The organism is Martinezella tropici (genome assembly GCF_003287875.1).
Classification (GTDB): domain Bacteria; phylum Pseudomonadota; class Alphaproteobacteria; order Rhizobiales; family Rhizobiaceae; genus Rhizobium; species Rhizobium tropici_C.
In genome coordinates, this window is record NZ_QMKK01000042.1 from 1 (window position 1) to 57251 (window position 57251).

Consider the following 57251-nt stretch of genomic DNA (forward strand, 5'->3'; position numbering starts at 1 on the left):
CCTTCATGCGGCTGTTTGCACGCCCCAGCATGACCATCGCCTGGAACTTTTCGGCAATGACCGTCTCCCGCGCATAGGCTCTGAGCCGGGCCATCGGAAAACGAGCATAGAAGGATAATCTAGCGTCTCCGCCCCAGGCTCGAGCGCATCGCCAAATCCGATGTCGATCGTCAGGGTAATCCGCGCGCCACTGATCAAGGCCACGACCCGCAACCTGAGCCCGCCATATTCCAGCCCTCACGAATGCGACATTCGCATCACTGAAGGCATCTCGAAATCAGCATATTGACATTTGTCGAAAACGATTCGAATTTTGTCAAATCTAATACGGAGCGATGATCAACTGCGTCGTCGTCGAAGCTCGTTCCGGCCTGAGGAATGCGGAGGAGAAAGTGGAATTCCTGCTCGAAGTGAAGGGGCTGAAAAAGTCCTTTGGCGGCGTCGCCGCATTGCGCGATGGGCGCTTTCAGCTGCGTCCCGGCTCCGTCCACGCCTTGTGCGGGGGCAACGGTGCGGGCAAGTCGACGTTCCTCAAGATTCTGATGGGCATTCACAAGCGCGATGCCGGCTCCATTCGCCGCCGCGGCAAGGATGTGGATTACACAAGCCCTGCCGAAGCGCTCGCGGCCGGCATTGCCATCATCGAGCAGGAGCTCAGCCCCATCCCGCACATGACGGTTGCGGAGAACATCTATCTCGGCCGCGAGCCATCGGCGCGCTTTGGCGGCATCGATTTCAAGACAATGAACCGCAACGCGCAGGCGCTCCTCGACCGACTGCAGTTCAACATCCGCGCCACGCAATTCATGATGAACCTCTCGGTCGCGCAAGTTCAGCTGGTCGAGATCGCCAAGGCGCTCAGCCACGATGCCGAGGTGATCTTCATGGACGAGCCCACCTCCGCGATCGGCGAGAAGGAAGCGCAGCAGCTGTTTGCGACCATTGAGCGGCTGAAGGCTGAAGGCAAAGGCGTTGTCTACGTCTCGCACCGTCTGTCCGAAATCTTCCAGATCGCCGATTCCTACACGGCCTTTCGCGACGGGTCCTATGTCGGCAGCGGCGCGCTTGCCAATATCGACCGGCCGGGCCTCATCCGCCTGATCGTCGGCCGCGAGCTTGGCGAAGAATACATCAAGACCAACGTCCCGACGGTAACGCCGGGGCTGGAAGTCGCCGGGCTTACAGCAGAGGGCAAAGTCAACGACATCTCGTTTACCGCTCACAAGGGGGAGATTTTCGGCATTTACGGCCTGATGGGATCCGGCCGTACCGAGATCTTCAACTGCATCTTCGGCATCGATGCCGTCAGCAACGGCCAGATCAAGCTTGCTGGCGAGCCCATAACCGTGCGCAAACCGGCCGAAGCCATGCAGCATGGCATCGCCTTCGTCACCGAAGATCGCAAGCTGACCGGCCTCAACCTGATCGATAGCGTTCGCAACAATATCTGCCTTGCGAGCCTACCCGAAATGAGCCCCAATTTTTCGATGGATCGCCGGGCCGAGGCCAACGCCAGCCGGGACATGATCCAGCGCTTCGGCATCAAGGCTGCACGCGACAGCATGCCGGTCTCCGGCCTTTCGGGCGGCAATCAGCAAAAGGTGGTGCTCGGCAAATGGTTTCTGCGCAAGCCGAAAGTGCTGCTGCTCGATGAGCCGACGCGCGGCGTCGATGTCGGCGCCAAGCGCGAGATCTATCGCATCATCTGCGACTTCGCCGCCGAAGGCGGCACCGTGATCATGATCTCATCCGAAATAGACGAGGTTCTCGGCATGTCGGACCGCATCCTGGTGATGCGCCAGGGACGGTCTGCCGGAATTCTCAAGAGGGAGGAGGCCGACGCGCAATCGCTCGTGCATCTGTCGACCTGAACACAGCAGGCACGAAGCTCAAAAGAACGCGTCCGGCAACAAGAGGTATTTGCAATGTCCGCCACTGACAATAATCCGTCCAATTCCTGGTTCGGCTCGGACCGGCGCCGATTGATCATTCAGGAATACGGGATCTTTCTCGCCTTCCTTCTGCTCGCAGCTGTCCTCTCCGTTTCGAACCAATACTTCCTGACGGCCGGCAACATCTCCAACGTGCTGCTGCAGACCTCGATCAACGGGGTGCTGGCAATCGGCATGACATTCGTCATCCTGACGCGCGGCATCGATCTTTCCGTCGGCTCCGTGGTCGCACTCACAGGCATCGTCAGCGCCAGTTTCGCGACGACCTCGGCGACGGCCGGGATCATCGGTGCACCCTACCCGCCTTATGTCGCACTCGTCGTCGGCCTGCTGGTCGGTGTCGCCTGTGGCGCCGTGGTCGGCCTTATTGTCTCGCGCTTTGCCGTTCCCGCTTTTGTCGCAACGCTCGGCATGCTCTCTGCCGCCCGCGGCCTGACGCTGATCTATGGCGGCGGCAAGCCGGTTCCAGCTCTCACGCCTGACTTCCGCTGGATCGGCACCGGCAGCATCCTGTCCATCCCAATGCCGGTCGTTCTGCTTGCCATCGTCTTCATCATCGCCTGGTGGGTCCTGAACCGCACCCGCTTCGGCCGCTATATCTATGCTGTCGGCGGCAATCCGCATGCAGCCGTTACCTCCGGTATCAACGTCAGCAAGCTGCGCTTCCTCGTTTACGTCATTTCCGGTGGCCTCTCCGGTCTGGCAGGCATGATCCTTGCGGCGCGCACCGGCTCCGCTCTGCCACAGGCCGGCATCGCCTATGAGTTGGACGCGATTGCAGCCGTCGTCATTGGCGGCACCAGCCTTTCCGGCGGCGTCGGCCGCATCACGGGCACGCTGATCGGCGCGCTGATCATCGGTGTCATGAACAACGGCCTCGATCTCATGGGCATCCAGTCCTACTACCAGCAGGTCCTCAAGGGCGCGCTCATCGTCGGCGCCGTCATGCTCGACCAAAAGAGAAACCTGGGCGGCTGAGCCCGAAGACATTCCAGTGTCCACACTCGGAAAACCCAACGGCTCGTCAAGACGACGGCCGGACTTTCAACGGAGGAGACCTATAATGAAGAAATTATTGATTGCTCTTGCTGCAGCGACAGCAATTCTGGCCTCACCTGTCCTCGCCCAGGACAAGAAGCTGAAAATCGGCGCGGCTCCCTACGGCCTGAATGCCGAATTCATGCAGATCTGGTCGGCAGCGCTAAAGGAACACCCCGCCGTCAAGAATGGCGATGTCGATCTGACCATCTTCGACGGCCGCTATGACGCGCTCGTGCAGCAGGAGCAGGTCAACACGATGATCACGCAGAAGTTCGACGCGATCATCTTTGTACCGATCGATATCGAGGCCGCAGCAACCGCCGTACAGGCCGCCCATGACGCCGGTATCCCCGTCGTCGGCTCGAACACCCGCGTCAATTCCGATCTGCTGACTGCTTATGTCGGTTCCGACGACACGATCTCCGGCTACATGGAGGCCAAGAGCGTCCTCGACAAGATCGGCTGCAAGGGCAATGTCGTCATCCTCGAAGGCCCGATCGGTCAGTCCGCTCAGATCTCGCGCCTCGAAGGCAACAAGAAGGCGCTTGCCGAGTGCCCGAATGTGAAGGTGCTGGAAGACCAGACCGCCAACTGGTCGCGTGCCGAAGCCCAGACCCTCATGGAAAACTGGCTGACCTCTCATCCCGGCCAGATCAACGGCGTCATCGGCCAGAACGACGAGATGGCGCTCGGCGCGATCGAAGCGATCAAGGCTGCCAAGCTGAACGTCAAAGACTTCGCCATTGCCGGTATCGACGGCATCACCGATGCGCTCCATGCCGTCAAGGCTGGTACGATGACCTCGATCCTGCAGGACGCCAGCGCGCAGGCTCAGGGCGCCCTCGATCTGGCAATCTTTGCCGCCAAGAAGGGCAACTACAAGCCGGAATCCAAGATCTGGGAACAGTATCCGGCCATGCCGTTCAACGACGGCAAGGACAAGAACTACAATGTTCCGTGGACCCCGGTAACGGCCGAGAACGTCGACAAGCTGCTCGAAACCCGCAAGTAAGATCAATGTGGCGGGGCGAACCATCGCCTCGCCACACCCCGAAAACAGAGGCTTGAAAAAGATGACCGAGACATCCCCAGACATTGATTTGAACTTCCCGCTTTCAGGCAAGACGGCGCTCGTCACAGGCGGCGGCTCCGGCATCGGTGCTGCGGTCGCGGCTGCATTCGCCTCCAAGGGCGCGAAGGTCGCGGTTCTCGATATCAATGTCGACATGGCGAAGACCAAGGCATCAGAAATCGGCGGCGGCGCTGAAGCATTCGTCTGCGACGTGTCCGATCCGGCCTCGGTCAGCAAGGCCGTCAGCGATGTCGTATCGCATTTCGGCGGCATCGATATCGCCGTCAACAGCGCCGGCGTCGTCTTCCTTGCTCCCGCCGAGGATCTGCCGCTCGACTATTGGGACAAGACGATCAACATCAACCTCAAGGGAACGTTCCTGGTCACACAGGCTGTCGGTCGCGCGATGATCGCCGCCGGCAAGGGTGGCAAGATCGTTAATCTCGCCTCGCAAGCCGGCACGGTCGCCATCGAAGAGCATGTGGCATACTGCGCCTCCAAGTTCGGCGTGATCGGCATGTCCAAGACCTTTGCCGCCGAATGGGGCAAACACGGCATCAACGTCAACACCATCTCGCCGACCATCGTGCTGACCGAGCTCGGCAAGAAGGCCTGGGCCGGTGAAAAAGGCGAAGCCGCCAAGAAGCGCATCCCGACGGGCCGTTTCGCCTTCCCGCAGGAGATTGCAGCCGCGGCTGTTTTCCTCTCCTCGTCCGGCGCGGACATGATCAACGGCGCCGATCTGCTGATCGACGGCGGCTACACCATTCTTTGAGCGCAAGCGCTCGACAATTTCGACAGGAGAGACCATGCAGCGGTTCATCAACAATCCCGATGAAGTCGTTGAAGATACTGTAAAAGGCTTCATCAAAGCGCATTCGGATATCGTTCGTCTGGCAGACAATCCGCGCGTCGTCGTCGCCAAGGATGCGCCGTATGCCGGCAAGGTCGGCGTGGTCACCGGCGGTGGCTCCGGCCATGAGCCGGCCTTCATCGGCTATACCGGTAAGAATATGCTGGATGCGGTCGCAGTCGGCGAGCTCTTTTCGTCCCCAACGGCCAAGAGCTTCCACGACGCCATCCGCGAGGCCAATGGTGGCCGTGGTGTTATCTGCCTTTACGGCAACTATGCCGGCGACAACATGAACGTGAAGATGGCGACGAAGCTTGCCGCCAAGGACGGCATCGAAGTCGCGACCGTCGTCGCCAACGACGATGTCTGCTCGGCACCACCGGAGGAGCGCGAGAAGCGCCGCGGCGTGGCCGGCGAAATCTTCATGTGGAAGATCGGCGGCGCCAAGGCTTCCAAGGGTGCGAACCTGGAGGAAGTACGCGTGACCGCGCAAAGGGCGATCGACAATTGCCGCTCCGTCGGTATCGGCCTTGGTCCCTGCACCCTGCCCGCCGTCGGTCATTCGAATTTCCAGATCGAACCCGGCACGATGGAAGTCGGCATCGGCCATCACGGCGAACCCGGCGTTCGCGTCGAGCCGCTGAAGACGGCAGCGGAGATAGCCGAGGATATGTGCCAGATCGTGCTCGATGATCATAATCTGGCCACTGGAACGGAAGTGGCCGTCCTCGTGTCTGGCCTCGGCGCGACACCGGTCAACGAGCTCTACATCCTCAACGACACGATCGAGACGAAGATCTCCGAACGGGGATTGAATATCTACAGGACCTATATTGGCAACTACTTCACGTCGCTCGAAATGGTCGGCGCGACGCTGACCGTGATGGCACTCGACGAGGAGCTGAAAGAGCTTCTGGACGTCGAGGTCGAGTGCACGACGCTGCTCTGAGGGGGACGCACGCATGCAGACATTCAACAATGCAACATCGGGTGATATCGTCTTGGCGATGGCCGATCGCATCGTCGAGAACCGCGCCTATCTCAGCGAGATCGACGGCAAGATCGGCGACGGCGACCATGGCGTCAACATGGCCAAGGGCTTCGCAATGGCCGCGGAACGCCTGAAGGGCAAGAACCAGTCGCTGTCAGTCTCGCTCGATACGCTGGGCACGGTGCTGATGACCGAGATCGGCGGCTCCATGGGCCCGCTCTACGGCGTCATGTTCACCGAGATTGCCGAAAAGCTCAACGGCATCGAGGCCATCGATAGCGCAGCCTATAGCAGGGCGCTGCATGCCGGGCTTGAAGGTATCCAGTCGATCGGTTCCGCCAAAGTCGGCGACAAGACGCTTCTGGACACGCTGGTTCCGGCAATCGAGGCGTTCGATGCTGCGAATGCAGCCGGCAAATCCTTTGCGGAGGCGCTCGATGCTCTGGTTGCTGCAGCCGAGGTCGGCCGCGACTCCACCCTCAATCTCGTTGCCAAGATCGGCCGCGCCAGCCGGTTGGGCGAGCGCTCGCTCGGCGTTCTCGACGCCGGTGCGACTTCCTGCGCTATCATCCTGAAGGAACTTTCGCTCTGCGCTCGCGCACGACTGCAATAACAGGGCTCTCCCAAGGCTGCGCGATCCCGTGCTCCACCACGGGGTCGCGCGCCGCCCTTCCTCAAGAAGAAGCATTTGCAAACATGCGTCATTGCTTTCATCTTCTGGCGAAAACGGGAAACAGTGAATCATCATGACAGGCAAGGCATCTTCGGTCGGCAAGAACAGTGCAAGCAAGGCGGGCGTGCCGGATGCGACCGATAGCATGCCGTTGCGCTATGGCGACGACCCCTATGTCTGGGCCTGCTGGCTCTATTACGAAGATGGCAAGACCCAAGGCGACATCGCCGAGATTATGGGCATTTCGCGGGCGACCGTGAACAGCTATCTCGCCGATGCCCGCAGCCGCGGCATCGTCAATATCTCACTCGAGCCCTCTCGCCTGAGTTCGCTCTCCATCGCTCAAGAACTCAAGCGCCATTTCGGCCTGCACGACTGTCTCGTGGTGCCTAGCGACGACGGTTCGCGGCCGCTTATCGACCGCCTCGGAACCGCCGGTGCGCAGGCCATCGCCCGCCTACTGAAATCCGGCGATACGCTTGCCGTTGCCTGGGGCCGCACGGTTCTCGCGGTCGCGGAGCAAGCCAATGTGCCGAACCTGCAGGATGTTACCATCGTCCAGGCAACCGGTGGCACCCGTGCACTCTTTGCCTACACGCCGGAACTCTGTGCCAGTGCCTTTGCCAATGTGACAGGCGGCAGGCTGATCAATATCACGGCCCCTGCGATCGTTTCGGCGCCTGAAGTTCGGGAGATCTTGTTGCGCGAACCATTGGTCGAGGATCAATTTGCTACCCTTGCCAAAGCCAACAAAGCTATCTTCGGCGTGGCGTCGTTGCGGCCGAACTCGACGGTTCACAGCAGCGGTTTCTTCGAGTCCGTCTCCCTGCAGGATTATCTGGCCAAGAATGCTGTTGGCGTTCTTGCCGGCCGTTTCATCGACACCAAGGGTCTGCCGGTTGCAGGGCCGCTCGACGACCGCACCATCGGCATATCCCTCGACATGCTGAAATCCATCGGGCTACGCATCGCCGTCGCCGGCGGCTTCGACAAGGTGCCCGCAATTCTCGCCGCCTTGCGCGGCGGCTATATCAACGTGCTGATTACCGATGCAGCCACCGGGCGCGGCATTCTGAATGCCGATGGTGTCACCGAGTTCGATCAGAAAGCCCAGCAGCGTCCGAAAACCGACAACAGCATTGCCCTGCCCAGCAGCTATCGAACGCATATCAAGAAATTCCTCAACAATCCCGACGATGTCGTCGACGAGATGCTAGAAGGCATCGTCAAGGCACATGCCTCGCATATCACGCCGATCAAGGGATCGAACCGCGCGCTGATGGCGCGAACCGGCCCGAGGCTGGGAAAGGTCGGCCTGGTGATTGGCGGCGGTACCGGGCACGAGCCTAGCTTTCTTGGCTATGTCGGCAAGGGGCTTGCCGATGCCGTTGCCATCGGCAACATCTTTTCCTCGCCTCCGCCGACGCCAATCCTCGAATGTGCCAAGGCGTCTTCCGGCGGCGAAGGCGTACTTTTTGTCTACGGCAACTATGCCGGCGACGTCATGAACTTCGAGATGGCCGCCGAAATGGCGCAGGAGCAGAAAATCGACGTCCGCACGGTGCTGACCACAGACGATATCTCCTCCTCGCCGATCGAGGATCGCGAGGGACGACGCGGCGTCGCCGGCAACTTCTTCATCTTCAAGATAGCCGGCGCCGCCTGCGACAAGGGTCTGTCGCTCGACGCATGCGAGACGGTGACGCGCAAGGCCAATGATCGGACTTTCACGATGGGTGTCGCACTCGAGCCCTGCTCGCTGCCGCAGACCCGACGCCACAACTTCGAAATCGGACCTGACGATATCGAATTTGGCATGGGCATTCACGGCGAACGCGGTGTCACCCGCGAGAAGATGATGAGCGCCGACGAGATCACCGATCGGGTGATGGACCGGATATTCTCCGAAATGAAGCCGGTTGCAGGCGATCGAGTGGCGGTGCTCATCAATTCTTTCGGCGCAACGCCGCTGATGGAGCTCTATATTCTGTTCCGGCGCGTCGAACAGAGGCTGAGCGCGAAGGACATCAAGATCGAGGCAAACTGGGTGGGACATTATTGCACGTCGCTGGATATGGTCGGCGCCTCCATATCCATCCTGCATCTCGATCAGGAACTGACTGACATGCTCTACCATCCGTGCGACACCTTCGCGCTGAAGGTCGGATGAAGCTATAAAAATGTGCCCGGCGACAACAGACATGGCCGGGACCGGGAGGAAGACGATGTCGGAAGAAGCCGCCCGATGCCTGGGCACCATGTTTCAGCGCATATCGATCGCGATCAATGCCGAAAAAGATCGCCTCTCGGAGCTGGATGGCGCAATTGGCGACGCCGATCACGGCATCACCATGTCTCTCGGCTTCATGGCGGTGAACGCGGAGCTCGCAAAGCTCGATCTTGCGCAGGCGTTACCCTCCGAAATCTTCTCCGCGGCAGCCTCCGCCTTTCTGGATGCCGTCGGCGCATCGACCGGCCCGCTCTATGCCACCGCCTTCCGCCGCGCTTCGCAGTCATTGAAGGCGGACGAATCCTTATCGCTCGCCTGCCAGGCAATGATCGTCGACGAGATGCGGGCCGGTATCCAGCAGCGCGGCAAAGGTCAGCGTGGCGACAAGACCATGCTCGACGCCTGGATCCCCGCTGCCGAGGCCGCAATCCACGCCAAGGCGAATTCGCACGATGCTATGACGATGTGGAATTCCATCGTTGACGCTGCCGAAGCTGGAGCTAATTCGACAAGCTCCATGGTGGCCGCCCGCGGTCGGGCCGCTCGGCTGGGAGAGCGATCCCTTGGGCATATCGATCCCGGCGCGGCTTCGGCCGTTATCATTCTGCGTGCGATGCGCGATACGTTTGAAGCAAGCTGAGCTTAGCACTAAGCAGCTGTAGAAGCCACCAAATCGCCCCGGCTTCGACAAGCTATCGCGATGCAACCAGCAATGCAAGCATTGCACTGCTGCTCTGGCTGCCGGCCCCTCGTCGGTGGGATTGTTCTTGTACTGATCGGCCATGACAAGCGCTTGGAACGAGTACCTATCTCGCGTTGCGAACGATCCCGCGGGCCCCAAAGGGGTCGACAGCGGCAAGGCTACAACCTCAGCGGCCTTGGTGGAACGTCAATCATTATTCGGTGGCGCAATATTGCCGACGCGACGGTGAATGACTGCCACGAGCGGGATCTTGCCCAGGTTAGAAGTAGTGGCGACGAGCTGCGCGGCGCTCCCGATAGCCAACAAAACTATAAGAGCTGGCGATATTGCCAGATATCACCAGCCCTTGGAACATAGTCAGCCGATTGGAATGCCTGAGCTACCGCATCTAAACGCTTGCGATCAGACCGCCGTCGATCCTCAGAACACTTCCGGTAACATAAGATGCACGCGTGCTCGCCAGGAAGGTGACGACATCGGCATATTCCTGCGGATCGCCGTAACGGCCGACTGGAATGGAGGCGGTGCTTTGCGCCGAGACATCTTCTACCGAGCGGCCTTCGCGCTTGGCCCTCTGCTCATCCAGGAAGGTGATGCGCTGAGTGGCGATGCGGCCAGGCAGCACGATATTGACCGTCACGCCGTCGCGGCCGACCTCGCCTGCAAGGGTCTTCGACCAACCGACCAAGGACATGCGCAACGCGTTCGAAAGTCCGAGGTTCGGGATCGGCGCGACAACGCCCGACGAGGTCGAGGTAATGATCCGCCCCCACTTCTTCTCGCGCATCTTCGGCAGCACGGCATCGCTAATCGCAATGACCGACAGCACCATGCTATCGAAATGCTTACGCCAGCTTTCGGCATTCTGGCCAGAAACGAGCGTCGGGGGCGGGCCGCCGGTGATATTGACGAGGACGTCGACCGATCCGAACCGGGCTTCGATCGTCGAGAGGTTCGAGGTGATGATGCTGAGGTCGGCAAGATCCCAGGCGATCGCCACAGCGCTGCCACCACTTGCTTCGATCTCCGCGACCGCCTTTTCAGCCGCTTCCTTGTTGATATCGGCGACAGCGACATGGCTCCCTTCGGCGGCCAATGTCTTGGCAATTGCGCCGCCGAGGCCACCGCCTGCGCCGAGGACGAGCGCAGTTTTTTCCTTCAGTCCTAGATCCATGCGTGTTTCCTTTCATTTTCCGGCACACAACCGGTTTGCTTTGCAGGTCAGCCGGCCATCCAACCGCCGTCTACCATGAGGTTGATGCCGGTCATGTAGCTCGACATGTCGCTTGCCAGGAACAGAGCTGCGCCGGCAACATCTTCCGGGGCGCCGAGACGCGGCCAGGGCGTGCGGCGGCGCGAATAGTCGAGTGCATCGGAATCATTGGCGACACCAGGCTTGCCGGTGACGATCTTACCCGGCGCAATCGCATTGCAGATGATCAGGTCGTCGGCATGATCCACCGCGATCTGCCGCGTCATCTGCACGATGCCGCCCTTGCTGACGCCATAGGGAAAATCGCCGGGGCAAGCGACCATGCCATGCTGCGAGGAAATGTTGATAATGCGCCCGCGCACCTCGCCGACTGGTTCCTGTGCGACGAATTGTTGCGCGGCGCGCTTGCAGCAATAGAAGAAGCCGGTGAGGTTGACGCCGATGACGCGCGCCCATTGCTCCGGCGTCGTCTCCAGCAAATTGGTCGATGTGTAGATTGCCGCATTGTTGACCATCACGTCGAGTCGCCCGAAATGGCGGGCAGTCTCGCCGACCAGATGATCGACAGCATCCCAGTTAGAAATATCCGTCTTTACGAAAAGAGCATTGCCGCCGGTAGCGCGGATGCGCTCCAGCGTTGTTTCGCCACCCTCGATCGGCGTCTCAATCATGTCGGCGATGACGATGAAGGCACCTTCGGTGGCGTAGCGCAACGCGATGGCGCGCCCGAGGCCGGAGCTGGCACCAGTGACGATGGCAATTCTGTTCTGGAGCATGGGCATCGGCTGGTCCTCAGGCTTCACGGGTGACGACACTGCCGCGTCTCTCGGAGATGATCTTTCCATCGCGAACGATCTCCTGACCTTTCAGAAACACCCGGGTCAGCATACCCGGTACGTTCCAGCCATCGAATGGCGTATAGGCGGCGCGCGAGACCTGATCGGCATTTGTGATCCGGCTCGGCTGGCGCCGGTCGAGCACCACGATATCGGCATCGAAGCCAGTCGCTATCGCGCCTTTTGAACGACCTAAGCCGAAACGTCCAGCGGGGTTGAAAGAACATATGCGCACAAGATCGCTGAGCCCGATGACCCGTTCTTCGACTAGCCGTAACATGGTCATAAGCAGGGTTTGAAGCCCCGGCATTCCACCCGGAATATCTGCGAACGCGGCATAAGTAGCTGCCTTCTCGGCGGGGCTGTGCGGCGCGTGATCAGTGGCCACGATATCAATCAGGTCCTCGGAAAGGGCGGCTCGCAGCGCTTCGACGTCGGCCGGCGCCCTGAAAGGCGGCGAGCCTTTTAGGTTTGCGCCCGACCTCTCGTAGTCGGCGGCGGTGAAAAAGACATTCTGCGGCGTCGTCTCGACCGTCGCATCAGCCATGTCCCGCAGTCGCCGCCATGTGGAGATGCCAAGCGCCGAATTGACTTGGCGCACATGGATGCGGGCATTCGTGCCCGCCGCCGCCAGAATGGCGCGGACGACGCCCGATGCCTCAGCCAGAGCCGGCCGGCTTTCGAGAAATGCCGCGATATCCCCGGTACGATTGCGTAAGCTGCTGCCGACCAAGATCGATTGGTCGCCTGGCGAAATGCCGATGAGTGTATCGCTTTCGGCAAGGCGACTGACGATCCGCGAGACGGCATCCATGCCGTCGAATAGGAAGGCGTCAGGCACATCGGCCGTGAATAGCTCCAGCGAAACCGGTCGCAAATCCAGCAATCGATCCAGGGGGGCGGTCTCACGGCTGAGGGCAACCTGAAAGCCGACATCCACATGGATCCTTCCCCTAGCCATCTCCATCTTGGCGGTAAGCTGGTCGGCCGTCGCGGTCCAGGGATCATCGGTCGGCATGTCGAGCACGGTTGTTACACCGCCCAAGGCAGCGCTACGCGTCCCGCTGTCGAAATCTTCCTTATGCGTGAGCCCCGGTTCGCGCAGGTGGACATGGCCATCGACCAGACCGGGCAGAAGATAGCAGCCTTCGGCATTCACGATGCTGCGGGCTTCGACCGCCTCGCCGGGCGAGAGGATTGTCGCGATCCGGCCGTCGCAGATGACGACGTCACCCCTTACCTCGCCGCTCGCATTGACGATGGTCGCGCCTGATATGATTGTATCGAACATACCGCTCATCCCGATCACTCGTCAGCAGAGGCCCGGCAGGCGCGGTTCTTCGTGGGTCACCACCTCTATCAGCGCGGCTTGACCTGCACCGACCCTCCCAAGGGCACGCAGAAGCGCCGGACGAAGGCCCGCCGGCGACGTCACACACTCGCCATAGCCGCCCAGCGCTTCCGCGATCGGCGCATAGGCACCCGACATACGGTTTGCTCCGTATTTCTGAGTGGCGATCGGCATGCTGGCGGCGTAGCCGCCGAGCACGTTGTTGCGCATGACGACGGTCAGGATCGGCAGGTTGCAACGGATCGCAGTCTCGAAATCAATTCCGACCATGCCGAAGGCCGCCTCGCCCATCAGGTTGACGACCGTCGCCTCTGGTCGCGCCAGCTTGGCACCGAGCGCAAAGCCGAGGCCGCTGCCAAGCTGCGTGGTCTTGCCCCAGCCGATATAGCTGCCAGGCACGGTCGCCTCATAGAAGGGGCTGAACTGATCGCGCGGATTGCCGGCATCATGGGTCATGACCGTCTTTGCCGGATCGACCGCGCGCATGATTTCCCAGACGACGCGATAGGGAGAAATCGGCTCGCTCTCCGCTGTCAGGAGCGGCATCCATCGCTCGATGAAGGCGGCGCGCACAGCGCGGATTTCCTCTTCCATTTCAGTGCGTGCCGGAACATCAAGACGCCCCTCGCCAACCAGCGAAATCATTTGCCGGAGCACGGAGCGGGCGTCACCGACCACGCCCTGCGCGATCGCATAATCCTTGCCGAGATCGCCCTCGTCGATCGTCACCTGCAGCAGCACCTTGTCCTTGGCGATCGGCAGGATGTAGTGCGAGCGAGTCAGGCTGGTGCCGAGCGCGAGCACGACATCGGCCTTGTCCAGGAAATGATCGACCGTCGCCGGCCGCGCGCGTCCGGCCGTGCCGAGCGCCAGCGGATGGTTTTCCGCAAAGCCGCTCTTGCCGTTTGGCGTCGTCATGACCGGGATGCGGAACAGCTCGGCAAATTCCACGAGCTCCTGCGAAGCCGAGGCGGTAAGCACGCCCTGCCCCGCGAAGACGACGGGGTTCTTGGCCGCCAGCAGCATCGCCACCAGTTCGGCGATCTCGCCGCTATCGGCCTGCGGCACGCTGCGCCTCGGCTTCAGATAAGGATTGGCGGAAGGCGCATGCCGCTCGGCCAGCAGATCGACGGGCAGCTCCAACAGAACCGGCGCCGGACGGCCGTTGCGAACGCGGGAAATTGCCGAATGCATCAGCTTCGGCAGATGCTCGACGCGCGTCACCGCCTCGCACCATTTCGTCACATGGCGAAAGTTGCGGCTCGCCTCGAAATTCGGTGCCACTGCCTCAGACCCGCGCGGATAGCCCGTCGGCAGGAAGAGGATTGGCGCACGGTCGTTGAAGGCTTGCGCGATACCACCGAAGGCGCTCTCTGCACCGGGGCCGTATTGCACAGTGACGACGGCAAGTTCGCGGCCGGCCGTGGTGCGCGCATAGCCCTCGGCGATATTCACGGCGACGCGGGGCGTGCGGGTGATGACGGGGGGAATGTCGAGATGAGCACACGCGTCGAATAGTTCGCTGTTCGGGAAGCCTATAATGTGCTTCACGCCCTCCTGCTTCAGGATGGAGGCCACGACATCCGCGCCGCTCATGTCCTTGCCCCACATGGCCCGTTCTTCCCTCGTTTCCCTCGATGGCTCAATGCCGCTCTCGATCCCGTCACGCATCGCGGCCGAAGGCCTCGTGGTTCTCGAGCCAGTGGCGAGCAATATCCTCACGGCGCATGAAGCCAGCGCCCGGCGTCTTCTGGACATGTTCGATGACATCGCGCAGGCCCGATGCGCGGTTCGGCTGACCCATCCAGCGCGCATGAACGCCGATCGTCAGCATGCGGCCACCGGTCTCATCCGCCTCCCCCATCATGTAGTCGATGGCGGAGCGGCAATCCTCGGCAAAGTCACGCGGATTGCTATAGCCGGGCGCAATCAGATAGCGGCTGTCGTTCAATGTCTTGGAATAGGGGACGACGAGCAGACGCGTGCCGTCGTGATCGATGAAATAGGGAAGGTCGTCGTTGCAGGGATCAGAATAATAGAGGAAACCGCCCTCTTTCGCGATGAGATCGCGGGTGTTGACGCTCGGGAAGGACCGGCAATTCCACCCCATCGGGCGGCGACCGGTCAGCTTCTTGTAGAGAGCGACCGCATCGTGCAGTTGGCGCTCCTCGTCCTTGCGCTCGATGGTCGAATATTCGCTCCAGCGCAGGCCGTGGCCGAGCAGGTCATGGCCGCGGGCGTTCATCCATTCGGTGACGGCTGGGTTCTTTTCAAGCGCGACGGCGCAGGCTGACACGGTGATCGGGACTTTGTAGCGATCGAAGAGGCGCGCAAGCCGCCAGACACCGGCGCGGCTGCCATATTCGAAATGCGTCTCGGTGCCGAGATCGCGCACCGGCGGGCTGTTTGGAATATTGTACTCGCCCCAATTGTCGTTGCGGCCGTCCTCCAGCCAGGAATATTCCGAGCCTTCCTCGTAGTTCAGCACCAGGTTGATCGCGAGCTTGACGCCACCGGGCCAGCTTATGAAGGGCGGCTTCGGGCCATAGCCGATAAAATCGCGCGCCTGGCGTTCCGTGTTTTCGGGTTTGACGGGTGCCGACATTATTTCGTCTCCCCGGATGCGCCTTCATTCGCGACGATCCAGTCCATGTAGTCGTGGAAGGCTTCCCTGGCGGGGCGCGGGCGCCAGTCCGTGTCGCGCTCGATGCGGGCGAGATCATATTCGCCCCACATGCCGTCCTTCAGCGTCGCGTCCTGGATGACATTGGCGGTGTCGTGTGGGCTGACCTCGACCTTCAAATCAGGCACGCGCTCCCGCGCCCATTCGATGATGTCGCCTGTGGTCGAGGTGCGACCGCTGCCGATATTGTAGTGGCGATAGCGAAGCCGCGGCGCCGTCAGCAGTGCCACGACGGCATTGCCGACGTCGGCGGAATGGACGTAGTCACCGACTGATTCCAGGCTGTTTGGCCGGATTACCTCACCTGCCAGGGCCATATGCGCCACCTTGTTCGGAACATGGCGGAAATTGCGGCTCTCGGTCGCCCGGTCCATCGTTCCGTAAACCGAGGCGAGACGGACGCTGAGCGCAGATAGGCTGAAGAGATCGGCATAGCGGTTGACCACCATTTCGGAGGCGAATTTGGAGATGCCGTAAAGCGTCAGCGGCGCGACATAGCCGTCTTCCGGCAGGGGTTCGCCGGCCCAGTCCGGCCCGTGATGACGATAGACCGAGCCGGAGCTGACATAGATGAAGCGCTTGACGGAGGGGCGGCTGCGCGCCCATTCGAGCATGTGAACGGTGCCCATCAGATTGACATCGACGATCCTGGCTGGCTCCTCGGCCTCCGGCTGACGCTTGGCCTCGGCAGCGCTGCCGCGCGAGATCGGCGTGATCGTCGCGCCATGCACGATGACGCTGATGCCGTGCTGATCAAGCGCGGCCGACCAGTGCGAAGGGTCGCAGATATCGGCGGTGATGACCGAAAGCCGATCGCGCACCGGCGCAAAATAGCGCTCGGCCATGGCATCGAGGCCGGAGCGATCGAGGATGACGGCGCGGGCCGTGGGATCGCGATCCAGCCAGGTCCGTGCCACGACGCTCATGACGAAGCCTGTGCCGCCTGTGACGAGAAGGGTCATTTCAAAATCCAATCCAGATCATTGCATTCATGGGTTCAGCGCACCGCATAGCCGCCATCGACGAGCAGGTCTGTGCCCGTCACGAAGGAGGCGTCGGCCGAGAGCAGGAAGGCGGTCGCGGCCGCAATCTCGTCGGGCTGGGCGATCCGGCCGAGCAGATGCGCCGGGCCGAGTTGCCGGTCGGCGGCTTCGAGATCCGGCCAGCGCTGCAGAAGCCGCTGCGTTGCGACCGCGCCCGGCGACAGGCTGTTCACCCGGATGCCCTCACCCGCATGATCGATCGCCATGGCCTTGGCGAGGTGGACGAGACCTGCCTTGGCGGCGCAATAGGCGACGGCCTTGCCGGTTGCGACATGCGCGAATTGCGAGGCGATCAGGACCACGGAACCGCCGCCACCAGAAATCATCAGGGGCAATGCGAACTTCGATGCCAGGAAAGCCCCCGTCAGGCTGACATCGAGCTCGCGGCGCCATTGCTGCTCGCTGAGATCGACCACCGTCCCATCCAGAGATGGCGCAGCGGCATTGTGAACCAGGCCGTCCAACCGGCCGAACCGGCCGCGGACCGTATCAAGCGCGCGCTCCATCGAACGCCCGTCGGTGACGTCGCAGCGCACGGCAAGCGCGCGCGAGCCGAGTTCCTCGGCCAGATTGGCGGCGGCATCCTCCGCATGGTCGGCGCAGACAACGCTGCCGCCCTCGGCAAGGCAGCGCCGCGCGATGGCCGCGCCGATGCCGCTGGCGGCACCCGTGATCAGGATGACCTTGCCGGCAAGTCGGGCAGTCATGGGATCGGAGTCCGAGGTCATGACGCCAGCACCCTGGAAAGCCCCTGCTGCGGCGGGAAGGGACGCAGGCGCGGGATGAACTGGCCGCGGCCGGGCTGCGACAGAACCTCGCCGTCGTTCCAGACGAGCTCGCCCCGCGAGATCGTCATGACCGGCCAGCCGCGCACCGTCTGCCCCTCATAAGGGGTGTGATCGGTCGCGTGATGCAGCATGTCGTTGTTGATGGTGACGAGGCGATCCGGGTCCCAGATGGCGATATCGGCATCCGAGCCGACAGCGATCAGGCCCTTGCGCGGATAGAGGCCGAAGAGGCGCGCCGGCGCAGCAGAAGTCAGATCAACAAACTTCTGCAGCGACATGCGTCCGCCGTTGACGCCTGCCGAAAATAGCAGCGCCAGACGTGTCTCGATACCGGGGATGCCGTTCGGGATGCGGTTGAAGGGTGTGTCCGGCCCGCCGGCGATCTTGTCCGCGTAATTCCATGGCGAATGGTCGGATGAGAAGACCTCAAGCGTGCCGTCGAGAATGCCGCGCCAGATCTCCGGCTGGTGCGACTTGTCGCGTGGCGGCGGCGTGCACACGCATTTTGAGCCGGAGAGATCATGTGTGTCGATGTCTTCGGCCGAGAGGAAGAGATATTGCGGGCAAGTTTCGGCATAGATCGGCAGGCCTCGCGCCTTGGCGCGGCGGATTTCCTCGACTGCACCGCCGGCGGCGACATGGCTGACAAGGATCGGCGTTTCGACCAGTTCCGACAGGCTGATGGCGCGATAGGTCGCTTCGCGGTCGCCAATCTCCGAATGGGTCTTCTCGTGATAGCGCAGCTGCGTCTTGCGGGCGGCGATGAATTTTTCCGTTAGCCAGCGTATGCAGGCGTCGTTTTCCGCATGAACCATGACCATCGCGCCATGCGAGCGGGCGAGATCCAGTACGTTAAGAACCTCGTAGTCGTCGAGCTTCAACCCGTCATAGGTGAGATAGATCTTCATCGAGGTGCAGCCCTCGGCGATCAGCGCCGGGATTTCGTCGCACAACACCTCGGGCGAGGGATCACCGACGATCAAATGAATCCCATAATCGATATGCGCCTTCGGCCGCGCCCGCTCGTGATAGTCCTCGACAATGTCGCGCAACGATTGGCCGCGCATCTGCATGGCGAAGGGAACGACCGTGGTCGTGCCGCCGCACAGTGCGGAAAGCGTTCCCGTGTTGAAGTCGTCGGCGGTGGCCTTCCCTTCCCAGGGCTGCTGATCCATGTGGCAATGGCTATCGACGCCGCCCGGCAGGACAAGCCTGTCCTCGGCCGAGATCTCGCTCTTGCCCTCGGGCAGACCCTTGGCGATGGCGGCGAATTTGCCATCACGAATGCCGATATCGACTTCGCGTGTCTCACCCGGAAGCACGACGCGGCCGCCGCGAATGACGAGATCGAAGGGAACATCTTTGCTCATTGGTTCACTCCGGAAGCAAGGCCATCGGGCGCCGCCTCCATAATTTGCGTGGCGGCTTTGCGCCGAAGGTTGAAACAGGCACCGACCGAAACCAGCGCGGCGCCGCTGCCGAGCATGATGAAAAGCGCATAGGGCGCGACGTAGTCCATGAGGCCGGCGGCAATTCCTGGGGTCAGGACATTGCCGATCGAATAGAGCAGCAACAGCCCGCCCGATGCCGACACCATGTGACGACTATCGATCTGCGAATTGGCAAAGGCGATGCCGACGGGATAGATCGTCAGGGCGGTCGCGCCGTAGAGGAAGAAAAGCACGAAGAGCAGCGGCACATAATGGTTCGCGAGCAGGATGACCGCCGCGCAGAGCGCTGCCGCAAGCATGCCCTGTACCAGCAGCATCCAGCGGCGGTCCAAGCGATCCGACAGCCAGCCGACCGGCGTCTGGGCCAGCATGCCGCCCATGCTGAACGCCGTCACCAGCCCAATCGTGGTCGATGCAGGAAGCGCGATCTTCGCGCCATAGAGCGGCGTCAACGCGAAGACGTTCATGTTGGTCATGCCCGCCTGAAAGACGGCGATGATCGTGACCGGGGCCAGAACGGCGAGCTTCCATAGGCCGTAACGCTGATCGGCCGCGGTGACATCTGTCTGCAGGGGGCGAACGGATCGCATCGGCAGTGCCGGCCAGGGACGTCCCACAAACCGGCAATAGAGCGTGCCTGCCGTAATCGTCAGGGCTCCCATCAGGAAGAGGTGCGGCGAATGCGGGCCTGCGGCCTCGACCAGCAGTTGGCCGAAAAGCACGGCGAGCGAGGTCATCATCATGTAAAGCGAGAAATAGGCGCCGCGATTGCGCTCATCGGCATAAAGATTGATCCAGCTCTCCGAGACCACGAAGAGGACGGCCATCGAGAAACCGCTGAGAAAGCGCAGGACAAGCCAGACGGGCGTCGCCGCCGTTGCCATATAGCCGAAGCCGGCAAAGGTCGCGAGGAAGCTGACCACCAGAAATGCGACGCGATGGCCGAGGCGGGCGACAAGAAGACGCGCCACAAGGCAGCCGGCGAGAAATCCGACGGGAAAGCCCGTCAGGAGAAGCTGAACGACGCCAGGATCGATCCCGAGCTGGCTGAGCCTCAGCGAAACCGAGGTCGTCAGCAGGCTGTTTCCGGTGCCGATGACGCAGATCCCTACCATGACAGGCACCAGCGCGCGAAAACGCGGCGCCCTCTTCCAGAAGCTCGCCGCGATGGAGGTCTCGGAGCTCATCCCTCCTCCCCCGTCACCGATGCATAGACCGGCAGTTCGGAGCGCAAACGATCTTTCTCGATATGGCAGGCGATCTGATGCGTCTCAGACATCTGCCGGATCGGCGGCGCGACCGCGTCGCAGATTCCGCCGACCTTGCGATGACAGCGGGTGGCAAAGCGACAGCCTGCCGGCACGTTGACCGGGCTCGGCGTTTCGCCGGTCAGCCGTATCCGCTCACGCGTTGCCTCGTCGAGGTTGGGGCTGCGGATCGCAGAGATCAGCGCTTCGGTATAGGGATGCGTGCCGCCGCCGAAGACTTCTTCGACCGTGCCCTGTTCCATGACCTTGCCGAGATACATCACGACGACCTTGTCGGCGACATGCCGCACCAGCGCCAGATCGTGGCTGATGAAGAGCATCGTCGTGTGCTTTTCCTTCTGGATATCGAGAAGGAGTGTCACCACCGCCGCCTGCACGGAGACATCGAGTGCCGAAACCGGCTCGTCGGCAACGATCAGCGACGGATCGGCGGCAAAGGCGCGGGCGATCGCGATGCGCTGCTTCTGACCACCGGAGAGCTGGTTCGGCTTGCGGTCGGCGACCGCGGGCGACAAGCGCACCATTTCCAGAAGCTCGCGCACGCGCTCCTCGATCGCCGCCTTGCCATTGCGAATGCCGAATTTCTTGATCGAACGGCGGATGGAAAAGGCGGCCGAATGCGAGGGATTGAGCGTGCTGTCCGGATTCTGGAAGATCATCTGGATCGATTGCAGCATGTTGCGCGGTCGCTGCCGCGCCTGCAGCTCGGCAATATTCTCGCCCGCCATGCGGATCGAGCCCGACGTCGCACTGTCCAAACCGGTAACGATGCGGGCAAGGGTCGATTTTCCGCAGCCGGACTCCCCAACGAGAGCGACGATCTCGGCCTTGCGCACGCCGAAGGAGACGGCCTCGTTGGCCTTGACGGTCTTGTCGGTGCCGATGCGGTAAAGCTTGGTGACGTCGGAGAGCGTGATTGCCTCTTCCTTCGGCGCGACCTGCCCGAGTTCCGCCGGCAGCCTTCCGACAGGCCGTTCCATGTTAGGCCAGCGGACGCAACGGACCAGATGGTCGGCGCCTGCCTCGGTCAGTGCGAGGCCCGGCCTGTCACATAGGCCGGCGGTGAAGCCGGCACAACGAGGCGCGAAGAAGCAGCCTTCCGGCCGCTCCTGCGGCAGCGGAATATGGCCTGGGATGGCGGCGAGCGCGCGGCTGCGCTTGTCGCTGCCGATATTGGGAATGCAGTCGATCAACCCCTGCGTATAGGGGTGGCGCGGCCTGCGGAAGAGATCGCCGGTCTTGCCCTCCTCCACCATCTCACCGGAATACATGATGCCGACGCGGTCGCAGGTTTCGGCGATCAGGCCAAGATTGTGCGAGATGAACAGAAGGCTGGTCGAATAGCGCCGGCGCAACTCGCCGATGAGGTCGATGACGGCCGCTTCGACTGTCACGTCGAGGCCTGTCGTCGGCTCGTCGAGCAGTAGCAGCGAGGGCCGCGCCAGAAGCGCCATGGCAATGACGACGCGCTGTTGCTGGCCGCCGGACAATTGATGCGGATAACGCTTCAGCATGTCGCCGGCATCTGGCAGGCGGACGTCGTCGAGCATGGCAGCGGCCATTTCCATCGCTTCCGCCTTCGTCGAGCCAAGATGCAGCAAGGGCACTTCGGCAAGCTGCGATCCGATCGTCTTGACCGGATTCAGCGCGCTCATAGGGTCCTGATAGACCATGGCGATGCGCCGGCCGCGGATCGCCCGCAGCTGCTTTTCCCTGGCGCCGACGAGTTCGGCGCCATCGAAGCGGATGCTGCCGCCGGCGATCACGCCTGTGTTGCCAAGATAGCCCATGATCGCCATGGCCGTCGTGCTTTTGCCACAGCCGGACTCGCCGACGAGGCCGTAGCTCTCGCCCGGGCGGACGGAGAAAGAGAGATTCGGCACCGCGACCACTGTCTCACTCTTGCCGCGAAACTCGATCCTGAGATCCCTGATATCGAGTAGCGGTGCCAGATCGGTGTTTGAAGCGTCGGGCATGGCGGCGCCTTGCAGGTTGGAGACGGACAGGTTCATGGCTTCCACGCCTCACGCATGCCATCGGCAAGAAGATTGAAACCGAGCACGAGACTGACAAGGGCGGCGGACGGAATGAGCGACATGAGCGGCCAGACATTGAGAACGGTGACGCTCTCCTTGACCATGCCGCCCCAGTCCGGATTCGGTGGCGGCAGACCGAGACCGAGAAAGCCGAGAATGCCGATGGTGATGATCGTATAACCGATGCGCAAGCAGGCATCGACGATGAGCAGGCTGCGACAGTTCGGCAGGAGCTCCACGAGCATGATGTAGAGCGTGCTTTCGGCTCTGAGCTTCGCTGCGGCGATATATTCTTGCTCCTTGAGGCTGAGAACGAGGCCGCGGGTGATGCGACCGATGCCCGGCGACGAGGCGATCGTCGTGGCGATGACGATATTGAGCACCGAGGGCCCGATATTGGCGATCAGGATCACGTAGATCACGAGAACAGGAAAGGCGAGCACGATGTCGGAGAAGCGGCTGATCAGCGCGTCGATCAAGCCGCTGTAGTAACCGGCCACCATGCCCATGGTGATGCCGACGATCATCGCCACAGCGACCGAAAGCGGCGCAACAAAGAGGACGGTGCGCGCACCGAAGATCAGGCGGGAGAGAACGTCTCGGCCGAGAATATCGGTGCCGAGCCAATGCGTGGCTGATGGAAAGGGATTGCCCATCGCCATCACGTCCGAATCCGTCGGAGACGGCAGCGGCAGGATGGGCGCGAGGGCGGCTGCGGCCACCCAGAAGACGACGAGGAACAGGCCGACGATGGCCGTCTTGGAATGAAAGATCCGCATCCAGCTCGGCCTCGCCGCGCGCTTGACACCCGTCACCTTTATCGCGGCAATATTGTCTTGGATTGCCATGGCTTACCTCACCCGGATGCGTGGATCGAGCAGCATGTAGCCGAGGTCGCCGAGCAGCTGCGTCGCGACGGCGACGGCCACGGTGATCAGAGTCGCCGCCTCCAACGTCGCGATATCGCCGAAGAGGCTGGCATCGAGGATCAGCCGGCCAAAGCCCGGATAGGCAAACACAAGCTCGGTGACGACAACACCGCTGATCAGGAAATTGATCTGCAGGAGAAGCACGGTGAAGGGAGCGATCATCGCATTTCGCAGCGCATGGCCGAGAACCATGCGGCGGGTGCTCATGCCCTTTAGCACAGCGGTGCGGATATAGGGCCGCTCCATGACGCCGATCATCGAGACGCGGATCATGCGGGCGACATAGCCGAAATCGTAGATGACGAGCACGGCGACCGGCAGGACGAACTGATAGGGCACCGGCCATCCGCCGTCGCTGTTGAGCGGGCTCGTGCCTGGTAGGATAGGCCAGAGAATGACGAAGAGCGTTACCAGGAAGACACCCGATGCAAACTCGGGGATGGAGGTGAAGGTGATGCAGATGATCGAGAGCGTTCGATCGAGCACCCCTCCTTCCTTTAGCCCCGACAGGATGCCGAAGATGATCGACAGCGGCACGATGAGCATAAAGGCGAAGCCGGCCAGGATCGCGGTATTGCCCAGTCTGTTCCAGATCACGTCGTTGACTGGCAGCTTGTTCAGCGTCGAATAGCCGAAATTGCCGAAATATTGCGCCCCGCGTGGATCCGTGAAATTGAGGCCCGTGCTTGGATCCTGCAGCGGATCCGGAATGACGCCGACGAGCACGCCGAGCCAGCGACCATAGCGCACGAGCAGCGGATCATTCGCCTTCAGCTTTTCGGTCAGGATATCGACCTGTTGCTGTGTGGCAAAGGGGCCGAGCGATTTTCGCGCCACGCTGCCGGGCGTAAATTCGCAGACAGCAAAGACCAGGAAGGATGCGCAAAGCATGGTGAGCAGCATCATGACCAGCCGTTTGAAAAGGAATTTCGACATTGCACTCAGTCCGGTTTTCTCGCGGGCCTTCAAGGGAATCGCCCGGCGGAAACCGGGCGATCTGGCCGCTCGATCAGGCGGAGATCGCGTATTGGTGCGCGAAGATGTACTGCGAAGGATGGAGCTCGAAGCCCTTGACCTTCTTGTCCATCACGGTCGAGAAGACGCGCCAGAAGGGCTGAACGATCGGCCCGTCATCCTGCATGATCGCCTCGATCTTCGCCATGACCTTGCTGCGTTCCTTCGGATCAAGAATGCCCTCGGCCTGAGTCAGCAGCTGGTCGAATTCCGGATTGGCATAGTGGGATTCGTTCCAGGCGGCGTTCGAGCGATAGGCGAGCGACAGCGTCATGATGGCGAGCGGACGGTGGCCCCAGGCCGTTAGGCTGAAAGGGGCGGAGGTCCAGACTTCCCAATATTGGGCGCTCGGCAGCGACTTGATGTTGATCTTGACGCCGATGTCGGCGAACTGCTGGGCGAGCACCTGTGCCGTGTTGAGCTCCCAGATAGGATCCGGACGCGTGACCATGTCGAATTCGAAGCCGTTGGGATAGCCAGCGTCGGCCAGCAGCTTCTTGGCCTTGGCGATATCGCGCGGATATTTCGGCAACGCCGCATATTCCGGATGCGACGGGGCGACGTGGTGGTCTTCTGCCGGCGTGCCCGCGCCCAACAGGGACGTCTGGATAACCTTGTCGCGATCGATCGCAAAGCGCATGGCCTGACGTACGCGCTTATCCTTGAACTGCTCTACGTCAGGATGCATGCGGGCGACGACGGTCTGCGTCGTCTCTACCTTGTAGACCGCCACATGCGGGAAGTTCTTCATGGAGCTGATCTGCACGGCGTCAGCTTCCGACAGGCCGTCAACCTGCTTGGATGCCATGGCCGCGATGCCCGCCCCTGGATTGTCGCCGAGGTCAACGAATTCGAACGTTGCGAGATAGGGGCCGGTGCCCCAGTAGTCGGTGCGCGCCTTATATTTGGCAGCCTTGCCGACCGTGTATTCCGTCATCTCGAACGGGCCCGTGCCGTTGGCGTCAGGGCCAAAGGAGCCGTTGTCGGCCGGATCGAGGATGAACATCGGGTAGTGATAGAGGTGTTCGGGAACGGCGATCTGCGGCGCGAAGCAGTTGAGGCGAACCGTGTAGTCGTCGACCTTCTCGATCGCATTGTCGGCCCAAAGCTTGCTCGACTTTTTCGGATTGCCCTTGTCGTCCTTCTCGCCACCGTCATATTCCTGGACGAGATAGCCGGTAAAGAGGCCAAGAACAGACGAGCCGACCTTCGGGTCGCTGACACGCTTCAGGTTCCAGACAACGTCGTCGGCGTTGAGCTCACGGCCGCCCATGCGCCACTTGACACCCTTGCGAACATGCAGCGTCCAGGTCTTCAGGTCGTCGCTGACATCCCATTTTTCGAGAAGGTAGGGATGGGTGATGTTGTTGCGGTCGGTGAAGGTCAGGTATTCGCAGACCTGGCGGATGACATTCGACTTCTCGGCGAAGTCAGCCAGATGTGGATCCTTGATTTCCATGCAGCGCATGCCAATGCGCAGGTTGCCGCCCTTCGGCATGTCGTCGGCCTTGGCTTCGCCGAAAGGCTGTGCAAGGCCGGCGAGCGAATAGGCCGCGGCAGCTGAGAGGCCGAGAAGCGTCGACTTGCGCAGGAAGTCCCGGCGGTTGATGCTGCCGTCCGAAAGGTCCTTGATAAGCGTCGGAATATAGGAATGCTGATTCTTGTCCACGAGGATGCTCTCCTAGTTCGTGCAAACTGTTCCCGTTATTGTCTGAATGCGAAGCGGAGCGGGTCTCCCGCCGCTTCGGCCTGCGCGGATCTAATGTCCGTTTTCGCCGTCGAGACCAAATCTAGAGGCAATACGAATGCGACAGAATGCATTCATCCGACATGAAATATGCGCCAGGCGACATATTGCTGCATTGCACCAATAACGATGTCCGTCGATCGGAAAGACAGGCAGAAATTGCAGCTGTGCCGATCAGGCGCGGCGCGTGGCGGCAGGGCTTTCCTTGAAGTGCTGGCGGTAAAATCGGCTGAAATGAGACGGCGATTCGTAGCCGCAGACGCCGGCGATATCGGAGACGCTGAGATCGGTGTGGATCAACAGTTCCTTGGCCCGCGCCATGCGCAGGTCGATGTAGAACTGCGACGGGCTTTTGCTGAGATGTGTGCGAAACAATCGCTCCAGCTGGCGCGGCGAGACCTTGACGCTTGCAGCAAGCTCCGCGATTTCGATAGGTTCCGACAAGCTGCTTTCCATCCGACGGATGACGAAACCGAGCTTGGCGTTCCTGATACCAAAACGGTCCTCCGGCACCATGCGCTGAACGTCGTTCTGGCGACGCATGCGGGGATGATTGAACTGGTCGGAAATCTGCTCTGCAAGGTCGCGACCCTCGATCGCGGCGATTAGGTAAAGCATCATGTCCAGCGTGACGGTGCCACCGGAGGACGTAATCAGGCGGCCATCGACGGAGAAGATATCATCCGTCGCCAAGCAATTGGGAAACTCGCTTCGAAACGACGGCAGCGATTCCCAATGTATGGCGCAGCGGCGCCCCTCGAGCAGCCCGGCCCTCGCCAGATAGAATACGGCGGTGCTCACGCCGCCGAGAACACAGCCCTCGGAATAGACGCGGCGTAGCCAGGAAAACAGCGCCGGATCGTAACTCTCAGTGTAATTGACGCCGGCGCAGACGAAGAGAATATCGCATTTCGGAGCCTGCGCCATCGCATAGTCCACTGGGAAGGCCAGCCCGCTGCTCGACCTCGCCTGCTTGCCCTCGGCCGAGATTAGGACCCATTCGAAGGCCTTACGCTTGAGCAGGCGGTTTCCCTGGCGCAATGAATCCAGTGCCGCCGAAAAGGTCATCAGCGGATAATCGGGCGCCAGGAAGAAGCCGATACGCACCGGCCGCTCGCTATGTTTCAGCTGTCCAAAAGAAAAGGATTGTCGCGTCATTTCCCAACCGTATTGCATGCCAAAGCCACCGCCTACAGTCTCGATTGATCAATCATCGCGACAGGTCAGAAACATCCGATCCAAACAGTGAACATAAGCCATATATTGAATGTCCGATCCGGATTGCTGATCAGAACGAACGCCATGCCCAAAAGACAGAATGCCCGCTGTTTTTGTTTCCCAAGGGCATATCGAGTTTCTCTTGCCTAGACTGGTGTGCCGACGCCCAGTAGGGCTTCCTTCTCATTCACCGACAGGCTCGTCAGCCGATAGAGGATAAAGCCTGACTTTTCGGAATGGATGCTCGCCAGCGTCTCGCCGAAGACGGTTTTGATTTCGCCCAACAGTTCACCTGCTACCACCGGCTCTCCCAAATCCTTATTCGGGTACCAGAGGCCGGTGACCGATGCTGTCGGCACCCACATGGTCACGACGTCGAGACTCGTGGTTGGTGCCTCGCCGGGCAGCATGCCAATATGCTGCATGACGCGGCGGATGCCATCAGTCATCTGTGTCACGGTCTCTTCGCCCCAAAGGCCGTTGCCGCTGACTTCAGGTAGGATGCTTGGGATGCCGAGCTTGTGAGACGCATCGACCGTGTAACCGGACCCACCGGCCGCAACGGCAACCTTGATGCCGAAGACGGCGGCAAGCGCTTGCGATTTCTTGCAGCCTGCCGGAAAGACCGTAAACGGTGCCAGCCCCTCGTCGAGATCGCCGCCGTGGCAGTCGATATAAGCATCTGCTTTCGGAAATACTTCAGTTACCAGCCAGTGTGCCAGTTGCTCGCTCGTCGTTCCGTCGGGCTTACCCGGAAACATGCGGTTCAGATTTTTGTCGTCCTGCGGCATGACATAGATCTTGCGACGGCGGAAGGCCTCGACATTCAGAATTGGCAGCACGATGAGTGTGCCCTTGATCTCCTCCGGGCTCGTCTTCATCATTTGGACGGCTGCCTCAATGGAGCAAAATTCCGAACCGTGAACGCCGGCGGTCACGAGCAGGCATGGCCCCTCCTCCGCCCCCTCGATGATCGCGAAGGGGATTTCCAGCTCGTTGGTCGGACGGACATGGCCGAATTCCGACCGCGGCTTTCCGGTACGTAGCGCAGGCAAGGATGTCATCGAAATATCCTCCGTCGAAACGCCATCGGCGCGCTTCTTCGTCTTGGTGTCGTTCAGGCTGAAGTAGCAAGCCGCCTCAGCAGCATCGTCCATGCCCGCATGCCCAGCTTGAAATTGCCAAGCCGGAGGAATTCGTTCGGCGCATGGTAGTCCTCGTCCGCCGTCGAGAAGGAGAAGAAGATCGAGGGACTGCCGAGATAGTTGCGAAAGGCGCTTCCAATGGGGATCGTCGCGCCCATGGCGACGCGCAAGGGTTTTGCGCCTAGCAATTCGCCAAGAACCTCTTCGGAAATCTTCAACGCCGGCAGGTCGGGATCGACGAATTCGGCCTCGCTGCCCGGCCCATGGCGATGGATCTCGAGCTGGAAACCCTTCGGCAGATGCTCATGCAGATGGCGGCTAATGGCGGCGATCACTGCATCCGGCTTCTGCCCGGCAATGAGGCGGCAGGTGATCTTCGCGCTGGCCGTATTCGGAATGACCGTTTTGGTGCCCTTGCCTTGATAACCGCCCCAGATCCCGTTGAATTCCAGGGTCGGCTCCAGCCATTGGCGGATCAGCAGCTCGCGGCCGTTGTCGATCGGTTCACCGCCGGCAACCCCGATCTCCCGATAGTAGGCGGCGCTATCGAATTGCGATGCCTCGATTGCCGTGACAATCTTCGGATCGGGCGGTGTGGCTCCATCGAGAAAGCCCTCGACGCTAACGCGCCCATCCGGACCGTGCATGGTTGCGAGCAGGCCGGCAAGGGCTGCGATCGGGTTCGGCGCACTGCCACCGTGGCGGCCAGAATGCAGGTCCTTGGCGGCACCGGTGATGGCAATATCGAGAGCAGCCAATCCACGGCTTGCCACCGTAATCGATGGCTTGTCAGGGCGCCACATGGCGCCATCGGCAGAAAGCACAAGATCGCAGCCGAGCTTATCGCGGTATTTTTCGAGCGTATGCGCGAAATGCGGGCTGCCGGATTCCTCCTCGCCCTCGATCAACACTTTGAGATTGACCGGCAACCGACCTTCGACGCGCATGAAGGCCTCAGCAACGATGATCGGGATTAGCAGCGGTCCCTTGTCGTCGGAGACGCCACGTGCATAGAGCCTGCCATCGCGTTCGTCCGGTTCGAAAGGCGGCGTCATCCACTTCTCAAGCGGATCCGGCGGCTGGACATCATAATGACCGTAGACGAGATAGGTCGGCAGGACCGGATCAGAGAGGATCTCGCCATAGACGGCCGGATGACCACCGCTATCAAGCATCTCGACGGCCGAGAAGCCTGCCTTGCGCAAGCGATCTCCCACGAATGCCGCAGCCTGTCGCATACCCTCCGCAAAGGCGGGATCGGTGCTGACGCTCGGAATGCGGCAGAAAGCCTTGAGATCGTCGAGAGCGGCTGGATAGTTGTCTTCCAGATAGGTCTCGACGCTCATTTGCCGCCGTCCACGCTGATGACCTGACCGGATATCCACCCGGCATAGTCGGAAGCAAAAAACATCACCATCGCGGCGATATCTTCGGGCAGGCCGAGGCGCTTCAGCGCGATATTGTGCAGAAGCCGCGCCTGACCTTCTTCGCCCATCGCTTCCCACTGGCGTTCGGTCGTCGGGTTGGAGCGCACGAAGCCCGGCGCCACATTGTTGACGGTGATGCCCCATGGCCCGAGCTCATGAGCAAGCTGGCGGGTGAGGCCGATCTGGCCTGCCTTGGCGCTGGCGTAGGCCTGGATGCCGGTCAGCGAAATGCCGAGGCCGGCGCCGCTCGAAATGTTGACAATCCGGCCCGTCTTGCGCCGTTTCATCGCGGGGGCCACTGCCTGCGCCATGAAGAAGGCGCCCGACAGATTGACATCGAAGATCGTCTGCCAGTCGCTCTCGGAAATGTCCTCGATTGGCCGGCCCACCTGCCCGCGTACGCCGCCGGCATTGTTGACGAGGATATCGACCTCGCCGAAGGCCGGCACCAGCGCCTGTACGTCGGCGCGGTTACCGACGTCGAGCACATGCGCCGTCGCCTTCTCACCACAGAGTTTGACGGTTTCCGCCAGTCCGGCCGCATTCACATCGCAGACATGGACACGCGCATCGCGGCTTGCAAAACCTTGAGCGATCGTCCGGCCGAAACCATGAGCAGCCCCTGTGACGATCACCACCTTTCCATCGAAGGAGATATTCATGCGACCCTCGCAAGCTCTTCGATATTGGCCATGGCAAGGGGCCGTTTGCCGTCCTCAATCTCATGGATCATGGAAATGACGCGCGCTGCGAGCGGTGTAGGAACCCGCAATTCCTGGCCGATCTCGACCACCGGCAACACTTGCGCATCGACTTCGGTCTTTCGCTTGCGCACCGCCAGGTCACGCCAGATGCCGGAGTGCGACTTGACGGATTTTCGGTTGTGGACCGACATATCGTCAAAGGACTTGTTGGTCTGCTCCGACGTCGCCAACGGACCGAAAGCCGAAGGGTCGAAGCCGTCAAAGGCTTCCGGCTTGATATTGTTGATTGCCGCTACCGTCGCGACTTCAAGTGCCAGCCTGCGCAGAACCGGCCTGGCGATCGGATTGTCGAGCACATCGGCAATGCTGTCATTCGTCAGCGCAGTGCCGAAGAGCAACGCGCCATAGATCAGCTTGCCCCAGAGAAAACCCCAGATGTTGTTGGTGATCAGGGCTTTCGGTTCGAACTGCTTCATCAGGTCGTAAATGTATTCGGTACGAGTGGTGAAGCGTCCGTCAAGCTCGCCGATGACGACGGCACCGTGGCCGCTATATTGGACGACGCCGGGCTCGATATAATCCGCTCCGAAATTGACGAAGCAGCCGATGACCCTGTGCTCGCCGACGATTTGGGAGATGACGCGCTCGTTTAGACCGTTTTGCGCCGACACCACGTAGCCGTCCGAGGCAAGATGCTCGGCAAGCATATGCGCCGCGTCTTCGGTATGATGAGCCTTCACGCAGAGGAAGGTGCGCGCATATGTACCCTCCAGCTCCTCCGGCAGATAGGCCCTGGCCTGCACCACATCCTCGAAAATCGGGCCGACGATCGTCAGGCCCTTCTCGTTGATGGCATCGACGTGTTCCCTCACATTATCGACGAAGATCACCTCGTTGCCAGCGCGGATGAAGGCGGCACCCAACGTACCGCCGATCGCACCGGCGCCCCAGATCAGGATCGGGTCGCTCATGCCCAGCCTCCTTCGAGAAGCGCACGGGTTTCCTCGACAGCCACATCCCAGATCGCCTGCATCTCCTCATCCGGTCGCTCGTAATAGCCGCCGAAGTTGCCATCGCCGAGATACGCCTTGACGGCGTCCGGCGACATGACGCGCATACGGGCGAGATCGATCATTGGCTTCCGCTGCGTCGGCTGCTTGATGCCCTGAAGACGGGTCCAGGGGAAGTTTTCCATCCATGACGCATGCGACGCGAGCGTGTCGATCTCCTGCACCTTGGCGAAGGTCTTCGGCGCATTCCACCAGTTGTGGAACTTCACCGCCGTATCCGGATTATCGGCCATCCATTCGATCGCCATGCTTCCGGCCGGCTGATTGCCACCATGGCCGTTGACGACCAGTATACGGCGGAAGCCCTGCCGTCTAAGACCGTCGAGAATATCGCGAACCAGGCTGATGTAGGTTTCCTGGCGGATGCTGATCGTGCCGGGATAGGAGAGGAAATAGGGGGTAATCCCATAGGCCACGACCGGGAAGACCGGAATGCGGAGGGGGGCAGCAGCATCGGCCGCCACTTTCTCCGACAGAATTGAATCAACCGAGAGCGACAGGCCGGCGTGCTGCTCGGTGCTGCCGAGCGGCAGGATCGCCCGGTCATCGGTTTTCAGATAGGCTTCGATCTGCTGCCAGTTTGCCTCAGATACTCTCATCTCGTCTGCCTTTGCTAGACCTTTGCATCAATCTCGTTTTGCTTGGGATTTTCCTCGCCTCTGGGCGAGGCTCCGTCTGCCCGGATGATCGGCACGATCACCCGTTCGATATCGCCGGTGTCCGGCGCGTGGCGGTATTCGATTGCCTGAACTCCAGCAGGCAGGAGCTCCATCACGCGTTCCGCACCCGATGCGAAGATCACGACGGAAACATTGGCGAGCAATGGCTCCAGCGCCGGCGCCTCCAACGTGGTGGCGGTAATTTCGCTGACATGCGGTGCAAAACGCTGCACACCGCTTTTCATGATCGGTAAAAAATCTGGAAAACGCGAGACAACGGCGATCGAGGCCAGTGAATCGAGAGAAGCAAGCGCCCTGCGCGTCTCCTCCGATGGCGTAAAGCTGATGGTCACCACCTTGGTATTCGGCACCAGAGTGGCGACCTCGCGATGGCGGTTGGCAAATGTAATGGCAAGATCGGCGGAATTGGCGCGCGCCTTGGCTGCCGGATTGCGTTCGATCGCCGAAACAGTGAGCGGCTCGACCGTCACCTCGCGCCCGAGGCGAGCAGCAATGAAACGGGCATAGCTTGCCGTCGCATCCTGAAAGATGCCGATCATGACGATCCGCAGCCGCGGCCCGATACTGTCACGATAAAAGGCACGAGCATTGACAAGCGATACCAGATCCGATGAGCGAATGCCGAGCCGTAGGCTTTCATCGATCAGGTGGTCGATCTGGCGGTGCAGCTCCGTGACATCGGCCCGTCCCGCAAGCCGCGCCTGATGGCTGTCGCTGACGAAAGTGCCGGAACCGGGACGCGTATCGATGAGGCCAGCAGCCTTCAGATCGGCATAGACCTGACTGACCGTCATCGGCGCAACACCCACCTTATCGGCGAGCTCGCGGACGGAAGGAAGTGCCTCTCCCGGAGCCAGCTCACCGCAGGCGATACCATATTCAATGAGGCCATGAAGCTGCGTGCGCAATGGCACAGGCAGATCCCGGTCGATGAAAAAATCCATGAAACCCGTTCGGTACGATCTGTTATAGGACACTATAACGATTATTGTGAAATCGACGCGCTTGCAAGTCAAGCGCCTTGAACGTTGCGCGCAAAATTAGGTTGACAGGCCATTTTTCGCATGAAATCGTTATAGCCAACAAGAACAGTTAATTTTATAAAAGGGGAATGATATGAAAACGATCGCTCGTGCGGCCGTAGCCGCTGTAGTTTTATTCGGCACCAGTGTTTCAGCATTCGCCCTGGAGCGGGGCGGCACGCTGGTCTACGGCCGTTACGCCGACAGCCTTTTTCTGGATCCGGTCCTGAACGATGCCAATGTCGACATCTGGATCCTATCCAACCTTTACGACACTCTGCTCCTGCCGACCGACGATGGCAAGGGCGTACAGCCGGGCCTCGCCAGTGACTATAAGCTCGCCGACGACGGCAAGAGTGTAACGCTCACTCTGCGGGACGGCATCAAGTTTTCCGATGGTTCACCGATCACCCCCGCCGACGTCGCCTGGTCTTTGAAGCGCGCTGCCAAGAAGGGCAACGGCATCTGGGGCTTCATGATCGAGTCCATCGATGACGTGACCACCGAGGGCGACAAAACCGTCACCATCAAACTCAAGCACCCGGACCCCGCCATCCTCGCCGCGCTGACGGTGTTCAACACCGGCATCATGCCGGAAAAGGCCTTTGAGGCTTCGCCAGGTGCTACCGATCAAGAAAAAGCCAAGGCCTTCGGCGAGCATCCGATCGGTTCCGGTCCTTTCGTGCTGAAATCGTGGAATCGCGGCTCCAGCATGAAACTGGCGCGCAACGAATATTATTGGGGCAAGGGCGAGGACGGCAAACCGTTACCCTATCTTGACGGCATCGACTTCGAGCTGATCCCCGACGATGCGACCCGTATCCTCAAACTCACTTCCGGTGAGATCGATGGGGCCGAGTTCATTCCCTATGCCCGCGTTGACGAACTGAAGTCGGCGGACAATCTCAATATGGAACTTTACCCTTCGACCCGCGTCGAATACATCACGCTAAACGTGCGCCCGCAGCTCGGCGGCAAGGACAATCCTCTGTCCAACGCCAAAGTTCGTCAGGCGATGAATTATGCCGTCAATAAGGATGCGATCATCCAGATTGTCACCCATGGCGTCGGCACGCCGCAGACCTCCTATATGTCGACGGCGACGCCGCTGCATGTCGGGGACAAGCCGCTTTATCCCTACGACCTTGAAAAGGCGAAGAGCCTGATGAAGGAGGCCGGCTTCGAAAAGGGGTTCTCGACCAGTATCCTGGTCCTCGCGGGCAATCAGGATGAAATCGGTATCTCCACTGCCCTGCAGCAGATGTGGGCGCAGATCGGCATCAAGCTGGAACTGCAGCAGGTCGATAACCCGACCCGCACCCAGCAATATCGCGACGGTACTTTCGTGATGCGCAATGCCGCCTGGACGGACGACATCGCCGATCCGAACGAAATCACCTCCTACTTCGTCTATTCCAAGACGATCGACGCCCTACACACTGGCTGGAAGAGCGACGAGGCCGACAAGCTCTTCGAAGACTCCCAGAAGGAGATGGATCCGAAAAAGCGCGCCGAGCAGTATGCGAAGATGCAGGCCATCTACAACACCGAGGGACCGACCGTGCCTCTTTATGAGACGCCCTACCCGGTTGCGCTCAGCAAGAAGGTTCACGGCTTCCTTCAGATCCCGCTTGGCAACAACATCTTCGCCAAGACCTGGAAAGACAAGTAATCCCGAACGAGCCTGCTGCGCGGGCCTTCCACGAGGCCTGCGGCCTTTTTTCGATTGCGGTATCGGCCCGAAAATCGAGACCAATTTTCGGAAAGCTAATGCGTAGTTTCAAAGAGTTAGTGTGTCCGAATGGACACCCGGCGTTCTAAAGGGAAGACCGGGAGCGACTATTGCCCCTTTTCAGTTTCATAATTCGGCGCGTGCTTCAGATGATCCCGACGGTGATCTTCATTCTCATCGTCACATTCGTGCTCGTGCGCCTGCTGCCGGGTGACCCCGCCAGTGCCATGCTCGGGGACCGAGCCATCGACGCGGATGTGGAGCGCATTAACAGGCAGCTCGGGCTCGACAAGCCCGTCCCGATACAGTTCCTTTATTACGTCGAGCGCATTCTGACCGGCGACCTTGGCAATTCCATCGGCTTGAAGGTTTCCGTCATGTCGCTGATCCTGCAACGGCTTCCAGTGACGCTGATGCTGACCATGATGTCGGCCCTGATCGCCCTCGTTCTTGCCGTGCCGCTTGCCTTCGTCGCCGCGCTGAAGCGCGAACGGCTTCCCGACAGCATCATTCGCGGGACATTTCAGGTCGGCCTGTCCATGCCGGTCTTCTATGTCGGCATCGTGCTTCTGACGGTATTTGCCGCTCAGCTGAAAATCTTCCCGGTCGGCGGCTACGGCGACACTTTCGGTGATCGGATCTATCATCTCTTCCTGCCGGCCCTGACCCTGGCATTGAGTTTTGCCGCAGTGCTCATGCGCAATCTGCGCTCCTCCATTATCGGTGTGATGAATGCCGAATATGTCGATTTTGCCACGGCCAAGGGGCTGCGCTCGCGCGTCATCCTCATGCGCCATGTTTTACGCAATGCGCTAATTTCCACGGTGACGCTGTTCGGCCTCCAGACGGGCACGCTGTTCGGCGGCGCCGTCATCACGGAAACGGTCTTTGCCGTTCCCGGCGCCGGCCGCCTGCTGATCGAGAGCATCTACGGCCGCGATTATCCGGTCCTGCAGGGTCTGACCATCGCCCTTGCGATCCTCGTCTCACTGACCTTCCTCGTCACCGATATCGTGCAGGCCTGGCTCGATCCGAGGATTGCCCGATGATAGGTATCGCAGCCAAGGCCGCTCGCTCCGCTTCGCGCTTGCGCAGGCCGCCCCGCTCCTTGATTTGGGGCGGCATCATTCTCGGTCTCAGCCTGGTCATCGCTATCTGGCCTTCGCTGATTGCGCCCTATGATCCGACGACGTTCGATTATAATGCGCTTTTGAAACCTCCGAGCTGGGCGCATCCTTTCGGTACCGACAGTTTCGGCCGCGACGTGCTTTCGCGCGTCATTCACGCCTACACGATCGATATGCAGATCGCGATCTTCGCAACGATCGGCCCCTTCATCTTCGGCACGATTGTCGGTGCCTTCGTCGGCTATGCCGGCGGCATCTGGGAATCGATCTTCGGGCGCATCGTCGATGCGACGATTACCTTTCCGTTTCTGGTGCTCGTCATCGCCATCGTCTCGGTGCTCGGCCCCGGTCTCGGCAACATGTATGTCGCCGTCGGCGTCGTCGGCTGGGTCTTCTATGCGCGTCTCGTCGCATCCGAAATCAAGGTGCAAAAACGGCTCGATTATGCCGATGCGGGCAAGGTCATGGGCTATGCGCCGCTGCGCATCATCTTTCGCCACCTGCTGCCCAATGCGATCACCCCGGCGATCGTCTACTGGATGACCGACATGGCGCTCGCTATCTTGCTCGGCTCAAGCCTTGGTTATCTCGGTCTCGGCGCCCAGCCTCCGGCAGCCGAATGGGGTGTGCAGATCGCGGATGGCAAGAATTTCATGAATACGGCCTGGTGGATCTCCGTCTTTCCGGGCGTCGCGATCGTGCTGACCGGCCTTGGTTTCAGCCTGGCGGGTGATGGCGTCGCGGAACTGTTGAGGGTCAAACGATGATGGGCATGCCGAACGACAAAGGCGGGCTGATCGTGCGCGGCCTGACGACGACCTTCGATACGCCGCGTGGACAGGCGATCGCGGCCGCCGATGTGGATTTCGATGTGGCGCCAGGCGAAGTTGTCGGCCTTGTCGGCGAATCCGGCTCCGGCAAGAGCGTGACGCTGCGCTCCATCATGCGGTTGATCCGCGAACCAGGACAGGTGAGCGGACGTGTCGAATGGCGCGGCCGCGATCTCGTCGCCATGCCGGCCGAAGAACTGCGCAAGGTTCGTGGCGGCGAGATCGCGATGATCTTCCAGGAACCGATGACAGCGCTGAATCCGGTGCTGCCGGTCGGCATGCAGATCGAGGAAAACCTCGCCGCCCACACGGCGCTGAACGCGAGAGAACGCAGGGCCCGCGCGCTTGAGCTGATGAACATCGTCGGCATCCCCGCCGCCGAACGGCGGCTGCAGCAATATCCGCACCAGTTTTCGGGCGGCATGCGCCAACGCGCCATGATCGCTATCGCGCTTGCCTGCTCGCCGAAGCTGCTGCTCGCCGACGAGCCGACGACAGCGCTTGACGTCACGATTCAGGATCAGATCCTCAAATTGCTGCTCGATCTGCGCGATCGATTGTCGATGAGTGTCGTTCTCGTCACCCACGACCTCGGCGTGGTCGCCGCGACCTGCGACCGCATGGCGGTCATGTATGCCGGCCGCATCGTCGAGACCGGAACGGTTGCGGATGTCTTCGGCAAGCCGCGCCATCCCTACACGCGCGGCCTGCTGGGATCGGTGCCGCGCTCCGGCACGTCGCGAACCGTGCTTCAGTCGATCGAGGGCACGCCGCCGAGCCTCACCAATCTGCCGGAAGGATGCGCTTTCCATCCGCGCTGCAAGTTTGCAACCGAACACTGTCTGAAAGAGCGGCCGGTATTGGAGACCGTGACTCCCCACGGCCGGATGGTTGCCTGTTTCCACCATGACCTCGTGGCGACGGCGGAGGCAATCATTTGAACGCGAACCTTCCCATTCTTTCGATCGATGGCGTCTCGAAACATTTTGCCGGTCCTTATTCACTGGCGCGCCGCCTTCAAGGAAAACCGCCGCTCGCAGTCCACGCGCTGCGCGACGTCTCGCTTCAGATCCATCGCGGTGAAACACTTGGCATTGTCGGAGAATCCGGCTGCGGAAAATCGACTTTGGCACGCTGTCTGGTGCGTCTGCATGAGCCGGATGGCGGAGCGATCCGTTTCGAGGGCAAGGATATCGGCACATTCCGCCGCGGCGAACGGCGCGCCTTCAACCGGCGCGTCCAAATGATCTTTCAGGATCCCTACGGTTCGCTCAACCCCCGCATGACCGTTTCGCAGATCCTCGGAGAAGCGCTCTCCGTCCATAAGATGCGCCCTGCCGCCGAAATCGACCATCGCATTGCCGAACTGCTTGAACTTGTACGCCTGCCGCAGGACGCCGCCGCGCGCTATCCCCACGAGTTTTCCGGCGGCCAGCGCCAGCGCATCGGCATTGCGCGAGCGCTTGCCGTGGAGCCCGATGTCATCGTTGCAGACGAGCTGGTGTCGGCGCTCGATGTCTCGGTGCAGGCCCAGGTCGTCAATCTACTCCTGCGACTTCAGGAGCAATTGCACCTCACCGTCATCTTTGTCGCTCACGACCTTCGGCTGGTACGCCACATCTCGCATCGCGTGGCTGTCATGTATCTCGGGCAGGTGGTGGAAGTGAATACGTCGGAAGGTCTCTTCACCGCCCCGCGTCACCCCTATTCCAAAGCGCTGCTCGATGCCGCACCGGAACTCGATCCGTCGCGTCGCAACCGCATGGTCGCGGCGCGGGGCGAACTGCCAAGCCCACTGGCGGTGCCGCCGGGATGCGCCTTCGCCAGCCGCTGTCCGCATGCCTTCGACCGCTGCAGGGTCGAGCGACCACTTCTGACGCCGCGCGGTCACGGCCAGCTTGCCGCCTGCCACCTTCAAGATTTTGGGGCGCCGAAGCCCTGACAGGATGAGATGACCATGAGCTTTGCCGCTTTCGAAACCGACATCGCCAGGATCAATGATATCCTTTGCGCCGTGAACCTGCTCACCTGGGATGCACGCACCATGATGCCGCCAGGCGGCGTCGATGCACGTGGCAAGCAGATAGCTACACTGGTCGGCCTTGCCCATGACCTTGCCACGAGCGACAAGCTGCAGCGCGCCATCGAAGGCGCGCGTTCGGAATTGTCCGGCGCCGATACCGCCGACCCACGCCGTCTCGCGGTTGAGCAGGCAGCCGAAGCCATCGGCACACTTTCGCGTATTTCCCCCTGTCTCGTCAGCGCCGCGGCCGAACTGAAGACCGTCGCGCAATCCACCTGGACCAAGGCCCGCGCCACCAACGATTTTGCCGCCTTTGCACCACTTCTGGAACGCACGATGGAGATGCAGCGTGAGATCGCTGCCGACATCGGCTATGAAGAGCATCCCTACGATGCGCTGGTCGCAACTTACGAGCCGGGCATGAGCTGGTCACGGCTGCGCGGCATCTATGACGAGCTGCGCGATGGCCTTCTGCCCCTGCTCGCACAGTCGAAAGAGGCCAACGTGCGGTCAGAAATTCTCGATCGCGCCTATCCGGTCGACAAGCAGCGCGCCTTCTCCAGTCTCATTTCAGCCCGCTTCGGCTATGATTTCAATCGTGGGCGCCTCGACGACACCGTCCATCCGTTCGAGATTTCCTTCACACGTTCCGACGTGCGCATCACCGGCCGCTTTCGTGAAACCTGGTTGCCCGGCGGCCTCTTCGCAGTCTGGCACGAGGCAGGTCACGGCATCTATGAGCAGGGCATATCTGAAGCCTTCAGCCGTTCCACCTTCACCACCGATTTCGTAAATCTCCACGCGGTCGGCGGCACCAGTTTTGGCACACATGAATCGCAGTCTCGCCTCTGGGAAAACCGCGTCGGCCGCTCCCGCCGTTTCTGGGAACTCAACTTCGCCGATCTGCAGAGGGTCTTCCCCGACCAGCTAAGCGACGTCACTCCGGAGGATTTCTGGCGGGCGGTCAACGCTGCACGTCCAGGGTTCATCCGTGTCGAGGCCGACGAATTGACCTACGACTTGCACATCATTCTGCGCTCGGAGATCGAGGCGGGACTGATAGCGGGCGAAATCCGTGTTGCTGATCTGCCCGAGATCTGGCGCGAAAAGATGAGGGCCTATCTCGGCCTCGATGTGCCGAACGATACACTCGGCGTGCTGCAGGATGTTCACTGGTCGTCAGGCATGGTCGGCTCCTTCCCCACCTATACGATCGGCAACATCATGTCCTCGCAGTTCTTCGCCGCCGCCCGCAAGGAGACAGCAATCGAGCGTGGATTGGAAGACGGCGATTACCTCCCGCTGAAGACCTGGCTGAACGAGAATGTCCATCAATACGGACGGTCGAAAAGACCGAGCCAGTTGCTGGTGGACGCGACGGGCGAAGACCTTTCCGTCGCGTCCTATGTCAGCGACCTGAAACTCAAGGTAGAAGACCTCACCGCTTGATTGGGCAAGGTCACTCACCGACCGCAAGCTGGCCTTAGAAAGATCTAGCCAGAGTTTCGCGGCTCGCAAAATCGGCGAATGCCTTTCAGACGACGCCTACAGCAGATATTACAGGCCGCACATGAAGTTGCGCATAAGCACACGAGTAACTATGGCCGTTCTGTCTGCGCGTCATAGAGTGGCGTGTACTCAATACAACGGCTTCAATTTTCATGCACGCGATGTCTGAAATTCGGCAAAGCTTTGCCCGCCGCGGGGCCGCCCTTCCGGGGGCGGCCCGTCGAAAACCTCGAGAAAGCAAGTTTTCCTAGGTGCCAGGCACGATACCGAATGTTCAAGTGCAATCGCCAGATTGCATTTGTCATTAGCGCTTGCGGTCACATTTATCGCCTGTGCCGGTTTCACCTCGTGTTGCCTTGCGGACTGGCCCGCGGCCAGCGGTAAAGCGGTACTTCTATCGAGGTGAAGCCTAGCGCGCTGGTGATCTGCGCGGGCCTGCCCAAGAAGAAAAGGGCGCCCGATCGCGGCCGCCACGGATGTTTATGCCGGAGGCGGTCTGCTCGGCAGTCCATGACTCATGGCCGAGGGAGTGGAGGAATGCTCCCGGCCATGCGCCTCTTTTGAGTTGCCTGGGCGTGGTCATCGTCAGCCACCTCCGCTGGCGATCAGGGTTTCGCGCGCGGTGCGGAATGCATCCTGCAGTGACTTGTGGTTATGGAGGCCTTCGAGGGCATAAAAGTTGAGAAACTGACGCCCGGCGAACAGCTTGCGGTCGACAGGGCTGAGGGCTGCTTCGTCACAGATCTCTCGCCAGTGTTCGGCGATGGTCTTGATCTGGTGCTCGATCAGCGCGGCGGCTTCCGTTTCTTTCAGGTGATAGTCAGGCGCGGCAGCGAGCAAGGTGGCGAGCGTGCTGGCGCGCCTCTCACCCTTGATCAGCATGGCCTGCGTGGCTTCGTTGCCAGTGCGGCCTTGCGGACAGATGTCATAGGCGGGTGTCAGGGTCAGCGCCTTGCCATCCCAGAAGGCGGCATGGTTGCGAGCATGGTCGTCGGTGTTCCCGCACAGCACGTTGAAGCAAATCCGCCCGTACAGCTCCTTGAGCGTATCCTTGGGGTCGGTGAAGCGGTGGCGGATCAGCTCGGCAAGGTCTTCGTATGAGGCATAGCGGGCCATCATCTCATCAAGGCCCAGCATGGTTAGGCCCGAGACCATGGCGTGCCGCGTCCAGCCGTTCTTGGTGCGGCTGCGGTCGAAGCGCTCGATCAGCAGCACGTCCTTTTGCGCGGCACGGGTCATTGCTACGGACGCGGCGTTGAGCCCGGAGGCGGTCGCAAGCCTCATGGCGATGAATTCGGCCTTCACGACGCTGTAGGTGTCGTTGGTGGCCGAGAATTTGGCGATGAACTTCTTCGTGTCGTCATCGATCAGCGCCTTGGGGCGCGCGCCGCCGATCGAGGTGCCGTGATTGAGTGCCTGGTCGAGTACCGGAATAAGTGGGACGCCCTTTTCGACGAGTTCGGCCGCTTCGAGGAGTTGGTCAAGCGAGGCTTGCGCGGCAAGGCGGGGAACATACTCTGTGGCCGATGCCTGGAAATCGAGGGCGCCAATCCGGTCGGAGCCCGACTGGAGCAGAAAGGTCAGCTCGTTGATGTCAGGCACGCCGGCAGCGTCGGGCTTTTTGCCCGTCAGCCTGTTAATGATGACTCGGCGGCCCCAGGCGTCCGGCGAGGCGTCGCGAATGCAGCTCGCCATCGACAGGCCACTGATCGGGGGGATCGTGCCCTCTTGAAGCGGCAGTTCCGGCTCATAGAGGGAAATCGCGTTCTTACGGCGCCGATAGCTGGAGCCATAGGTGAAGAGCAGGCGCTCGCCGTCCTGATCGAGGCGGCCCGCGACCACCGGTTCCGTCGCCCCCGGCAGCCACATCCAGACAAAGGCTTCGGTGGCATCCGCCTTAGAAGTCATCATCGACCTCCTTCACACTGTGGCGGACGCTTTTGGGCAGAAGGGTCAGTTTTTCGTCCAGGCGGGCGTTGTGCATCTGCAGGGCGCGCTCGTCATAGTCGAACAGGCGTACACCGACGATTGAAGCGACCTCGAAGACGATACCGATCTCGGGGCTGGGTGCGCCCTTTTCGATGCTGGATAGGGTCGTGCGACTGATGCCGGCGCGGTCGGCCAGTTCCTGCGCGGTCAGGCCGCGCTCGGCGCGGCCGACGCGGATCAGCTTGCCGAGCATGGTGAGGGCTTGGCGCGTGATTCTTGAATAGCTTCTCTGACGGGGCACGATATATCTCGCTTCGTTCATTTGAGTGGACATGAAGTCCTCTGACGTCCAGAATTCTGTACAGTATGACATCAACCTTACATCCGGGCAAGTTTTGTTCATTTGATTGGTCATAGTGGGGGCTCGCGGCCAGAATTTTATACACCGCGAGTATAGGCCATAGTAGGTCAAAGGGAGCTCCGTGTCGGCCGGCGAGTGTGTCGAAATCATTGTCAACCTCGCACGGATGAACAAGGTCCGGGATATCGACACGATCAACGACACCATCACTGTCGAGGCGGGATGCCTGCTCGCTGCGATTCAGGCCGAAGCGGCGAAAGCGATGCGCCTCTTCCCGTTGCGCATTGCCTCCGAGGGGAGTTGCCAGATCGGCGGCAACCTTGCCACCAATGCCGGCGGCAGCAATGTCATACGCTATGGCAATACCCGAGACTTGGTTCTCGGCCTGGAAGTCGTGTTGGCGGATGGGCGGATATGGAATGGGTTGCGTGGACTGCGTAAGGACAATATGGGGTACGACCTGAAGCAGCTCTTCATTGGCAGCGAGGGTACACTCGGCATCATCACCGGCGCCGTGCTGAAGCTGTTTGCGAAGCCTGCCTCTATCGCCACAGCTGTCTGCGCCGTGCCGTCGGTCCAAGCGGCACTGGAGCTGCTGGCCCTGTCCAAGCAGCGGACCGGTGGGCAGATAACGGCTTTCGAGCTCATGCCGCGCAATGGTCTGGAGCTCGCCTTTAAGCATTTTCCGGCGTACCGCATGTCTTTGGACAGGCTGCACGATTGGCAACTGCTCATCGAGTTCTCCTCAATCGACGAGGCCGTCTCTCAGCAGGAACGGATCGAAGCCACGCTCTCCGAGGCCCATGCATCCGGCCTAATCGTCGATGCGGCCATCGCTGCCTCCATCGAACAAAGCAGAAGCTTCTGGGCAATTCGCGAAGCATTGGCGGAAGCCGACATGAAGGAGGGGCCGACGATCCAGGGGGATATTTCCGTTCCGATCTCAGTAATACCCCACTTCCTTGACAGCTGCTCGAGCGAGATCACAAAGGCGGTCGACGGCGCCCGGATCGTTGCCTTCGGCCATCTTGGCGACGGCAATATCCATTTAGGGATCGTTGCACCGGAAAGAATCCCGGCCGAGGAGTTTCTAGCCAGATCGGAGGAAATTGAGGGCATCATCTGCGATCAAGCCCACCGATTCGGCGGTTCCGTCGCCGCTGAACACGGTCTTGCAAGCATGAAGACCGATGCGTTCCTCAAATATCGCGGCGACATCGAGCAGGATCTCATGTTGGCGATCAAGCATAGCCTCGACCCTCATAACATGATGAATCCAGGCAAAGTGCTAAAAGCGAGACCGGTTAAGCTTTCCACGGGGTGAGTTCTGCACGGTCGTTGGTGAGGCGGAAAGCGGGTGTTGATTACCGCCTATGGGAACGACTGCGAGTCTTGCTGCCGGGAATGGATGATCTTGGGCTGGCTGTGCCGCGCCGTGGATCCAGACGGGTATGTCCCGGATGAAATCGTTCAGGTTCGTCGCAACACCAAGGCAGCCAAGCGATTGCTGGTCCGTTTGCTGAAGAAACAGGGCTTGGCGCCCAAACACATCATCACCGACAAGCTGCGATCCTTTACGGCGCCGCCCGGCGTCAGGTCATGCCCGCCGTCGAGCATCGCTCTCATAAAGGCCTGAACAACAGGGCCGAGAATTCACGTCTACCATTTCGGAAGCGAGAACGAACCCGGCAAGGATTTCGGTCGATCGGCGCGTCTAAAGTTCGCCAATTCAGGCATAAAGCCCTGCCCCGTGGGCTGCCCGGTCCAGCTCCTCGCGAAAATCAGGATGCGCCAGCGCAATCAATGCCTTTGCTCGCTCGGCCACCGACTTGCCCTTGAGGTTCGCCCATCCATATTCGGTGACGATGATATGGGTGTCGTTGCGCGATGTGGTCACCGGCCCGGTGAGCGCCGGAACAATGCGCGAAAGCGTGCCCTTTGCCGCGGTGGAATGACAGGCGATGATCGACCGTCCGCCCCGCGACGCATAGGCGCCACGCACGAAATCGACCTGGCCGCCGGATGCACTGAATTGCCTGCCATTCACGAATTCCGAATTGCACGCCCCGTTCAGATCGACCTGCAGCGTCGCATTGACCGACACCGCCCGGTCGTTCTGAGAAATGACGAAAGGATTGTTCACATAGTCGACCGGATGGGCTTCGATGTCCGGATTGTCGTGCAGGAGGTTGTAAAGCGATTGATCTCCCAGCGCGAAGGTGAAGATCGACCGCCCGACATGCGTCTGCTTGCGGCTATTGTCGACCACACCCGCCTTAAGCAGATCGGCGAGGCCTACCGTCATCATTTCCGTATGGATGCCGAGATGACGATGATGCAAAAGGCGTGAGCACACCGCATCCGGCAACGCGCCGATGCCCATTTGCAGGCAATCGCCGTCTTCCACCAAGCCTGCGACGATCGCGCCGATGGTATCGTCTACCTCATTGCTTGGAGCTGCCGGCAGTATCGGCAGGCTGACGTCATTTTCGACCAGCGCCGTCACGCTCGATATGGGAATCATGCAATCGCCCCGAACATAGGGCATATTTGCGTTGACTTCGAGGATCAGCCGAATTCCCGGCTTGCGCGATACGGTGAGCGCATAATCTGTACTGACGCCGAGGCTGAAATTACCATCCGCATCCATCGGCGCGACCGTTGCGATCAGCGTATCCACCCCGACATGCTCGACCAGCGAGCGCGGCACCTGGCTGAAATGGCAGGGCACCAGGTCGACGGCCGGCAATGCTTCCGCCGATCGCCTCTTGTCGAGCGCACGTTCCACGCCTCCGTGAAAGTAACTTATCGGAATGATCTGGTCACACAGGTCGAAATCGAAGACGCTGGTTCCCGCAACGCCGGTGCAAAGAAGATAATGGAGCCGCAAATTGTCGATGGCTCCCGCCCGAGCCCGTTCGGCAAGGGCCGCAAGAATGGCGGGTGGCTGCCCCGCAGCGATCGGCATCGCGACCTTCGCGACCGACGGAATTAGGTCGACGGCCTCCTTTGCGGATCGCAGCCGTTCGCGATACAGCATCTGATGCGTACCAGTCATTGGGTCCTCCTCCCGATGTCATTCTCAGAAAAAAATCAGCATCGATCTGCATGTTGATGCCCTCCCCGGCATCTATGATCGTTGCGGCTGTTCTCCTCTGCCCAGAACAGCCTTTATCAAAACCGCGTAATGCGTGTTCTGGCAAGACTGGACGAACAGTGATGTGTGAGGGCGGTAACATTCCCGGGATCAAGCGGCATGCCCAGCTCGGCATGGAAACCCGCAGCCTTTCTCACACCATTGTTCGCCAAGTCGGCCATTTTCGCAGTTTGGGGCCGGCCAGGCCGACCTCACAAGGCGCGCCGCGACAGGTATAAACCACAAGAGATCAGGCACCAGGCGACTGGGCTCGTCACCGAAAGGCTCTCGGACAGCAACGTCACCGCGACGATAAGGCTGACGATGGGCTTTGCAAATTGCAGTGGCGCGATCGACGCGACCCCACCTTTGGCGAGCGCCCAGAACCAGGCCGCAAACCCAATGAGGGTGCAAACCATGATCAGGAAGGCAAGGGCCGCCCAACCGTTCGACGTGACCTCGCCCCCACCAACGTCGGAAGGGCAGGCAAGGCGATCTCTGCACCGACGAGAATCGACCATGTGGTGGCGGCGAATAATCCGATCCGAGCCGACAGCCGTGCACCCGCGACATAGCCGACGCTCACCGGGACGGTGACGGCGAGAACAATCAGATCGCAGAGCGTTGCGCCCCAGAGCCTTCCCTTCAGCCTGTCGATATGAAGGTCGGGCGTTTATCCCGAGCCGGATACTATACCGATAACAGGTCTCGCTGAATCCAAATGTCTTGCATAACCGCACGATGCTCACAGCGCATTGCGCAACCGTTTTCTCAGCCAGCTCTCGGCGTGGCGAACCGCGGGTGACATCGCGCTAGTGCTCATCCATCTCTCCTCGTTTGGACACGAGGGTCAGTTTCTCATTTCGCCGGGCATCCCAGATCGGCGGGTGGGACGCACCCGCCTGACCTGCAACGGCGGTGGATGACCTAAATGCTCAGGCGGTAGGCACCGTCCCACCGTCGATCACATGCTCGGTTCCCGTGATGGAGGATGCTCGATCGGATGCCAGGAACGCGATCAGGTCAGCGACCTCTCCCGGCTTGGCCGGTCGCCCGAGCGGTATGCCACCGAGCGAGTTCATGATCGTCTCCACAGCTTCGTCGTAGCTGATGCCGGCTTCCTCTGCGATACGCAGGGCAAGACCGTTGGAGCTTGGATCGGCGATCCAACCGGGAGAGACCCGCACTACGCGCACGCCCTTGGGGGAGACCTCCTTGGAGATGCTCTTGCTGTAGGTGTTGAGGGCTCCCTTGGCCGACGCGTAGCCTGTTGTCGCCTGGTGCAGTGGAAGAATCCTCTGGATCGAGGTCACGTGAATGACCACCCCGCTTCCCTGAGCGATCATACCGGGAATGAGAGCGCGGTCCAGTCTGACGGCGGGAAAGAAGTTGAGGTTGAACTCTTTCTGCCACTCCTCGTCGGTTAGCGCCGCAAAGCCGCCTGAAGGGGCCGAGGAGCCCCCCAGCACGTTCACAAGGATGTCGAGCCCGCCGAGCTCTTGGTGAACGGCGTCAACGACAGTCTGGACGCCGTCTACCGCGGCCAGGTCTGCTTCGACGAAGGCCGCGCCGGAGAACTCCGCCGGCTTCTTGCGGGCGGTGGTCAGCACGCGGGCGCCAAACTCCTTGAACAACGCCACGGTAGCAGCGCCCGCACCCGAGGTGCCGCCGGTGATGAGGGCGCGACGGCCCTTGAGGGTAAGAAATGCGCTCATACGGTGATCTCCAGTTCGGCAACCTTGTCGCCTGCAAGCACGAAGATAAATCGCAGGTCGATCGGGCTGCTAGGGAAGTCGCCGATGGCATGGGCCATTACCTCAGTCTTCCCGTTTTCGATGGTGATCAAGAAGGGTTCGACCGTGTAGCTGTACTGCTGGGCCTCATCAGCCATCCATCCGCGAATGGCCTCGCGTCCCTCGTGGGTCTTGCCTTTATCCTTCACGATGCCGTGCTCGGTGAATGTGGCCGCGATGGTATCGGGGCTGCCTGTCCGGTCTGCGTCGAAATAGTCTTGGATAGCCTTCGGAAGTTTGATGGTCATTCGGTTCTCCTATCCTGAAACAGCCTCTTGCGCTGTGGTTTGACCTCCCTGCGAGATCGACTGACCCCAACTTAGATCACCCTCATTGACGGAATAAGCGGGATGAAAGAGGATGAGACGTTGCGAAAAGAGGGACAATGATCCGATCTGTTCTTGCTGACCTCGATGCCGTCCTCAGCATCGCCCGCCTCGGGTCGTTCAGGGCTGCCGCTCTGGACCTCGGCGTGTCCACGACGGCCTTGAGCAATTCCATCGCAAAGCTCGAACAGCGCCTCGGCATCCGCCTGTTCAACCGGACGACGCGCAGCGTCTCGTTGACCGAGGCGGGCAAGACCTTCGTCGACCGGGTCGGGCCGGCAGTGACCGACATCCACGACGCCATGCTGGCGGCCCAATCGCTCCAGGAAGTGCCGACGGGCACGTTGCGCATCAACGCGTTTGCCACCGCAGCTCGCGAAGTGATGGAGCCGCTGATCCTCTCGTTCATACAGCGCTATCCCCAGGTTCACGTCGACCTAGTCACCGAGGGACGGATCGTTGATATCGTCGCGGCCGGTTTTGACCTCGGCCTGCGGCCGGCCGATCTCGTCCCGGCCGACATGATCGCTGTGCCTCTGGGCCTGAAGCGCAGCAATGCAGTGGTCGCATCGCCGGAATTCCTTCGCACCCATGGCACACCGACTGTGCCGACTGACCTGTACCGGTTTCGCTGCATCCGCGCGCGTCTTCCCAACAACGCTCTGTTCCGGTGGAAATTCGAAAAGGACGGAAATGCCGTTCAGATCGACGTTCAGGGGTCGATTACGTTGGACGAGTCGAGCCTGGTCAGGATAGCCGCACAGAACGGAGTAGGCCTTGGATACGTTATGGAGGCGGATGTGCGAGAAGACATTGCAGCCGGAAGGCTTGTGCGCGTGCTGGAGGACTGGACGCCATTCCTGGCGCCGCTGGCGCTCTACTACCCCGGAAGGAAGAACCCGCCCGCGGCCTTCACTGCGTTCGTCCAAGCCGCTCGCGATTTTGCAAAGGGGTGATAGCTCTGGCGTATCGCGGTGCCAATGCTATCGGTCGCGAGCACGGTGTGTTCGGCCTAGAGGCGTTCCTGGAGCCGAAAGCCGTCATCGCCTGAGGAGCCGAGGTTAGGCTGGCCGCGTCACGGATTCTGAATTCAGAGGAGAACCTTTCCGACGGGCTTGCCGCTCTCCTGGAACTCGTGTGCTTCGGCCACTTCGTCGAGGGTGTATGTCTGCGCAATCCCGTGGGGCATATGCCCTCGAGGTGGCGCAGGCCGAAACCTCGTAGGCCGCCTGCCGCATCGCTGCTTCCGGCATGGTGTAGACATAGACGAAGCGGAACGAGAAACCGCCATCAGCGTCGGGAAGAACGGGATCGTGAGCCTGACCTGCGGCGTTTCCGTCAAATAGGCCTTGACGACCCCGTCGCGCGCCAGACAGGCCACCGCCACGTCAACGTTGGCAGAGAGGTCGACGTCTACAATGCGGTCAACCCAGTGGCCGCCGGTCGCCGGTCGTACGGCCTGAGAGACGTCCTCCTTGTGCCTGTTGACGATGAGATCTGCCCCGGCCGCACGTGCGACCTCAGCCTGCTCGTCGCGGCCCACGGTCGCCGCCACCCATGCCCAGGCCCATTTCGTAAGGAGGACCGCCGCGTTGCCAACTCTTCATACGCGACAAGCGCCGGCTGGTTCCTCGTGCCCAGGCGATGGCGCTGTTTCGGAATACCGATGCGACCTTTGCCCAGATGGAGCGGATCGCCAAAACAGTGACATCGATCCGGGGCATCGACAGTGACACCATCAGCATCGCGGCACCCTACGTCTTTTCAATGAGACTGCTTCCGGACGTTATCAGGACGTTGCGATCCCGACAGGCCATAACTTCGGTTCAGCTCAGGTCGGAAACTATCGGGAAGTCATCGAACATGTGCTGGAGGGACGCGCGGATATCGGTCTGGGACGACTGCCGCTGGACGACAAGATCTTCGAGTGGTGCCCAATAGCGACGGCGACCAATGTCTACATCTTCCATCGTGGGCACCGGCTCTCGCAGAAAGACGTCATCAGACCTGAGGACCTGATCGGCGAACCCCTCACCTATGTGGAGCCTCAGATGCAGTCGCATCATATGAACGAAAACGCGATGCGCTACATGGGTGCAGAGCCCAACCTGGCGATCCAGTTCGATGTCACTGGGCAGGAAGTCAACTTCGTCGCCGCAGGGCTGGGCATCACAAGCAGCAACACCTTCGCCGCCCGTCAGTTTGCCGCCTTTCCTGTCGAAATCCGCCCTTTGAGCCTAGCGCTCTCTATCACTACGCCATCTTCTGGCAAAAAGGCCGACGGCTCGGTCCGGTTCTGCAAGATGCCATAGAGATCGCTGTCGCTTGCGCCACGACGGGGAACACTAGCGTGTCAGAGGAATCGTTAGCGGTTAATCTCCAGCAGTGACCTTGATGAGATCAGAGTCCTCGAGCACGGCTTAGTCGTTGAAATCCGTCTGCAAGGATAGGTTGAGACAAGCTGCGGGTGTCACGATGGGAATGAGCAACCATGGGGATTGATCATGACTTCTGTTGGAGCAACTTCATACTACAGTTCAACAACTCGATACTCTATCGCTGATCGATCGAATTCGGCCAGTGGTGATGTATATGACAAACTTTCCGACGACGAAGGAGGCGGCAAGGGATCGGATACATCCGATATGAGGCCAACGATCGATAGCCGTCCATCTGCTTCGGCTAGTATTTTTCAAGGCAAGATCGCCATGACGGCGCTGGACTTGAAGCCGATCAACGTGGCCGAGCTTTCAGAAGACAAATATCAGGAATTCATGGAGGCGAATCAGCGCCACATAGAAGCAAATAAGAAGTATCTGAAAAGTCAGTATACGCAAACGTCCAACCCGGACTATTCAAACGACCCGCGCGTGAAACCATATGCAACGATTACAGTTGCGGGCCAAGTTGTTGCAACGATCGACAATCAAGGCGTCGTTGGTACCGATAGCAACGAGCTTGGCGAGCGCATCAACAAGCTTCTAGCCGGACTTAACGAGGATGCCGCATCGAGCGGCCCTGCCGCTGCTCAGAACAGGGCGGATAAGATCGCCGAAATGCTTGGTGGACGGATCGTTAAAGCGGGAACGGCAATGTCGCAAAGCCAATATAATGCGCTTGCCCCGTTCGAACAGTCCGGGTCAACAATCGACTACGTAGCGATGAAGACAGATCCGCTATACGATCAACTTCAAAATCTGTATGCGAAACACGCCAACATCGAACGAGAAAGGGCTGATTATCTCGGTCGGCAGTAGCCTCATGAGGCAAGCCGGCGACATATCGTCGGCTTGCCTGCTTTGCAATGGAGATATCAAGCGGCGAGGAGCGTCGTCAGGTCGTACTGCCCGCCCTGTCCGTTTGCCGCATACAAAGTTTCAACGACATAGTGGCCGCCGAGAAAGAAGTCTTCGATAATGACAGCATTATCCACGTTGTTGTCGTTGGCATAACCAGCGAGAGAAAAGAACCAGAGTTCATCGCCGAACTGTGAGAACCCGAGATCGGCGTCGGTATACGTGACGAACAGAACGTCATGATCGTATGCCGTATCAGTGCGGGAAGTTCCTGTGTTGGTTATACCGTCATCGATGTAGTCGTTGCCCTGGCCATTGTATTGATACTGATCGTTGCCTGCTCCTCCCCAAAGGCGGTCACTTCCCGCGCCACCATCCATCGTGTCTGTACCTGCGTCCCAAAGAACTGATCGTCTCCGGCCTGACCGAATAGGGTATCGTTCCCCGCAACTCCGACAAACACGTCATTTCCCGCACCACCCTCTGCATAATCGTTGCCAGCGTCTCCTGTGAGCCAGTCGTTCCCAGCTCCTCCAAAGAGCTGATCATCGTCTGCTCCGCCGTAGAGAGAGTCGTCGCCAATTCCGCCGTTCAAAATGTCGGTCCCGGCGCCGCCATACAGAGCATCGTTGCCGTTGTAGCCATTGAGGGTGTCGTTACCGTCGCCACCGGAAACGTGTAGTCGAAGCTGAAGGATTAAAGCGTTTTCTGCAATCCCTGATAAGCATTTGGTAAATTTGTTCAACCGTTCGATTCAACCATTGAAATTGCAAAAGGCGCAGTTGACAATTTAAAGTTTCATCAAAAATTCATTAATGACGTCAGGGGTGAAAGTAAAAATGCGCCATTTTACGCTTCAACGTATTGGTGCCGTGCATGATGAGCAAACCACCCAAAGCGTCGTTAGTGCCAGATGGAGCTATGTCAACCCACAGAAAAAAGGGCCGGCTGATACCGCGGCCCTTGAGGTGTGAAGGTGAAAACCTCCAGAGGGGAATAGCCGAGAGCGGGTTGGGGAGGAATATCGCTCGTCTATGGTACGAGGCACGCACGGAGGCGCTGGCGGATCGTCGAGGCTGTTTTCATCCTCGGTAGGGAGCTGGGAAGATGACGTCCTGGTCCACCAGGACGTTGAATCTATAGCCCGGCCGAATTTGGACCGTCGGTTGAACATTAAGGGTCTTCGAGATCGTCTGTTCCGCGACCCGGCCGAAGCTCTCGGCGAAATTTCGCCGTGCTGCATCCGAGGCCGTATCCTGCGTTGCTAGCGTCGAGCTCTCCGGGACTGACATGTCGATCCCCGCCCCGATGATAGCCACCAGCGCTGCTGAACCGAATGTCCTCCAGAGATGGCGGTCAACCTTGTCCTGAAGGCCCCCATATCCTTCGGCATCTGTGCCGGCCATGCCACCGATCTGCAGGGTGGATCCGTTCGGGAAAATCAGATCCGACCAGACCACGAGAACGCGCTCCTGCCCGAACGATACCTTGGAATCGTAGCGACCGAACAGCTTGGCACCTTGCGGGATGAGGAGGCGATAGCCGGTCGCGCTGTCGTAGACGTTCTGATTGACCTGAGCGGTGATCCGCCCAGGCAGATCGGAGTTAAGGCCGGTAATCAATGTCGCCGGGATGATCGAACCGCGCTTCAATTCATAGGGCGACATCTGCGGCACGACCTGGTTCGGCAGGTAGCCGAGATCCTTGATGTCCTGATTGAAGAAATCCTCCTTCGACGTCTGCCCGTTCTGGTCGACGTTTTGGCCCAGGACGCCGGATTTCATAGCAGCAGCGTAGAGGTCCGAAGTACCGTTCGCAGCGACATTTGCCGGCTGTGGGCCAGTCTCATTAGTGGAGCTCGCTGCCTTCTCGACATCTAAGATGTCGACTTTCAGCGGTGAATCAAGCGCCGTAGCGCGCGCCTGCAGGCGGGCCATCCGCTGGCGCTGAGCCTCGCGGATATATTGTTCATCCTGTTCCCGCTTCAAACGCGCCTTCCACTCTTCTTCCGACTCAGGCCTTGGTCGGCGATCTTGCTGTTCCGCTGGTTGTCGCTCGACGATCGATTTGTGTTTTTCCATTTTCTCTTCGAGGACAGGGCTCGGTTGAAACACCGCCTGTTTCTCTGGCTCGCCGATAATTCCATCCGTTATACCTCGCTTGAGCTGGTCGCCAAAGCTGGTCGCAGGAGTGTTGGAGGCAGGCTCGATGTGGCCACGATGAAAGGAAAGGCCACGCAGCGACAGGCCGATGACGACTACTCCTGCAAACAAAGCGATGACGATGACGGCCACGATGATCGGCAGGCGGTTGAGCCGTCGCATGCCATTCTGGCCATCGGCTTGGCCTGACGTGCCAAGCTGGAGCGATTGGACCATGTCGGCCTCCTTCAGTTGCGCTGAATGATCGAAAGCGGACTGGCCGGCGTGGCGCCAGCCGCCGTTGTCGTATAAGCACGACCGAGAACGATGGAAGGTGTCGACAGACGAGCAAGAACCTGCCCGTCGAAGCCGTCAATTGCATAGGCAAGTTCGACCGGCTTGACTTCCTTTGCAACCTTGCCGTCGGTGACGACCGTGTAGCCCCACCCCTTCAGGGCTGCCTCGAGTGCGGTCGCGAATTCCGAGGTGTCCTTTTCCATCTTGATCGCCGTCGCACCGGCCGAGCCGATCTGCTCGGCGAGCCGGCTTGCCATATCGCCAGCAATGGCACTCTCGGCGGCTCCGGTGATGGCGACAGGAGCTGAGCTCGTGGTCAGCGCGTCGTCGGCCGTTTGGCAACTGGAGAGTAGCGCTGCCACGATCAGAAATCCGAAGATCTTACCCATCGATCACCCTCCCCGCTGAATGGTGATCTTCTGCTGCCGCCAGCCGACGCCCGAAACGAGGATCGCCTTGTCGATCGCATAGTCGACGGTCATCATGTCGTTCTTCATCCGATAGTTCACGATCCGGTTTTGACCGCCGGAAACGACGAAGAGTACCGGCGCATCCTGGCCCGAGATAACTCTCGGGAACTGGATGTAGGTCTTCACGCCGTCCGAATAGACCCGCTTCGGCTTCCAGGGTGCGCTGCCGCTCACGGAGAAGGAAAAGTTCAGCTTGTCCGGCGCCGCTCCCGGAATGCCGCCTATCTCGAGCCTCGCATTGATGTCTGCAAGCTTGGTCGAAACATCTTCCGGATATTCGAAGCCGACACGCGCCATGTACTGACTAGGATGGGACTTGAGCTGAATGTGGTAGGTGCGTCGAGATGTCGTGACCACCATCGAGGTCACAAGACCGGGTTCAGACGGCTTGACGATCAGGTGAATCGCCTGGCCTCCGGTGGCGCCTGAGGTCGCTGGTTCCACTTTCCACCGCACGGTGTCGCCGACCAAGACGTCGCGCACGATCTCGCCCCCCTGGAGCTCAATATCGCAGACCTGAAGCGGCGAGCAGACGACGGAGGGCTGGGTCTCGCCGAATAGGAAGATGACTTTGCCATCCGCCCCCGTGGTCACCAGGCCGGACGTTCCCCGCCATTTCCGAGAGATATTCGTGCCCTTCACCTCATTGTTCGTCATGCTTTGCGCCTGCGCACCCGCCACAAAGGCGAGTCCGGCTATGCAGCCAGCGGCCGCGATCAATCCTGTTTTTTGCATTCAGATATCCCTGCCCTTAAAGCTGTGCCGTCCAATCGAAATCCCGGACATAGAGGCCGAGCGGGTTGAGGCGGATCGTCGCCTCATCCTGTGGCGCGGTCAGCGCGACCGTTGCGATGCCTCGGAACCGCCGTGTCCCGGTTTCTTTGCCCTTCCGGTCCCGCTCGTATTCCGTCCAGTCGATCTGGTAGGTCTGATTTGAAAGCGCCACGATGTTGTTGACCTCAATGGCAACTGTCGAAGATTTCGCCTTCTCGAAAGGCGAATTGCCACGGAACCAGGCGTTGATTTTCTCAGTCGACGGATCGGAGTTGCGAAGAAGGGCGTAGGTTCGATCGATGTATTGCTTCTGCACCACGGCATCGGGCGTGATTGAGCGGAAGCTGGTGACGAAATTGCCGAGCGTCGAGCGCACCACGCGCACATCGGCATATTCGATTTGTTCGGGGAAGCCAGCTGTTACTGCGGTTCCAAGCTTGTCAACCTCGACAATGTAGGGGACAAGCTTCACCTGGGTGCTAAGATACATTGCGTAGCCGAAGCCGATCACGGCCATCGCCAGGCTAAGGATGCCGACGATCCGCCAAGCGGCGGCCGCCTTTACATAGGAGCCATAGCGTTCGTTCCATTCGAGGCGTGCGGCAAGATACGGATTATCAGGGGCGCGGTTCGCTGCCATTTATCCTTTCCCTCGTGATTACGGTTTGTCATTGCGTTCAGGAAGCGGCTTGGGTCCGCTGTGGCCGCTGCGCTGTTCATCGAGCTTCGCGTTGGCAAGTCCGAGAATGGAGCCGGCATAGGCGCCGGGAGAGCCGATTGCCTTTTCCTTGGCCGCTGAGCCGGCTGCCTGCGCACCCGAACTGAAGCCCGCACCGATGCCGCGAAGTGCTGCACCAGCGACGGAGGAGCCGGCGGCCCGCGCGGCCTGGGCCACCGCGAAGCCGGCGCCGGCAGCGCCCGCGGCGAGGAACCCAGCGCCGGTGGCGAAGGACGCCGCCTGCCCACCATGGTGGATCGTTTCCATGCCGCCGCTGACGGGGGCTCCCTGGACAACGCCTTGAATGATGTTCGGCACATACATGGCGATGATGAAGACTACCACGGAAATGCCGGCGATCGATAAAGTGGTCACGAATTGATCGGACGATGCCGTAGGAGCATTCGCTAGCCCTAAGAGGACCTGCGACCCGATCTTGGCGATCATCACCAGCGCCATCAGCTTCATGCCGACGCCGAAGGCATATATGAGGTAACGGACGGCGAAGTCTTTCGTGTAGGACGAACCGCCCAACCCCAGCATGATCATGCCGGCGAGCAGACCAACATACATCTCGACCATAACCGATACAAAGATCGCTGCGACAAGGGAAAAGCAAATGACGACGACACCCATGGCAAGTACAGCCGCGATCGCCAACGAATTGTCCTCGAAAACCCCGAATTTCGCCTGTTGTGACATTTGCGAGGCGACCCGGATGCCGGCGTCGAATATTTCGGCGGGTGAAGCTGAACCCCCGCCTGAGCCGATCTGAAAAAGGCTGTCAACCACCGCACGTGCAAACGTCGGGCCTTGCGTGAGAACGAAGGCAAAGAACCCGATGAACATGATCCGCCTTACGAGTTCGGCGAACCAACTATCCAGTGAGGCGGCCTGGATCGCGAGCCAGACCGCAGCGATCCCGATCTCGATCGTCGCGAGGATCCAGAACAGCGATTTCGCCGCATCCGTGATGGTTGTCTCCCATCCCTTCGCAGCAGCTGACACCTGGTTTTCCAGCTCTGTGAGGACCTGTCCCTGCTGTGCGAACGCCGGTGCCGCGCAGGCGAGGCAGACAAGTCCGGTGATCAGGAATGAACGTGCAAAATTCCTCTTCACCATCTTGAACGCATCTCCTGACCGTCCTTGATTGGTGGCAACTCCTTGCCGGAGCCGAAGAATTTCTCGCGAAGGGCACGTTGCTCCTCGCTGAGGGCCGGTTTGGCTGTGCCCGTGAAATCAGCAATCAATAGGATCGCAGCGATGGCGGCAAGCAGCAGGCCAATGAGGACGGCGCGGCTCACCAGCGGGGCTCCATTTTCTGACCTTCGGGAATGCTCTTGACCTCAGCATTGAAGAACTTTTCACGCCGCGCCTGAGCCAAATCCTTGTCGGTCTGCTCCGTCTGGAGCCAGGTTCCCATCATCGTTATCTGCTGGGAGACGAGACCGCGAAGCTTCTGTATCTGCGCGACTTGCTGGGCGGCAATTTCATGCCCGACCTGCAACGCCTTCATCTGCCCATCGGCCGTCTCGGACATCGATCTCAACGAGGACATCGTTTCCTCCTCGCTGTCGAATTGGCCGGCCGTCAGGCTCGCCGCTCTCAGGGAGCTGGCAATGGTCTCGCGATTGATATTTGACCAGGAT

Annotated in this window: 53 protein-coding genes and 3 pseudogenes (1 of these 56 running past the window's edge); 19 read left to right on the forward strand and 37 right to left on the reverse strand. The window is 60.3% G+C overall.

The genetic code is table 11. The annotated features are described in order from the left end of the window. Positions 1-234: pseudogene (locus DQ393_RS33845) on the reverse strand (nucleotidyl transferase AbiEii/AbiGii toxin family protein); the annotation flags it as partial. Positions 235-392: 158 nt separating this feature from the next. Here DQ393_RS33845 and DQ393_RS16350 point away from each other — a divergent pair. From DQ393_RS16350 to dhaL (DQ393_RS16385), 8 genes are all read left to right on the forward strand, one after another. Continuing rightward, positions 393-1871, forward strand: a complete 1479-nt coding sequence (locus DQ393_RS16350; protein ID WP_112343056.1) for a sugar ABC transporter ATP-binding protein — start codon at positions 393-395, stop codon at positions 1869-1871. Positions 1872-1925: 54 nt separating this feature from the next. Beyond that, positions 1926-2930: an ABC transporter permease gene (locus DQ393_RS16355; RefSeq protein ID WP_112342814.1), complete on the forward strand. Its 1005-nt coding sequence runs from the start codon at positions 1926-1928 to the stop codon at positions 2928-2930. An 85-nt stretch (positions 2931-3015) separates the two neighbouring features. Beyond that, positions 3016-4005: a substrate-binding domain-containing protein gene (locus DQ393_RS16360; RefSeq protein ID WP_112342815.1), complete on the forward strand. Its 990-nt coding sequence runs from the start codon at positions 3016-3018 to the stop codon at positions 4003-4005. Between the two features lie 61 nt (positions 4006-4066). After that, positions 4067-4840, forward strand: coding sequence for an SDR family oxidoreductase (locus DQ393_RS16365; protein WP_112342816.1), 774 nt, complete (start codon positions 4067-4069; stop codon positions 4838-4840). Between the two features lie 34 nt (positions 4841-4874). Then, positions 4875-5867, forward strand: a complete 993-nt coding sequence (locus DQ393_RS16370) for a dihydroxyacetone kinase subunit DhaK (RefSeq protein ID WP_112342817.1) — start codon at positions 4875-4877, stop codon at positions 5865-5867. 13 nt (positions 5868-5880) lie between these two features. Continuing rightward, positions 5881-6522 carry a dihydroxyacetone kinase subunit DhaL gene (gene dhaL, locus DQ393_RS16375; protein WP_112342818.1) on the forward strand — a complete coding sequence of 214 codons (642 nt, stop codon included), beginning with the start codon at positions 5881-5883 and terminating at the stop codon, positions 6520-6522. Positions 6523-6655: 133 nt separating this feature from the next. Further along, positions 6656-8752 (forward strand): bifunctional sugar-binding transcriptional regulator/dihydroxyacetone kinase subunit DhaK, encoded by a 2097-nt coding sequence (locus DQ393_RS16380; protein ID WP_112342819.1) that lies wholly within the window; start codon positions 6656-6658, stop codon positions 8750-8752. Between the two features lie 55 nt (positions 8753-8807). Then, positions 8808-9452 (forward strand): dihydroxyacetone kinase subunit DhaL, encoded by a 645-nt coding sequence (dhaL, locus tag DQ393_RS16385; protein ID WP_112342820.1) that lies wholly within the window; start codon positions 8808-8810, stop codon positions 9450-9452. 451 nt (positions 9453-9903) lie between these two features. On the opposite strand, the gene DQ393_RS16390 is transcribed toward dhaL (DQ393_RS16385), so the two are convergent. The 20 genes from DQ393_RS16390 to DQ393_RS16485 form a co-directional block, all read right to left on the reverse strand. Then, a complete protein-coding gene (locus tag DQ393_RS16390; protein ID WP_112342821.1) occupies positions 9904-10689 on the reverse strand; it encodes an SDR family oxidoreductase in 786 nt (261 codons plus the stop codon). 47 nt (positions 10690-10736) lie between these two features. After that, positions 10737-11510 carry an SDR family NAD(P)-dependent oxidoreductase gene (locus DQ393_RS16395; RefSeq protein ID WP_112343057.1) on the reverse strand — a complete coding sequence of 258 codons (774 nt, stop codon included), beginning with the start codon at positions 11508-11510 and terminating at the stop codon, positions 10737-10739. 10 nt (positions 11511-11520) lie between these two features. Further along, on the reverse strand, positions 11521-12855 hold the full coding sequence (locus DQ393_RS16400) for a dihydroorotase (protein WP_112342822.1): 1335 nt from the start codon (positions 12853-12855) through the stop codon (positions 11521-11523). Positions 12856-12876: 21 nt separating this feature from the next. Then, positions 12877-14586, reverse strand: a complete 1710-nt coding sequence (locus DQ393_RS16405) for a thiamine pyrophosphate-requiring protein (RefSeq protein ID WP_245430375.1) — start codon at positions 14584-14586, stop codon at positions 12877-12879. After that, positions 14579-15520 (reverse strand): allantoinase PuuE, encoded by a 942-nt coding sequence (locus DQ393_RS16410; protein ID WP_112342824.1) that lies wholly within the window; start codon positions 15518-15520, stop codon positions 14579-14581. The genes DQ393_RS16405 and DQ393_RS16410 overlap by 8 nt, the downstream gene beginning before the upstream one ends. Further along, complete coding sequence (locus DQ393_RS16415; RefSeq protein WP_112342825.1) at positions 15520-16560, reverse strand: NAD-dependent epimerase/dehydratase family protein; 1041 nt, start codon at positions 16558-16560, stop codon at positions 15520-15522. Before DQ393_RS16415 ends, DQ393_RS16410 begins: the two co-directional genes overlap by 1 nt. A 35-nt stretch (positions 16561-16595) precedes the next feature. Continuing rightward, a complete protein-coding gene (locus tag DQ393_RS16420) occupies positions 16596-17369 on the reverse strand; it encodes an SDR family NAD(P)-dependent oxidoreductase (RefSeq protein ID WP_245430376.1) in 774 nt (257 codons plus the stop codon). Then, on the reverse strand, positions 17366-18799 hold the full coding sequence (hydA, locus tag DQ393_RS16425) for a dihydropyrimidinase (RefSeq protein WP_112342826.1): 1434 nt from the start codon (positions 18797-18799) through the stop codon (positions 17366-17368). The genes DQ393_RS16420 and hydA overlap by 4 nt, the downstream gene beginning before the upstream one ends. Next, complete coding sequence (locus tag DQ393_RS16430; RefSeq protein ID WP_112342827.1) at positions 18796-20067, reverse strand: MFS transporter; 1272 nt, start codon at positions 20065-20067, stop codon at positions 18796-18798. The genes hydA and DQ393_RS16430 overlap by 4 nt, the downstream gene beginning before the upstream one ends. Further along, positions 20064-22160, reverse strand: coding sequence for a dipeptide ABC transporter ATP-binding protein (locus tag DQ393_RS16435; protein ID WP_112342828.1), 2097 nt, complete (start codon positions 22158-22160; stop codon positions 20064-20066). The genes DQ393_RS16430 and DQ393_RS16435 overlap by 4 nt, the downstream gene beginning before the upstream one ends. Further along, on the reverse strand, positions 22157-23032 hold the full coding sequence (locus tag DQ393_RS16440) for an ABC transporter permease (RefSeq protein ID WP_112342829.1): 876 nt from the start codon (positions 23030-23032) through the stop codon (positions 22157-22159). Before DQ393_RS16440 ends, DQ393_RS16435 begins: the two co-directional genes overlap by 4 nt. Before the next feature lie 3 nt (positions 23033-23035). Then, complete coding sequence (locus DQ393_RS16445) at positions 23036-24049, reverse strand: ABC transporter permease (RefSeq protein ID WP_112342830.1); 1014 nt, start codon at positions 24047-24049, stop codon at positions 23036-23038. Between the two features lie 73 nt (positions 24050-24122). Continuing rightward, positions 24123-25796 carry an ABC transporter substrate-binding protein gene (locus DQ393_RS16450; protein WP_112342831.1) on the reverse strand — a complete coding sequence of 558 codons (1674 nt, stop codon included), beginning with the start codon at positions 25794-25796 and terminating at the stop codon, positions 24123-24125. A gap of 252 nt (positions 25797-26048) precedes the next feature. After that, a complete protein-coding gene (locus DQ393_RS16455; RefSeq protein WP_245430377.1) occupies positions 26049-27050 on the reverse strand; it encodes a GlxA family transcriptional regulator in 1002 nt (333 codons plus the stop codon). A gap of 188 nt (positions 27051-27238) precedes the next feature. Next, positions 27239-28249, reverse strand: a complete 1011-nt coding sequence (locus DQ393_RS16460; RefSeq protein ID WP_112342832.1) for a succinylglutamate desuccinylase/aspartoacylase family protein — start codon at positions 28247-28249, stop codon at positions 27239-27241. After that, positions 28210-29583: a dipeptidase gene (locus DQ393_RS16465; protein ID WP_112342833.1), complete on the reverse strand. Its 1374-nt coding sequence runs from the start codon at positions 29581-29583 to the stop codon at positions 28210-28212. Before DQ393_RS16465 ends, DQ393_RS16460 begins: the two co-directional genes overlap by 40 nt. Continuing rightward, positions 29580-30326, reverse strand: a complete 747-nt coding sequence (locus tag DQ393_RS16470; protein ID WP_112342834.1) for an SDR family NAD(P)-dependent oxidoreductase — start codon at positions 30324-30326, stop codon at positions 29580-29582. Before DQ393_RS16470 ends, DQ393_RS16465 begins: the two co-directional genes overlap by 4 nt. After that, positions 30323-31339, reverse strand: a complete 1017-nt coding sequence (locus DQ393_RS16475) for a ketopantoate reductase family protein (protein WP_112342835.1) — start codon at positions 31337-31339, stop codon at positions 30323-30325. Before DQ393_RS16475 ends, DQ393_RS16470 begins: the two co-directional genes overlap by 4 nt. Beyond that, a complete protein-coding gene (locus DQ393_RS16480) occupies positions 31336-32037 on the reverse strand; it encodes a creatininase family protein (protein ID WP_112342836.1) in 702 nt (233 codons plus the stop codon). Before DQ393_RS16480 ends, DQ393_RS16475 begins: the two co-directional genes overlap by 4 nt. A 14-nt stretch (positions 32038-32051) precedes the next feature. Further along, positions 32052-33062 (reverse strand): GntR family transcriptional regulator, encoded by a 1011-nt coding sequence (locus DQ393_RS16485; protein ID WP_112342837.1) that lies wholly within the window; start codon positions 33060-33062, stop codon positions 32052-32054. A gap of 172 nt (positions 33063-33234) precedes the next feature. Here DQ393_RS16485 and DQ393_RS16490 point away from each other — a divergent pair, with 172 nt between their 5' ends. The 6 genes from DQ393_RS16490 (at position 33235) to DQ393_RS16515 (ending at position 40301) form a co-directional block, all read left to right on the forward strand. Then, positions 33235-34812 carry an ABC transporter substrate-binding protein gene (locus tag DQ393_RS16490; RefSeq protein WP_112342838.1) on the forward strand — a complete coding sequence of 526 codons (1578 nt, stop codon included), beginning with the start codon at positions 33235-33237 and terminating at the stop codon, positions 34810-34812. A gap of 170 nt (positions 34813-34982) precedes the next feature. Next, positions 34983-35921: an ABC transporter permease gene (locus DQ393_RS16495; protein WP_112342839.1), complete on the forward strand. Its 939-nt coding sequence runs from the start codon at positions 34983-34985 to the stop codon at positions 35919-35921. Continuing rightward, the gene (locus DQ393_RS16500; RefSeq protein WP_112342840.1) at positions 35918-36766 is read left to right on the forward strand and encodes an ABC transporter permease; all 849 of its coding nucleotides are present in this window, start codon (positions 35918-35920) and stop codon (positions 36764-36766) included. Before DQ393_RS16495 ends, DQ393_RS16500 begins: the two co-directional genes overlap by 4 nt. 5 nt (positions 36767-36771) lie before the next feature. Further along, positions 36772-37770, forward strand: a complete 999-nt coding sequence (locus DQ393_RS16505; RefSeq protein ID WP_245430378.1) for an ABC transporter ATP-binding protein — start codon at positions 36772-36774, stop codon at positions 37768-37770. Next, positions 37767-38771: an ABC transporter ATP-binding protein gene (locus DQ393_RS16510; RefSeq protein ID WP_112342842.1), complete on the forward strand. Its 1005-nt coding sequence runs from the start codon at positions 37767-37769 to the stop codon at positions 38769-38771. Before DQ393_RS16505 ends, DQ393_RS16510 begins: the two co-directional genes overlap by 4 nt. A gap of 15 nt (positions 38772-38786) precedes the next feature. Then, positions 38787-40301 (forward strand): carboxypeptidase M32, encoded by a 1515-nt coding sequence (locus tag DQ393_RS16515; protein ID WP_112342843.1) that lies wholly within the window; start codon positions 38787-38789, stop codon positions 40299-40301. A 645-nt stretch (positions 40302-40946) separates the two neighbouring features. Here the strand turns inward: DQ393_RS16515 and DQ393_RS16520 are convergent. Beyond that, complete coding sequence (locus DQ393_RS16520; protein ID WP_112342844.1) at positions 40947-42269, reverse strand: type II toxin-antitoxin system HipA family toxin; 1323 nt, start codon at positions 42267-42269, stop codon at positions 40947-40949. Then, positions 42259-42543, reverse strand: a complete 285-nt coding sequence (locus tag DQ393_RS16525; RefSeq protein WP_162736927.1) for a helix-turn-helix domain-containing protein — start codon at positions 42541-42543, stop codon at positions 42259-42261. Before DQ393_RS16525 ends, DQ393_RS16520 begins: the two co-directional genes overlap by 11 nt. A 229-nt stretch (positions 42544-42772) precedes the next feature. Here DQ393_RS16525 and DQ393_RS16530 point away from each other — a divergent pair, with 229 nt between their 5' ends. Beyond that, on the forward strand, positions 42773-43975 hold the full coding sequence (locus tag DQ393_RS16530; RefSeq protein ID WP_112342846.1) for an FAD-binding oxidoreductase: 1203 nt from the start codon (positions 42773-42775) through the stop codon (positions 43973-43975). A 96-nt stretch (positions 43976-44071) separates the two neighbouring features. Then, positions 44072-44361 (forward strand): annotated as a pseudogene (locus DQ393_RS16535) (DDE-type integrase/transposase/recombinase); the annotation flags it as partial. 19 nt (positions 44362-44380) lie between these two features. Here the strand turns inward: DQ393_RS16535 and DQ393_RS16540 are convergent. The 4 genes from DQ393_RS16540 to DQ393_RS16555 form a co-directional block, all read right to left on the reverse strand. Beyond that, a complete protein-coding gene (locus DQ393_RS16540; RefSeq protein ID WP_112342847.1) occupies positions 44381-45709 on the reverse strand; it encodes an acetyl-CoA hydrolase/transferase family protein in 1329 nt (442 codons plus the stop codon). A 290-nt stretch (positions 45710-45999) separates the two neighbouring features. After that, positions 46000-46308, reverse strand: coding sequence for a DMT family transporter (locus DQ393_RS16545; RefSeq protein ID WP_181592371.1), 309 nt, complete (start codon positions 46306-46308; stop codon positions 46000-46002). Between the two features lie 414 nt (positions 46309-46722). After that, on the reverse strand, positions 46723-47502 hold the full coding sequence (locus tag DQ393_RS16550) for an SDR family oxidoreductase (RefSeq protein WP_112342848.1): 780 nt from the start codon (positions 47500-47502) through the stop codon (positions 46723-46725). Beyond that, a complete protein-coding gene (locus tag DQ393_RS16555) occupies positions 47499-47828 on the reverse strand; it encodes a nuclear transport factor 2 family protein (RefSeq protein ID WP_112342849.1) in 330 nt (109 codons plus the stop codon). Before DQ393_RS16555 ends, DQ393_RS16550 begins: the two co-directional genes overlap by 4 nt. A 137-nt stretch (positions 47829-47965) precedes the next feature. On the opposite strand from DQ393_RS16555, the gene DQ393_RS16560 reads away from it, so the two are divergent. Continuing rightward, complete coding sequence (locus DQ393_RS16560; protein WP_112342850.1) at positions 47966-48862, forward strand: LysR family transcriptional regulator; 897 nt, start codon at positions 47966-47968, stop codon at positions 48860-48862. A 134-nt stretch (positions 48863-48996) separates the two neighbouring features. Here the strand turns inward: DQ393_RS16560 and DQ393_RS16565 are convergent. After that, a pseudogene (locus DQ393_RS16565) lies at positions 48997-49494 on the reverse strand (zinc-binding dehydrogenase); the annotation flags it as partial. Positions 49495-49708: 214 nt separating this feature from the next. On the opposite strand from DQ393_RS16565, the gene DQ393_RS16570 reads away from it, so the two are divergent. Both DQ393_RS16570 and DQ393_RS16575 read left to right on the forward strand, forming a co-directional pair. After that, complete coding sequence (locus DQ393_RS16570) at positions 49709-50218, forward strand: LysR substrate-binding domain-containing protein (RefSeq protein ID WP_112342851.1); 510 nt, start codon at positions 49709-49711, stop codon at positions 50216-50218. A gap of 192 nt (positions 50219-50410) precedes the next feature. Beyond that, the gene (locus tag DQ393_RS16575; protein WP_146758983.1) at positions 50411-51163 is read left to right on the forward strand and encodes a hypothetical protein; all 753 of its coding nucleotides are present in this window, start codon (positions 50411-50413) and stop codon (positions 51161-51163) included. A gap of 56 nt (positions 51164-51219) precedes the next feature. On the opposite strand, the gene DQ393_RS33200 is transcribed toward DQ393_RS16575, so the two are convergent. From DQ393_RS33200 to trbJ, 9 genes are all read right to left on the reverse strand, one after another. Further along, positions 51220-51582 carry a hypothetical protein gene (locus DQ393_RS33200; RefSeq protein ID WP_146758984.1) on the reverse strand — a complete coding sequence of 121 codons (363 nt, stop codon included), beginning with the start codon at positions 51580-51582 and terminating at the stop codon, positions 51220-51222. Next, positions 51483-51947: a calcium-binding protein gene (locus tag DQ393_RS33855; protein ID WP_181592373.1), complete on the reverse strand. Its 465-nt coding sequence runs from the start codon at positions 51945-51947 to the stop codon at positions 51483-51485. The genes DQ393_RS33200 and DQ393_RS33855 overlap by 100 nt, the downstream gene beginning before the upstream one ends. 337 nt (positions 51948-52284) lie before the next feature. Beyond that, positions 52285-53580: an IncP-type conjugal transfer protein TrbI gene (trbI, locus tag DQ393_RS16590; RefSeq protein ID WP_112342855.1), complete on the reverse strand. Its 1296-nt coding sequence runs from the start codon at positions 53578-53580 to the stop codon at positions 52285-52287. Between the two features lie 11 nt (positions 53581-53591). Beyond that, positions 53592-54029, reverse strand: a complete 438-nt coding sequence (gene trbH / locus DQ393_RS16595; RefSeq protein WP_112342856.1) for a conjugal transfer protein TrbH — start codon at positions 54027-54029, stop codon at positions 53592-53594. Between the two features lie 3 nt (positions 54030-54032). Beyond that, complete coding sequence (trbG, locus tag DQ393_RS16600) at positions 54033-54845, reverse strand: P-type conjugative transfer protein TrbG (RefSeq protein WP_112342857.1); 813 nt, start codon at positions 54843-54845, stop codon at positions 54033-54035. Positions 54846-54861: 16 nt separating this feature from the next. Further along, positions 54862-55524, reverse strand: a complete 663-nt coding sequence (locus DQ393_RS16605; RefSeq protein WP_112342858.1) for a conjugal transfer protein TrbF — start codon at positions 55522-55524, stop codon at positions 54862-54864. Between the two features lie 18 nt (positions 55525-55542). Further along, the gene (trbL, locus tag DQ393_RS16610) at positions 55543-56724 is read right to left on the reverse strand and encodes a P-type conjugative transfer protein TrbL (protein ID WP_112342859.1); all 1182 of its coding nucleotides are present in this window, start codon (positions 56722-56724) and stop codon (positions 55543-55545) included. Continuing rightward, positions 56718-56906, reverse strand: coding sequence for an entry exclusion protein TrbK (gene trbK / locus DQ393_RS16615; protein WP_112342860.1), 189 nt, complete (start codon positions 56904-56906; stop codon positions 56718-56720). The genes trbL and trbK overlap by 7 nt, the downstream gene beginning before the upstream one ends. Further along, positions 56903-57251: the end of a P-type conjugative transfer protein TrbJ gene (gene trbJ / locus DQ393_RS16620; RefSeq protein ID WP_112342861.1), read on the reverse strand. The gene runs 455 nt beyond the window's last position; only the last 349 of its 804 coding nucleotides appear in the window; its start codon lies beyond the right edge, outside the window — the gene reads right to left on this strand; its stop codon occupies positions 56903-56905. Before trbJ ends, trbK begins: the two co-directional genes overlap by 4 nt.

Bases quoted from the DNA above. Each gene is read 5' to 3' on its own strand.
- DQ393_RS16575 (WP_146758983.1), top strand. From the start codon at position 50,411: ATGACTTCTGTTGGAGCAACTTCATACTACAGTTCAACAACTCGATAC.
- DQ393_RS16470 (WP_112342834.1), bottom strand. From the start codon at position 30,326: ATGAATATCTCCTTCGATGGAAAGGTGGTGATCGTCACAGGGGCTGCT.
- DQ393_RS16400 (WP_112342822.1), bottom strand. From the start codon at position 12,855: ATGTTCGATACAATCATATCAGGCGCGACCATCGTCAATGCGAGCGGC.
- hydA (WP_112342826.1), bottom strand. From the start codon at position 18,799: ATGAGCAAAGATGTTCCCTTCGATCTCGTCATTCGCGGCGGCCGCGTC.
- DQ393_RS16540 (WP_112342847.1), bottom strand. From the start codon at position 45,709: ATGACTGGTACGCATCAGATGCTGTATCGCGAACGGCTGCGATCCGCA.
- DQ393_RS16460 (WP_112342832.1), bottom strand. From the start codon at position 28,249: ATGGACGATGCTGCTGAGGCGGCTTGCTACTTCAGCCTGAACGACACC.
- DQ393_RS16555 (WP_112342849.1), bottom strand. From the start codon at position 47,828: ATGACCATCAAACTTCCGAAGGCTATCCAAGACTATTTCGACGCAGAC.
- DQ393_RS16515 (WP_112342843.1), top strand. From the start codon at position 38,787: ATGAGCTTTGCCGCTTTCGAAACCGACATCGCCAGGATCAATGATATC.
- DQ393_RS16390 (WP_112342821.1), bottom strand. From the start codon at position 10,689: ATGGATCTAGGACTGAAGGAAAAAACTGCGCTCGTCCTCGGCGCAGGC.
- DQ393_RS16355 (WP_112342814.1), top strand. From the start codon at position 1,926: ATGTCCGCCACTGACAATAATCCGTCCAATTCCTGGTTCGGCTCGGAC.
- DQ393_RS16405 (WP_245430375.1), bottom strand. From the start codon at position 14,586: ATGCGTGACGGGATCGAGAGCGGCATTGAGCCATCGAGGGAAACGAGG.
- DQ393_RS16525 (WP_162736927.1), bottom strand. From the start codon at position 42,543: ATGCTCGGCAAGCTGATCCGCGTCGGCCGCGCCGAGCGCGGCCTGACC.
- DQ393_RS16505 (WP_245430378.1), top strand. From the start codon at position 36,772: ATGCCGAACGACAAAGGCGGGCTGATCGTGCGCGGCCTGACGACGACC.
- dhaL (WP_112342818.1), top strand. From the start codon at position 5,881: ATGCAGACATTCAACAATGCAACATCGGGTGATATCGTCTTGGCGATG.
- DQ393_RS16435 (WP_112342828.1), bottom strand. From the start codon at position 22,160: ATGAACCTGTCCGTCTCCAACCTGCAAGGCGCCGCCATGCCCGACGCT.
- DQ393_RS16475 (WP_112342835.1), bottom strand. From the start codon at position 31,339: ATGAGCGACCCGATCCTGATCTGGGGCGCCGGTGCGATCGGCGGTACG.
- DQ393_RS16415 (WP_112342825.1), bottom strand. From the start codon at position 16,560: ATGACCCTTCTCGTCACAGGCGGCACAGGCTTCGTCATGAGCGTCGTG.
- DQ393_RS16410 (WP_112342824.1), bottom strand. From the start codon at position 15,520: ATGTCGGCACCCGTCAAACCCGAAAACACGGAACGCCAGGCGCGCGAT.
- DQ393_RS16480 (WP_112342836.1), bottom strand. From the start codon at position 32,037: ATGAGAGTATCTGAGGCAAACTGGCAGCAGATCGAAGCCTATCTGAAA.
- DQ393_RS16380 (WP_112342819.1), top strand. From the start codon at position 6,656: ATGACAGGCAAGGCATCTTCGGTCGGCAAGAACAGTGCAAGCAAGGCG.
- DQ393_RS16420 (WP_245430376.1), bottom strand. From the start codon at position 17,369: ATGACCTCGGACTCCGATCCCATGACTGCCCGACTTGCCGGCAAGGTC.
- DQ393_RS33200 (WP_146758984.1), bottom strand. From the start codon at position 51,582: ATGGATGGTGGCGCGGGAAGTGACCGCCTTTGGGGAGGAGCAGGCAAC.
- DQ393_RS16395 (WP_112343057.1), bottom strand. From the start codon at position 11,510: ATGCCCATGCTCCAGAACAGAATTGCCATCGTCACTGGTGCCAGCTCC.
- DQ393_RS16465 (WP_112342833.1), bottom strand. From the start codon at position 29,583: ATGAGCGTCGAGACCTATCTGGAAGACAACTATCCAGCCGCTCTCGAC.
- DQ393_RS16430 (WP_112342827.1), bottom strand. From the start codon at position 20,067: ATGAGCTCCGAGACCTCCATCGCGGCGAGCTTCTGGAAGAGGGCGCCG.
- DQ393_RS16520 (WP_112342844.1), bottom strand. From the start codon at position 42,269: ATGACTTCTAAGGCGGATGCCACCGAAGCCTTTGTCTGGATGTGGCTG.
- trbI (WP_112342855.1), bottom strand. From the start codon at position 53,580: ATGGTCCAATCGCTCCAGCTTGGCACGTCAGGCCAAGCCGATGGCCAG.
- DQ393_RS16605 (WP_112342858.1), bottom strand. From the start codon at position 55,524: ATGGCAGCGAACCGCGCCCCTGATAATCCGTATCTTGCCGCACGCCTC.
- DQ393_RS16360 (WP_112342815.1), top strand. From the start codon at position 3,016: ATGAAGAAATTATTGATTGCTCTTGCTGCAGCGACAGCAATTCTGGCC.
- DQ393_RS16485 (WP_112342837.1), bottom strand. From the start codon at position 33,062: ATGGATTTTTTCATCGACCGGGATCTGCCTGTGCCATTGCGCACGCAG.
- DQ393_RS16370 (WP_112342817.1), top strand. From the start codon at position 4,875: ATGCAGCGGTTCATCAACAATCCCGATGAAGTCGTTGAAGATACTGTA.
- dhaL (WP_112342820.1), top strand. From the start codon at position 8,808: ATGTCGGAAGAAGCCGCCCGATGCCTGGGCACCATGTTTCAGCGCATA.
- DQ393_RS16560 (WP_112342850.1), top strand. From the start codon at position 47,966: ATGATCCGATCTGTTCTTGCTGACCTCGATGCCGTCCTCAGCATCGCC.
- DQ393_RS16455 (WP_245430377.1), bottom strand. From the start codon at position 27,050: ATGCAATACGGTTGGGAAATGACGCGACAATCCTTTTCTTTTGGACAG.
- DQ393_RS16545 (WP_181592371.1), bottom strand. From the start codon at position 46,308: ATGGTCGATTCTCGTCGGTGCAGAGATCGCCTTGCCTGCCCTTCCGAC.
- DQ393_RS16550 (WP_112342848.1), bottom strand. From the start codon at position 47,502: ATGAGCGCATTTCTTACCCTCAAGGGCCGTCGCGCCCTCATCACCGGC.
- trbH (WP_112342856.1), bottom strand. From the start codon at position 54,029: ATGGGTAAGATCTTCGGATTTCTGATCGTGGCAGCGCTACTCTCCAGT.
- DQ393_RS16490 (WP_112342838.1), top strand. From the start codon at position 33,235: ATGAAAACGATCGCTCGTGCGGCCGTAGCCGCTGTAGTTTTATTCGGC.
- trbL (WP_112342859.1), bottom strand. From the start codon at position 56,724: ATGGTGAAGAGGAATTTTGCACGTTCATTCCTGATCACCGGACTTGTC.
- DQ393_RS16500 (WP_112342840.1), top strand. From the start codon at position 35,918: ATGATAGGTATCGCAGCCAAGGCCGCTCGCTCCGCTTCGCGCTTGCGC.
- DQ393_RS16365 (WP_112342816.1), top strand. From the start codon at position 4,067: ATGACCGAGACATCCCCAGACATTGATTTGAACTTCCCGCTTTCAGGC.
- trbG (WP_112342857.1), bottom strand. From the start codon at position 54,845: ATGCAAAAAACAGGATTGATCGCGGCCGCTGGCTGCATAGCCGGACTC.
- DQ393_RS16440 (WP_112342829.1), bottom strand. From the start codon at position 23,032: ATGGCAATCCAAGACAATATTGCCGCGATAAAGGTGACGGGTGTCAAG.
- DQ393_RS16445 (WP_112342830.1), bottom strand. From the start codon at position 24,049: ATGTCGAAATTCCTTTTCAAACGGCTGGTCATGATGCTGCTCACCATG.